Consider the following 54079-nt stretch of genomic DNA (forward strand, 5'->3'; position numbering starts at 1 on the left):
GTGTGTGTTCCTGAACAGCTCCACACCTCACTCGGAGGTCTTCCTCATGTCACGCCGACTCGCCCATCCCGTACCTAACGTCCCGGGTCAGTACAGCTAGTCACTCAACCCTACGACCTAGGCGTCAAGGGGATAGTGGATGATATCGCCCAAGGCAACATCGCCCTCGATATCCAGTATCAACGAAAGTACGTCTGGGATCGGTCAAAGGCTAGCCGACTCATCGAGTCGCTCCTCTTGAATATACCTATCCCCGTCTGCTACTTCGCCGAGGACGAGAACGGGGTGTACGAGGTCATCGATGGCCTACAACGCCTTACGACCATTCGCGACTTCCTTCTCGATGACTTTGCGCTGTCGGGACTTCCTGTATTGAGTGAGCTCGAGGGAAAGAAGTTTTCTGAACTCGCACCCCGCGATCGCCGCCGCCTCGAGAATCGAACGATTCGCTGCATCGTGATTACCGAGGACAGCCACCCTGACATCAAGTTCGACGTTTTTGAAAGACTTAACACCGGTGCCGCTACACTGACCGCGCAAGAGCTGCGAAACTCGGTTTACCGAGGACCTTTTAACGACTCGCTACGCGAGCTTGCCCAAGCGGAGTACTTCACCGACTTGGTCGGGACTGCCAACAAGAGGATGGATCTCGAGGAGGTTGTCCTTCGGTTCCTGGCGCTAGTGAGCGATCTCGACGAATACAAACCACCACTTCGACAGTTCTTAAACGAGTATATGAGGGGCCATCGTCAGGAGCCCATCAACCAAGAAGATGCTCAGCGGTTTGCTGACTGCTGCGTCGTTGCGGGAAAGATCTTGGGCGATTCTCCGTTTCGCGTACCAGGATCAAAGAATCTGTTAAACAAGGCGCTCTTTGATGCCGTCATGGTCCCCATCGCCCATTCCGACCATGGCGCCTTAGAGGCCGCCGGAGCCTCAGCCGTCCGCGCCGTTCTCGAGGCACTCCTGCAAGACGAACAGTTTCAAACGGCGATCGGACGAGCCACCGCTGACCGTCAACGGATGATCTACCGCGTAGGCGCTTTCGCACATGGACTTAGGAGGCTCGACGTTCACGTCGATCTCCCTGATGCCTTTGATGACCCATCCGATGACTTTGACTTCAGCTAGCTGATGTCACTATCTGCAGACTTCAGCGGCGCCACAGAAGAAGTCGTGGTTCTGTTGGACCTGATCGACGAGTCGTCAGTCAGCACACTCCGACAGAATGCCATTTGTCGCAGTGCCACAGTGCTCTTGGTCAGCCACTTTGAAAGCTTCGTAAAGTCGCTCGCGGAGCAGTTCATCGACGATATATCCACAGGTGAGATTCCCGCCAAAGCGATCCCTGTTGGAATTCGCGAGCTCCATTCAAGGCCGCGGATGGAAGAAATCGTCAGCAACCCAGCTCAAAAGCAGCGGGAGGCGTTGTTCCGAAAGTACGTGGCATACAACTGCCTTTGGGTCGACGACGCCAAGCCACCACAGGGCCTTCTAGAGCCACACAAGCTGCGCCGCACTGTGACGAGCGCGAAAAGCGACGTGATTGACGCCCTGTTCGAACTCATGGGCGCGAAGTCACCTGTTTGCGATGGTGACATTGACATCGCCTATGGAAATGAGGACGACCCAGAGCCTGTCAGCATCCGCCTCATGCTGCGAGATGTGACGAAGTGCCGAGACGATATCGCGCACGGGAACGACGGACGAATCCCGACGCCGCAGGATGTAAAGAGATACCGATCGCAACTGCTAGCTCTGGCTGGTCGCTTAGAAGCGAAGAGCGCCCAACTGACGAAGGCAATAACTTCGGCGTAGAGCCTCAAGAGGGTAGGTCGACTCACTGCAAGCTGCGGTTGAGCTACGACCCGACGAAGGGAGCTGACACCCCCTTCGCCGCAGCTCAGGGTGGCCGCATGACCCGACACACCCAGCGCCCCGACCACGCCGCCGAGCTGACCAAGCTGCGCGCCCGTCTCTACGCACCGGAGCTCAGCCCGCTCGAAGCGAGCGCCATGCTCGCCGCGACCGAGTTGCTGCGTCTGCACGAGGCCGGGGACTTCGAGATCTGCATGAGGCCGCACAGCGCCGCGATGGTCCGACTGTGCCTCGGGACTCCCTTCGAGCTGGTGCATCTCGAGGACCACGAGTGCTGCGACTGCTGCGGGTGCTCGTGAGGACCGCGGAAGGTGAGGAGGGTCGGCGCGGCGTCAAGCCGACGTCCAGAACGACAACGTGACCATGCGACGCCGACCCTTCGAGACGGCCGCGGTCGGCCTCCTCAGGCACCGGGCGAGGCAGCGCGCCGGCCCTCTCACCGGGAGCGGTCTCGAGGTAGGTCACCGGGTCTCGAGGCTCGTCGCAGAGCTCCTCACACCTCGACCAACGAGGTGGGAGCGGTCTCGAGGCTCGTCGCAGAGCTCCTCACACCTCGACCAACGAGGTGGGCGCGGTCTCGAGGCTCGTCGCAGAGCTCCTCACACCTCGACCAACGTTGGGATCAGATGACGCCCTGGGCCACCATCGCGTCGGCGACCTTGATGTAGCCGGCGAGGTTGGCGCCGGCGACATAGTCACCCGGGACGTCGAACTCCTCGGCGGTCTCGAGGCAGTTGGCGTGGATGTCGCGCATGATCTCCTCGAGGCGCAGCTCGGTCTCCTCGAAGCCCCACGAGTCGCGGCTGGCGTTCTGCTGCATCTCGAGCGCGGAGGTGGCGACGCCACCGGCGTTGGAGGCCTTGCCGGGCGCGTAGAGGGTGCCGGCCTCGCGGAAGACCTCGATCGCCTCCGGCACGCACGGCATGTTGGCGCCCTCGGCGACGAGCCGGACACCGTTCTTCACGAGGGTGCGGGCGTGCTCCTCGGAGAGCTCGTTCTGCGTCGCGCACGGCAGGGCGACGTCGCACGGCACGTCCCAGATGGATCCGTCGGCGACGTGGCGGGCGGACCCTCCCTTCGCCTCGGCGTAGTCGGTCAGGCGCCCGCGCTGGACCTCCTTGACCTCCTGCAGCAGGGCCAGGTCGATGCCGGACTCGTCGACGACGTAGCCGCCGGAGTCCGAGACGGCGACGACGGTGCCGCCGAGCTGGTGGACCTTTTCGACGGCGTAGATCGCGACATTGCCGGAGCCGGAGACGACGACCCGCTTGCCGTCGAAGGACTCGTCCCGGGCCTTGAGCATCTCCTGGACGAAGTAGACCGTGCCGTAGCCGGTCGCCTCGGTGCGCACCTGCGAGCCGCCCCACGACAGGCCCTTGCCGGTGAGGACGCCGGCCTCCCAGCTGTTGGTGATCCGCTTGTACTGGCCGAAGAGGTAGCCCAGCTCGCGGCCGCCGACGCCGATGTCACCGGCCGGGACGTCGGTGTACTCGCCGATGTGCCGGTAGAGCTCGGTCATGAAGGACTGGCAGAAGCGCATGATCTCGGCGTCCGACCGACCCTTGGGGTCGAAGTCGGAGCCACCCTTGCCGCCACCGATCGGCATGCCGGTCAGCGAGTTCTTGAAGACCTGCTCGAAGCCGAGGAACTTGATGATCGACAGGTTGACGCTCGGGTGGAAGCGCAGGCCGCCCTTGTAGGGGCCGAGCGCGGAGTTGAACTCCACGCGGAAGCCGCGGTTGATCTGGACGTCCCCGGAGTCCGTGGTCCACGGCACGCGGAAGATGATCTGCCGCTCCGGCTCGCACATCCGCTTGAGGATCGACCACTGCGCGTACTCGTCGACGCGGCCGGCGATCGGCGACAACGACTGCATGACCTCGTAGACGGCCTGGTGGAACTCGCGCTCCCCGGGGTTGCGCGCGATCACCTCGTCGAAGTGCCCTTGGAAGTTGGGGTGCAGGGCCTGGGTGGTCACAGCCGATCTCCTTCGAAGGTGGTGGGTCGCCTCACGCTAACCGGCGGGGCCGGGTGCAGGCGAGCTGTCTCAGCGTTGTCCCCGTCCCGTGCGACGCTGGTGTCATGAGCGCTTCCGTGAGCAGAGAGACCGGACCCGACCGATTCGAGGTGAGTGCCGACGGCGTCGTCGCCGGCTTCGCCCAGTTCGTCGACCACGACGGCCGCCGGGTTTTCTTCCACACCGAGGTCGGCGAGGAGTTCAGCGGGCACGGCCTGGCCGGCATCGTCGTCGAGGAGGCCGTGCGGGCCACCCGCGAGGAGGGCCTGACCGTCGTGCCGGTCTGCCCCTACGTCGCGAAGTGGCTGACCAAGCACACCGACCACGGCGCCACCGTCGCGCAGCCGACCCCCGACGACCTGGCCGCGATCCCGCAGTGACCCTGCGCGTCGCCACCTTCAACATCAACGGTATCCGGGCGGCGCAGCGGCGGGGCTTCGAGGCCTGGCTCGCGGAGCGCGAGCCCGATGTCGTCGCGCTCCAGGAGGTCCGCTGCCCGCCCGCGCAGCTGCCCTCCGGCGTCTTCGGTGACCACCACCTGACCTACGAGCCGGGCCAGATCGCCGGCCGCAACGGCGTCGCCGTGCTCACCCGCACCCGCCCCGCAGCGGTGCGGACCTGGGACGGCGAGGTCCTCATGCGGGCACCCGGCGAGGAGCATCTGCACACCGAGCCGTCGCCGCCGGGCACGATGGCGCGCGGGTTGTCCCCCTTCGCCTCCGAGGGGAGATACGTCGAGGTGGACCTCTCCGACCAGCCGCTCACCGTGGCCTCGTTGTACCTGCCGAAGGGAGGGCTGCCGGCCCACCTGCAGAAGCCCGGCGGGCGCGAGGCGCCCGACGGTGGGGCGAAGTACGAGCGCAAGATGGGCTTCCTCGCCTCCTTCGCCCGCCAGCTCGACCGCTCCCGCAAGTCGGCACGGGCGGCGGGGCGCGAGTTCCTCCTGCTCGGCGACCTCAACGTCGCGCACACGCAGCTCGACGTCACCAACTGGCGCGCCAACCAGAAGTCCGAGGGCTTCCTGCCCGAGGAGCGCGAGTGGTTCGACTCGATCGTCTCGCCGCGCACCCTCGTCGACGTCGTGCGGCGCATGCACCCCGACACGACCGGCCCGATGTCCTGGTGGTCGTGGATGGGCGGCGCCTTCGACCGCGACACCGGCTGGCGGATCGACTACCACCTCGCCACCCCCGGCCTGGCGAAGCGCGCGATCACCGCCGGCACCGACCGTCCGGCCAGCGGTCCGGAGCGGGTGAGCGACCACGCGGCCGTGGTGGTGGACTATGCCGACTGACCGTCCGGCGCGAGGGTCTACCACCGGCGCCTACCCGCCGGTAACCTCCGCGCATGGACCAATCGCCGGCCCTGACCATCGGGCTCCCCATCGCCATCGGCATCGTCATGCTCGGACTCGGCCTGTCGCTCACCAGGGCCGACTTCACCCGGGTGCGCGAGGCCCCGCGCGCGGTGATCGTCGCCCTGGGGCTGCAGATGCTCTTCCTGCCGCTGCTCGCCTACGGGCTGATCCGGCTCTTCGACCTCGCGCCGCTCCTCGCGGTCGGCGTCATGCTCCTCGCCGCCTCGCCCGGTGGGACGACGGCGGGGATGTTCAGCTACCTCTTCCGCGGTGACGTCGCGCTCAACGTCACGCTCACGGCGGTCAACTCGGTGCTGACGATCGTCACCCTGCCCCTCATCACCGGCTGGGCGGTGAGCCACTTCAACGCGGAGAGCGAGGGGGTCGGCGTCCAGCTCGGCAAGTTCGGCGGGGTCGTCGTGCTCGTGCTGCTGCCCGTCGCCATCGGCATGTGGCTGCGCTCGGTCCGCCCGCAGATCGCCGAGCGCGCGGAGCGTCCGATCAAGGCCTTCGCCATCGTCTTCCTCGTCGTCGTCGCCATCGGGGCGATCGTCGCCGAGCGGGACAACATCGTCGAGTACACCCGCTCGGCCGGACTGCTCGTCACCATCCTGTGCGCGCTGGCCCTGAGCGTCGGCTACGCCGTCGCCCGCGGTCTGCGCCTCGACCGCGCCCAGGGCGTGGCGGCCGCCTACGAGGTGGGCATCCAGAACACGACCCTGGCCATGACCCTCGCGCTCAGCGTCATGGGCAGCACCGAGATCGCCATCCCGGCGGCCGTGTACTCGATCGTCATGAACATCTTCGGCTTCGCCTTCGGCGTCGCGCTGGGCCGGATGCCCGAGCGGGCCGTGGCCCCGGCCGTCTAGGTTGACCCCATGAGCGATGTCACCGTGCTGCACAACCCGAAGTGCTCGACCTCCCGCGCCGCCGTCGAGACGATCGAGGGCGCCGGGGTCGCGGCCGAGGTGCACCAGTACCTCAAGCAGCCCCTCGACGAGGCGGCGCTGCGCGAGCTCATCGGCAAGCTCGAGGACGAGCCGACCGACCTCGTGCGCCGCGACTCCTTCTTCAAGGACCAGGGCCTGACCGACGCCGACGTCGCGACGGTCGACCAGGTCGTCGCCGTCCTCGTCGAGCACCCGCGCCTCATGCAGCGCCCGGTGGTCGTCAAGGGCGACCGGGCGATCATCGGCCGGCCCAAGGACCGGGTCGCTCCCTTCGTCCGGGGCTGACGCGTCCGAGGACTAGAGTGGAGTCATGATCCTCATCGTCGTGAAGTTCCGCACCAAGCCCGAGTACACCGAGCGGTGGCCGGAGATCGTGGACGAGTTCACCCGGGCCACGCGCGCCGAGCCGGGCAACATCTTCTTCGAGTGGTCGAGGAGCCTGGAGACCAAGGACGAGTGGGTGCTCGTCGAGGCCTTCCAGGACGACGCCGCCGAGGCCCACGTCGGCAGCGACCACTTCGCGGCGGCCATGGAGTCGATGCGCCCGGCGATCACCGAGACCCCGCGCGTCATCAGCCGCACCGTCGAGGGCAGCGGCTGGGACGAGATGGGCGAGCTGAAGGTCGACTGACCACTCAGCAGGACCTTCCCCGGCCTCGCAGGAGCTTCATCCTCGCGCGGGGCCGGGGATTTTCTTTGCGTGACCCGCACGTCACGGGGCGGGTGAGGCGACCCGCCGCAGGGCCCCGTGGTCGATCAGGTCGGCGACCGCCGCGCCCACGATCCGGTCTGCCTCGGGGTGCTCCCCGAGTTCCGCGACGACGGTCGTGGTGAGGTCGGCAACGGTGACCGGTTCGCGCGCAGCCCGCCAGGCCACGGCCCCCGGACCGGCCAGGCGAAGGGGGCGCGGCCCGGCGAGCACCAAGACCTCGCCGTCGCAGGCGATCGCGTCCGACCACGACGCCCGGACCACCCGGGGCGGGGCCTGATCCGTGCGCATTCCCCCGGGGCAATGCGGAGTCCGGGGGGTGGGCTCGGGTGCGGAGCCCTCGTCGTCGCGGGGCAGGCGCTCGTGCGCGGCCGGGGGCAGGTGCTCCCAGGTGGGTGCGGCGGGCGCGGCCTGCGCCAGGTGCTCCGCGACGAGCTCGTGGCAGGTGGCGACCTCGGCGTAGACGAGGCGGGCGGGGACGCCGCCGGCCGTCACGGCGCGGGCGAGCCGGTCGAGGCCGTCGTCGAGCCACCACGTCGACGAGGTCTCCGGGAGCACGGCGAGCAGCTGGTCGAGCAGGCCGACCGGCTCGATCCGCGGGTGCGCCTCGTCGGGGTCTCGGGCGAGGGTGAGCAGGGCGGCGATGCGCGGGGCGGCGGGCGTCGGCCCCAGCCCCACCTCGTCGGGCGCCGGCTCCGCCTTGTGCCACCGGTCGGCCGGGTCGATGACGAGCGAAGGGGGCTTGGGGTGCGGCGCGATCCGCCCGTCGGCGAGCAGCACGACCGACTCGTCGGTGACATAGCCCAGCCGTTCCCCGAGGACCCGCGTGGCCGTCGACTTGCCCCCTCCGGAGGGGGCGACGAGGACGACCGCACGCCCGTCGGCGTCGGTGAGCGCCGCGGCGTGCAGCAGGCTCGCGCGACCGCGCAGCCGGGTCAGGCCGAGCCGGGTGATCTCACGGGAGAGGACATAGGGCAGGCGCTCCGGGTCGCTCGCGGTGACGACCGACCCCACGACGCCCGACCCGGCCGCCTCGGTCGCGGGCAGGTCGCCGAGACCGACGCGCAGGGTCGTCGGCTCCTCGTCGAGGCGGATCGTGCCGGGGTCGATCGCGAGGTCGACGCACCGCGCCCACCGGTCACGGGTCTCGTCGGCGCGGCGGGCGTCGAGCGCGGTGAGGTCGAGGGTCCAGGCGCAGCCCATCGTCACGAGGTCGACCACCCCACCGCCAGCCACCTCGTCAACCACCGCGTGCGCTCCCTTCGCCGGGCGCCACTCTGCCAGAGGAGGGCCCGGTGGGGCACCGCACGCCCGCGACCGCGGACTAGGCTCGTCCCATGCCGAGACCGCACGCCGCCGCGATCTTCGAGGACGCCTGGAACCGTCAGGTGGCCGGCGCCATGCGCCGCCGGGGCTGGGGCACCCGCGTGCTCGCCCACACCGGCTACGGCAGCGCCGACCGCGTCCGCGTCCTCGGCCGGGTCCTGATGACCAGGCGCCCCTACGCCCCGGCCGCCGCCGATGCCCGCGCCACCTGGCTGGAGCTGCGCACCGCCGACAGCGAGCGAAGGGGGTGGCGCGTCTTCTTCACCACCCCGGCAGCGGGTGAGCCGGTGACGGTGACGATCGGCGAGCGCGAGTTCCGCACCCGCGTGGACCGCTCCGGTCTGCTCGACCTGACGATCACCGATCACGGGCTCGAGCCGGGCTGGCACGACCTGCAGATCTCCTCGCCACGCGCTGCCGACACGACCGCCGCGGTCTTCATCGTCGCGCCGGACCAGACCTTCGGCATCGTCTCCGACATCGACGACACGATCATCACGACGACGATGCCGCGGCCGATGATCGCCGCGTGGAACACCTTCTTCCGCCACGAGGGCACCCGCCGCGCCGTGCCCGGCATGGCGACGATGTACCGCGAACTGCTCGCCGAGCACCCGGGCGCGCCGATCATCTACGTCTCGACCGGCGCGTGGAACCTCGTGCCCGCCCTCACCCGCTTCCTGCGCCGCGCCGGCTACCCGCTCGGGCCGATGCTCATGACCGACTGGGGGCCGACCAACACCGGGTGGTTTCGCTCGGGGCAGGACCACAAGCGGGCCGCGCTGCACCGGCTGGCGCGCGAGCTGCCCGACGTGCGCTGGGTGCTCATCGGCGACGACGGGCAGCACGACCCGAGCCTCTACGGCGAGTTCGCCGAGCAGCTGCCCGAGCGGGTGCGCGCCATCGGGATCCGCGTGCTGTCGACGACGGAGCAGCTGCTCAGCCACTTCACCCCGATCTCGACCGACGACTTCGAGCAGCACGTCGGCGTCGAGCTGCCGATCTGCCGGGCCAACGACGGCTGGACGATGCTCGAGCAGATGCGCGAGGCACTCGGGACGGACCGGGCCCGTGCCTGAGCTGCCCGAGGTCCAGGGACTCGTCGACTTCCTCGGCGAGCGGATGGCCGGGCTGGCGGTCGAGTCGCTGGAGCTCGCGTCCTTCTCCGTGCTCAAGACCTTCGACCCGCCACCGCAGGCCCTCGCCGGCGCGCCCGTCGACGGGGTGACCCGCCACGGCAAGTGGATCGACATCGACTGCGACGGCATCCACCTCGTGCTGCACCTCGCCCGCGCCGGCTGGGTCCGCTGGTCCGAGGAGCTGCCGCGCACCGTGCTGCGGCCCGGCAAGTCACCCATCGCGCTCCGGGTGCGGCTCGTCGACGGCTCCGGCTTCGACGTCACCGAGGCCGGCACGAAGAAGAGCCTCGCCGCCTACCTCGTGCGCGACGTGCAGGCCGTGCCGGGCATCGCGAGCTTGGGACCCGACCCGCTCGCCGACGACTTCACCCGCGAGGCCTTCGGCGAGCTGCTCGCCGGCCGCTCCGCCCAGATCAAGGGCGTGCTGCGCGACCAGTCGGTCATCGCGGGGGTGGGCAATGCCTACTCCGACGAGGTCCTGCACGTGGCCAAGCTGTCTCCCTTCGCCAAGGCGTCGACCCTGACCGACGAGCAGGTGGACACGCTCTACCAGGCCCTGCGCTCGACCCTGACCGACGCCGTCGCGGCTGCCTCGGGCAAGCCGGCGAAGGAGCTCAAGGACGCCAAGCGGGCCGGGATGCGGGTCCACGGACGCACTGGCGAGGCCTGCCCCGTGTGCGGTGACGTCGTGCGCGAGGTGAGCTTCGCCGACCGGTCGCTGCAGTACTGCGCCACCTGCCAGACCGGCGGCAAGCCGCTCGCCGACCGGCGGACGAGCAAGTTCCTCAAGTAGCCGTCAGTCGGTGGTGATCAGCCGCCATGCCGAGCGGATGTGCTCCTCCGTGGCCGCCGCCGCGAGATCACCGTCGCCGGCCGCGATCGCCGCGTGGATCCGCCGGTGGTCCGCCCGCAGCTTGTCGGCGACCTCGCCCCAGGCGCCGACGGTGCGGAAGGCGTCGAGGATCGGCAGCCGCATCGACTCACGGATGGCTGCAGTGACGTCGCGGGCCAGCTGGTTGCCCGCGGCCTCGGCGAGCGCGACGTGGAAGGCGGTGTCGTGGTCGTTGAACCGCTCCCGGTCGATCCCCGGGGTCTCCATGAGGTCGAGCAGCCGGGTCATCTCGGACAGCTGCTCCGGTGTCGCGTGCGCCGCGGCGAGGCGCACGCTCACCGTCTCGAGAGCCACCCGCACCTCGAGCACGTCGGGCAGCGGGAAGTTGGCGAGCGCCACGTGCAGGCGCAGCAGACGGGCGAGGGCGCCGCTGGGCACCGCGGTGATCATCGTCCCGCCGGCGCCACCGGCCCCGACCGACGAACGCACGACCCCCTGGGCCTCGAGCGTGCGCACCGCCTCGCGCACCGCAGCACGACCCACCTCGAGCATCCGGGCCAGCTCGCGCTCCGCCGGCAGGGTGTCGCCGACCCGCAGCCGACCGTCGAGGATGCGCTCGTCGACCCAGGCGAGCACGACCTCGTAGGCCTTGAGGCCCGCGCCGGGCCTCGCGGGGCTGGGATCTTCGCTCACGAGCACAGGATGGCACGGCCTCGCGGCGGCCGGGAGAAGTGGTCGGACCATTGCCGGTTCTTTTGGTCCGACCATTGACGGGAGGGCCTCACCGGGTCTACCGTTGTCCTCGACGCAATGGTCGGACCATTACGTCGATCCTCCCGCCCGACGACGTGCACCCGGAGCCCCGATGACCCCCACCGCCGTACCGATGGACTTCACACCGGAGATCGCTCCGGTGCTCGACAGCCTCACCGTCTCAGCCCTCGTGGCCCTCGTGCCGCTGGTGACGATCTTCGTCACCCTCGGTCTGCTGAAGTGGAAGGCGCACTGGGCCGGCCTGACCGCCGTGGCGGTCGCGATCCTCGTGGCGGTCGTCTTCTTCGGGATGCCAGCCCACCTCGCCGCGCTCGCGGCGACCGAGGGCGCCGTCTTCGGCCTCTTCCCCATCATGTGGATCGTCTTCACCGCGATCGTCCTCTACGAGGTCACGGTGCGCTCGGGTCACTTCGAGGACCTGCGCGCGACCTTCCGGCTCATCTCCGACGACCCGCGGATCCAGGCGATCATCATCGCCTTCTGCTTCGGCGCGCTCCTCGAGGCCCTCGCCGGCTTCGGCGCCCCCGTGGCCATCACCGGCGTCATGCTCATGGCGGTGGGCTTCGCCCCCCTTCGCGCCGCCACGGTCGTGCTGCTGGCCAACACCGCCCCCGTCGCCTTCGGGGCCATCGCCATCCCGATCCTCACCGCCGGCAACCTCACCGGCATCCCCTACGAGGAGATCGGTGCCTACGTCGGCCACCAGGCACCGATCATCGCCATCTTCGTCCCGCTGCTCCTCGTCTTCATGGTCGACGGGCGAAGGGGGGTCCGCCAGACCTGGCCGGCCGCCGTCGTCATCGGCCTCGCCTTCGCCATCACCCAGTGGGTCTCGGCGACGTGGATCTCGGTCGAGATGACCGACATCATCGCCTCCCTCGTCTCGCTCGCCGTCGCCGTCGCCTTCCTGCGGACCTGGCAGCCGACCGGCGGTGACGAGGCCACCGAGTCGCTCCAGGTCGAGCGGGAGCAGCAGTTCGCCCTCGCCGGGGCCGACGGCCCTACGACCGGCGGCGGGTCGGCCGACGCCTACCAGATCACGCCCGAGGAGCTCGACTCCCAGGCCCGCGCCCTCACGCCGCGCCGCATCGCCTGGGCGATGTTCCCCTACGTCCTCGTCGTCGCCGTCTTCTCGATCGCCAAGCTCGTGCCGGCCGTCGACACCTGGCTCACGGGGACCAACGTCAAGATCCCCTGGCCCGGTCTGGCCGGTGAGGTGCTCACCCACGACGGCAGCGTCAACGCCTCGGCGACCTACTCCTTCTCCTGGCTCTCCTCCCCCGGCACCATGCTCCTCGCCTGCGCCGTCGTCGTGGCCCTGGCCTACGGGATCGGCTTCTCCGGCCTGGCCGCCGAGATGAAGGAGACCGCGGTGAAGATGCGCTGGGCCTTCGTCACCGTCGCCTCGGTCCTCGCCCTCGCCTACGTCATGAACCTCTCCGGGCAGACGATCACCATCGGTGCCTGGATCGCCGGGACCGGAACCGCCTTCGCCTTCCTCAGCCCCTTGCTCGGGTGGCTCGGCACGGCGGTCACCGGCTCGGACACGAGCGCCAACGCGCTCTTCGCCACCCTGCAGCAGAGCGCCGCCGAGCGGGCGGGGATCGACCCGACCCTGCTCGTCGCGGCCAACACCTCCGGAGGAGTCGTCGGCAAGATGATCAGCCCGCAGAACCTCACGATCGCGGCCACGGCCGTCGGTCTCGTCGGCCAGGAGTCCGCCATCCTGCGCAAGGTGCTCCCCTGGAGCATCGGACTCATCGTCGTCATGTGCCTCATCGTCGGCCTGCAGTCGACAGTCCTGTCGTGGATGCTCCCGTGACCGCGCCGGCCCGCACCGACCTCAAGGTCGCCCTCTTCGCCACGTGCTTCAACGACACGATGTGGCCGGAGACACTCAAGGCGACCGTGCGGCTGCTCGACCGGCTCGGCTGCCGCGTCGACTTCCCGATGCAGCAGGCGTGCTGCGGCCAGGCCCTCACCAACACCGGCTACGGGCGCGACGCCGTCCCGATGGTGCGCCGCTTCGTCGACGTCTTCGAGGGATACGACGCCGTCGTCGCCCCCTCGGGGTCGTGCGTCGGTTCGGTCCGCGAGCAGCACGCGACGATCGCCCGGCAGGCCGGTGAGGACCGGCTCCTCGGCCAGGTCCAGCAGGTGGCGCCCCGGGTCCACGAGCTGTCGGAGTTCCTCGTCGACGTGCTCGGCGTGACCGACGTCGGCGCCTGGTTCCCGCACCGCGTCACCTACCACCCGACCTGCCACTCCCTGCGCATGCTGCGTGTCGGCGACAAGCCGCTGCAGCTGCTGCGTGCGGTGCGGGGGATCGAGCTCGTCGACCTGCCGGGGGCGACGGAGTGCTGCGGCTTCGGCGGCACCTTCGCGATGAAGAACTCCGACGTGTCCGTCGCCATGGGGGCCGACAAGTGCCGCAGCGTGCGAGCCACCGAGGCGGAGGTGCTCGTCGCGAGCGACAACTCCTGCCTGGCCCACATCGGCGGGATGCTCGGGCGGCAGCGCTCCGGGGTGCGCCAGATGCACCTCGCCGAGATCCTGGCGTCGACCGAGGAGGACCCGTCATGAGCACACGCACCCCCGGTGGCCCCGTGCAGGCGACCTCGCCGACCTTCGTCGGCATGCCCGCCTTCCCGGAGGCCGCACGCGGCGCGCTCGCCAACACCCAGCAGCGCAAGAACCTGCGCCACGCGACGCACACGATCCGCGACAAGCGCGCCGCAGCCGTCGCCGAGGTCCCGCAGTGGGAGGCCCTGCGGGTGGCCGGCGCCGAGGCCAAGGACGAGGCCCTCACCCACCTCGGCGACTACCTCGAGCAGCTCGAGGCATCGCTGACGGCCCGGGGCGCGACCGTCCACTGGGCCCGTGACGCCGCCGAGGCCAACCGGATCGCCCTCGAGGTGGTGCGGGCCAAGGAGGCCGACGAGGTCGTCAAGGTCAAGTCCATGGCGACCCAGGAGATCGAGCTCAATGAAGCACTCGAGGAGGCCGGGGTCCACGCGTGGGAGACCGACCTCGCCGAGCTCATCGTCCAGCTCGGCCACGATCGCCCCAGTCACATCCTCGTCCCGGCGATCCACCGCAACCGCAGCGAGATCCGTGAGATCTTCCTCCGCGAGATGGCTGCGGTCGGCCGCCCCGCGCCGGAGGAGCTCACCGACGACCCGGCGGCTCTCGCCGAGGCCGCCCGGCTGCACCTGCGCGAGAAGTTCCTGCGCGCCCGCGTGGGGATCTCGGGGGCGAACTTCGCCATCGCCGACACGGGCACCCTCGTCGTCGTCGAGTCCGAGGGCAACGGCCGCATGTGCCTGACCCTCCCCGAGACGCTCATCACCGTCGTCGGGATCGAAAAGGTGCTGCCCACCTGGGACGACCTCGGCCCGATGATGCAGCTGCTGCCCCGCTCGAGCACCGCCGAGCGGATGAACCCCTACACGACGATGTGGACCGGAGCCCACGAGGACGACGGCCCCCAGGACGTGCACGTCATCCTGCTCGACAACGGACGCAGCCACGTGCTCGCGGACACCGTCGGCCGAGAGGCGCTGCGCTGCATCCGCTGCTCGGCCTGCCTCAACGTCTGCCCGGTCTACGAACGCACCGGTGGCCATGCCTACGGCTCGGTCTACCCCGGCCCCATCGGCGCGGTGCTCAACCCACAGCTGCGCGGCACGACCAGCGAGGTCGACCAGTCGCTGCCCTACGCCTCGAGCCTGTGCGGTGCGTGCTTCGACGCCTGCCCGGTGCGGATCAACATCCCGGAGTTGCTCGTGGAGCTGCGGGGCCGGGTGACCGAGCAGGAGGGACACGCCGCCGAGTCCGCCGCCATGCGCGCCGCCGCGTGGGTGCTGTCCGACCCGCGCCGCCTCGCCGGGGCGCAGCGAGCCGCCGGGCTCGCCGGTCGTCTCATCGGCGACCGCACGGTCCGATCGGTCCCGGGGCTCGGCGCGTGGACCGACGCCCGCGACCTGCCGACACCGCCCACCGAGTCCTTCCGGCACTGGTGGGCCCGCGAGAGGAAGGACGAGCGATGAGCGCACGCGAGGAGATCCTCGCCCGCGTCCGCGGGGCCACCGCCGACGTCACGACTGCGGCGGGATTCACGCCCCGCGAGCCGATGCGCGACCGGGGGCCCGTCGACGCCCACGGCCTGACGCAGTTCGCCGAGACGGTCGCCGACTACCGCGCCGAGGTCGTGCACGCGACCCCGGCGGGCGCGGCCGAGGCGATCACGACGGCCCTGACCCGGCACGGCTGCAGCAGCGTCGTCGTCCCGACCGGCCTCGAGGCCGAGTGGGTCGACGCGATCGCCACGGTGGCGCAGGTGCACCGGGAGGCCGAGACCCCGACCCATGCCTCCCTCGACGCGATCGACGGCGTCGTCACGGGCGCCGCGCTCGGGATCGCCGAGACGGGGACCATCGTGCTCGACCACGGGCCGGCCCAGGGCCGGCGCGCGATCACCCTGGTGCCCGACACCCACGTGTGCGTCGTGCGGGCCGACCAGGTCGTCGCCGACGTGCCCGATGCCGTCGCACGTTTGCGCCCCGGCGCCGAAGGCGCCCGACCGCTCACGTGGATCAGTGGCCCGAGCGCCACGAGCGACATCGAGCTGCAACGGGTCGAGGGTGTGCACGGCCCCCGCACGCTCGTCATGGTCCTCGTCGCCGACGCGCCAGACTGAGCGGGGCCGGGGCGCCACACCCGCGTGGCGCCCCGGCCCCGCCGTGCTCGGGCAGACCCGCTCAGCTCGGGTCGACGCGCACCGCGCCGACCCCGGACTCGAGGATGATCCGGCGGTTCGCGCTCGGGTCGCTGCCGAGGGAGTTGGCCACCTCGGCGGCGCCGTTGCCGGTGTCGACCCGGTAGCGCACCGTGTCGGGCACCCGCACCACGAGCTCACCGACCCCGACCCGGGCCTCGACGACCCGCGGCGGCTCGACGGCCTCGTACTCGAGTGCGCCGACCCCGACCTCGGCCTCGAAGCGCTCCCCCGTGGCCTCGGAGACGGTCACGTCACCGACGCCGACCTGCACGTCGAGGTCACCCGAGGTGCCCTCGACGGTGACCTGCCCGACGCCGTGCTCGATGTCGAGCTCGGTGTCGGCGGGCACGACGATGAGCCAGTCGACCTCGCACACCGTCCCGAGACCGGGGCTGGGGCAGTGCGACGTCACCCGGGTCGCGCCGCTGGAGGTGCGCACGGAGTTGCGCGGTTCGCGCAGCCCCCAGGTGCTCGTGGCGACGGCCCGGGGCGACTCACCCGGCTCGGCGGCCCGCACCCGCACGTCACCGACGGCTCCCTCGAAGTCGAGCTCGCCTGCCGCAGAGAGCTGGTAGTCGGTCGTCTCCGACTGCTTGAGCATCGGGCCGAGCAGGCTCAGCCCGGCCCCGGCGACGAGGACGGTGGTGACGAGGAGGGCGATGACCCGGATCGCACCGACGGGCGTATGCGAGGGCGCCGGCTCCGCCGCGAGCCGGACGGACTCGACGCGGCGCTCCTCGCGCTCGCGGGCGGCATCGGTCAGGTAGCGATCGCGCAGCTCGGGGTCGGTCGGCTCGCCCGGACGGGGCGGTAGCGGCGTGGTGGTCATGGTCAGTCCTCCTGGTCGAGCCAGCGGAGGACGGCGAGCACCCGACGGTGGTCGCCCTCGGCCGGCGGCAGGTCGAGCTTGGTGAAGATCGACGTGACGTGCTTCTCGACCGCCCCGTCGGAGACGTAGAGCTGCTTGCCGATCGCGGAGTTGGTCCGCCCCTGGGCCATGAGGTCGAGCACGTCGCGCTCCCGCGGCGTGAGCGCGGCGAGCGGGTCGGCGTGCCGGGCGCGGGTGAGCAGCTGGGTGACGACCTCCGGGTCGAGGACGGTGCCGCCGCCGGCGACGTCGCGCAGGGCGGCGATGAAGTCGCTCGTGTCGGCGACGCGGTCCTTGAGGAGGTACCCGACCCCCTTCGACCTCGCCGCGACGAGCTCGGTGGCGTACTGCTCCTCGACGTACTGCGACAGGACCATGACAGCCGTCTCGGGGTGCTTGTCGCGCACCGCGAGCGCCGCGACGATCCCCTCGGAGGTGAAGGTCGGGGGCATCCGCACGTCGACGACGACGAGGTCGGGCCGGTGCTCGTCGACGGCTTCGATGAAGCTGTCGGCGTCGGGGCAGGCGGCCGCGACGTCGAAGCCGGCGGACGTCAGCAGGCGCACGATCCCGTCGCGCAGCAGGACCGAGTCCTCGGCGAGCACGACCCTGGTCGCGGGCTGGGTGGTCTCGAGCTGGACCGTCTCGTCGGTCATGACAGGCTCCGTCCGGTGCGAAGGGGGAGGGTCGCGGTGAGCGTCGTCGGCCCGCCGCTCGGGGAGGTCACCTCGAGGGTGCCGTCGACGGCGGTCACCCGCTGGCGCAGCCCGGTCAGCCCGGTGCCGCGGGTCGGGTCGGCGCCGCCGCGGCCGTCGTCGGTGACGGTGGCCGTGAGGCGCTCGTCGTCGGTGGCCACGACGACCTGGGCGTGCTCGGCACCGGAGTGCTTGGCGACATTGGTCAGGGCCTCGCTGACGACGAAGTAGGCGATCGCCTCGGTCGTCGGGTCGAGGCGGCCGACGTCGTGGACCTCGACCGAGACGGGCACGGCCGAGCGGGCGGCCAGGGCCGGCAGCGCCGCCTCGAGGCCGCGGTCGGCGAGGATCGGCGGGACGATGCCGCGGGCGACGTGGCGCATCTCGACGATGGCCTCCTTCGCCGAGCGGTGGGCCTCGTCGACGAGGACGGCGGCGCCCTGCGGGTCACGGTGGATCGCCTCCTTGGCCATGCCGAGGGTCATCGCGATCGAGACCATCCGCTGCTGCGGCCCGTCGTGCAGGTCGCGCTCGATGCGGCGCCGCTCGGCCTCGACGGAGTCGACGGCCTCCCGGCGCGACTCGCTGAGCGTGTCGACACGGGCGGTGAGGTGCTCGACGACCTTGCGCTCGTCACGGCCGAGGAGCCAGCGGGCGAGCATGACGTCGACCGAGGTCAGGCCGTGGGCGACCAGGGGCATGAGCAGGAGGGTGACGAGCGAGATGGTCCACGCGGTCGCCATCGCGATGACTCCGTCGACGGGGATCCATCCGAAGAGCGAGATCCCGCTGTCGGGCAGGCGGTTGCCGAGCAGCGGCACGAGGAGCATGAGCAGCGCCTGGGCGAGGACGAGCAGCGTCAGCCACCCCATGAAGGTGCCCTACAGGCCGTGCAGCGCGAGGTAGGCGGTGCTGCGCCAGGAGTGGACGTCGAGGAAGAGCCGGCGCCACCACGGCTGCACCCGCCGCGCCGGCGGCTCGACGCGGCGCCCGGTCAGCGCGACGATCCGGTGCCGCTCGACGTGACCGAAGACCCCGCACAGCCACACGAGCGGCACGAGCAGGACGAGGCCGATGCCGCCCGCCGTCACCAGGACGAGGGCGGTCAGGACGAGGCTGACGAGGACGATGGCGCCGATCGAGGTCAGCGTGCTCGTCACGAGGAGCAGCACGCTGCCCCAGCCGGCGAGCCACCGCCGCGGGAGGCTGATCCGCTCGAGGGGCGGGGAGATGGTCTGCGTGGTCACCTGACCAACCTAGGGATCCGCGGCGTCGCGGTCTGCCCAGTCCTCCCCCGAGACGAAGGGGGGACATCCCCCCTTCGCCCGTGGATCAGGCGTAGGAGCGGGCGATCTCGACGCTCTGGCTCACGTAGCCGCCGCCGAAGACGATCGCGTGGACCATGACGGGGAAGAGCTGGTGCAGGCCGACGCGCTCCTGCCAGCCGTCGGCGAGCGGCGCGGCCTCGTCGTAGGCGGCGATGATCCGGGCGATGTGCGGCGCCGTGAAGAGCAGCAGCATCGCCAGGTCGGTCTCGGCGTGGCCGCCGTGCGCGGCCGGGTCGATGAGGACGGGGCCCTCGCGGGTCCAGATGATGTTGCCCGCCCAGAGATCACCGTGGAGACGGGCCGGCGGCCGACCGTCGTCGAACTCACCGGCCACGAGACGGTCCGCAACCCGCTCGAAGAGGGCGCCGTCGTCCTCCCACAGGCCCTTGGAGCGCCCGAGCTGCAGCAGGTGTCGGATGCGCTGCTCGCCGAAGAACTCACCCCAGCGCTCGGTCGGCTCCAGCGGCATCGGCAGCGGGGAGTCGGCCGGGCCGATGAACCCGTGGCTCGTCCACCGCGCCGGCGGCGCGCCGAAGGCCGGTGCCCCCGCCGCGTGCGTCGCCGCGAGCGCCACCCCGAGCCCGTCGGCGTGGAAGTTCGTCGACGGCCCCGCGTCGTACTGCAGCAGGTCGATGTGGTCGAGGTCGACGTCCTGCAGCTGCGCGATGCGGGCGCCGCCCTGCTCCTGCGCCTCGGCGAGCCAGAGCAGCCCGGCCGCCTCCCACGAGGAGTAGCCGCGTGGGGCTGCCGAGGTGTCCTTGCGATAGGTGCGGGGAGGTTTCACGGGTCAAGGGTGCCACCTCGCCCCCCGGCTCAGGACTCCGCTCAGCGCAGGCGCGGCAGGGCCCCGGTCTCGTCGACGGGTGCGGCCGTCGAGCGGGAGCCGACCTTGATCGGGCCGGTGGCACCGGCGGAGGTCTTGCCCTCGCCGGCGATGGCGACGGCCACGGCGTCGGCGACATCGGGGTGGAAGACGCTCGGGATGATGTAGGAGGGGTTGATCTCCTCGTCCTTGACCACCGCGGCGATCGCGTCGGCGGCGCGGATGAGCATCTCGATCGTCACGTCCTCGGCGTGGGCGTCGAGCAGCCCGCGGAAGACGCCGGGGAAGGCGAGGACGTTGTTGATCTGGTTGGGGTAGTCACTGCGACCGGAGGCGACGACCTTGGCGAACTGCGCCGCCTCGGCCGGGTCGATCTCGGGGTCGGGGTTGGCCAGCGCGAAGACGATCGGGTCCTCCGCCATGTTGTCGCGGATCCACTCGGCCTTGAGCAGGTTGGGCGCCGAGACGCCGATGAAGACGTCGGCACCCTGCAGGCCGTCGGCGAGGTCGCCGCGGACCTGGCGCGGGTTGGTCCGCTCGGCGAGCTCGCGCTTGGCGCCGGTCAGGGACTCGTCGTCGGACGACAGCAGGCCCTCGCGGTCGTAGACGACGACGTCCTTGGCCCCGGCGGCGAGCAGCAGCGTGACGATCGCCGAGCCGGCGGCGCCACCGCCGGAGACGACGATGCGCACCTGCTCGAGCCACTTGTCGACGACGCGCAGCGCATTGCGCAGGGCGGCGAGCACGACGATCGCCGTGCCGTGCTGGTCGTCGTGGAAGACCGGGATGTCGAGGCTCTCGCGCAGCCGGCGCTCGATCTCGAAGCACCGCGGGGCCGCGATGTCCTCGAGGTTGATGCCACCGAAGCCGGGCGCGATCATCTCGACCGCGCGGATGATCTCCTCGGTGTCCTGCGAGGCCAGGCAGATCGGCCAAGCGTCGATGTCGGCGAACTGCTTGAACAGCGCCGCCTTGCCCTCCATGACCGGCATCGCGGCCTCGGGCCCGATGTTGCCCAGGCCGAGGACCGCCGAGCCGTCGGTGACGACGGCGACGCTGTTGCCCTTGACCGTCAGGCGGCGGGCGTCCTCGGGGTGCTTGGCGATCGCCGACGAGACCCGGCCGACGCCGGGGGTGTAGGCCATCGACAGGTCGTCACGGGTCTTGAGCGCGACCTTGGAGCTGACGGCGATCTTGCCGCCGAGGTGGAGCAGGAAGGTGCGGTCGGAGACCTTGTGCACCTTGACCCCGTCGATCGCCTCGACGGCCTCGACGAGGTCGTCGGTGTGGTTGACGTCGAAGCCGGAGCAGGTCGCGTCGATGACGAGCCGGTCGTGTCGCGAGTCGGCGATGTCGACGGCGGTGACGATGCCGCCCTGCTCGGCGATCGCGGTGGCGATGCGGCCGACGACGGCATAGTCGGGCGAGGTGTGCAGGCGGATGGTGATGGAGTACGACGAAGGGGTTGCTGCGGGCATGTGAGCAGTGTCTCACCGCTCCCCGCTCCTTCATCGCTCGGCCTCAGGTCAACGGGTGGGCGCCCCTGCGGAACCCGCGCGCGTACGCGTCGAGCAGCTCACCCGACGACAGGTGCGACATCTGGGTCCCGAGCCTGGCGAACACGACGGGGTCGTCGAGCACGCCGGCCACCGCCCGCGCACGAGCCGCGGTGAAGGCCCGGCGTGACAGTGCACCCAGGCGATAGGCGCCGGCCAGGTCGAGCACGTAGTCACAAGCCTCCAGCGCCGCCAGGTCGCCCCACGCCTCCTCCTCGTAAGGGCCACGAGACCCCGCGGCCAGGATCTCGTGGAGGTCCACGGCGTCCTTCGCGTTCTGGACGTGCCGATCGCGCCACGCGAGGACCTTGAGCGCTGCCTGCATCTCGATGCTGGCGACCTTCACCGTCACCCCCTCAGCCAGAGCGACCACGTCCGGCCCCCGCATCGCCTCCGCGAGACCGACGACGTCCAGCACGCTGCCGTCCCCGAAGGCCACCCGACCGTCCCGTTCCACGCCCCCGAAGGGGACGACGTCGACCTCGACGCCGTGGATGACCACGGTGTGCACGCGCCGCGCCCTCTCGAAGACCGACAGGAACTCCGCGAGCGCCTCTCCCCGCGGCACGGCCACCGCGATGTCGACGTCGTGCGTGGCCCGGGGTGGACGCTCGCCCAGCGGTGCATGGACGCACAGATCTCTCGCGGCGGCGCCGATGAGGACCATGGGCAGCGAGAGCTCCCGCGCCCTGTTGTCGAGGACCTGCACGACGTCCACGGGGACGTCGTGCTGATCACGTCCGAGGCTGAAGACGCGTGCCATGCGACCGCCACTCCTCGGCGAGGTGCTCGCCCCTCGGGTCCTGCAGCGCGAGCAGGTCCGCGTAGACCACCGGGCCGGGCGCCAGCCGGTGCGTCGGTCCGCCCCTCCCGAGCTCACGCTCGGAGCCGGGAGTCCAGACCGGGCGCCGCACCGTCACCGTCCCGTCCGGGTCAGGGCGGAGCCTTCCGGCCGTCACAGCGGGACCCACCGAGTCACGGACGTAGAGGTCGAGCGTCACCGGGGCGATGTCGTACCCGGCCGCTCGCGCGGCGCTCTCGCCCGACAGGGTCACGTCGCCGTCGGCGAGCGCACGCACGACGTCGTCCGGGCGCAGGCGCGTCGAGTACCGCCCGACGAGCGCGTCGTCCCGGGGCCCGGCCAGGTAGGCAGCCACCCAGCCGTCGTACAGCCGGCGCCACCGGCCTTCGTCCGGGGTGTCACTCGCCCGGTAGCCCTGCTCACGCAGGTGGGCCATGACCTTCTGGACGCTGCCCAAGGACACCGTCGTGCGGGCTTGCACCTCGCGGAGGGGCGCCTCGATCAGCCGGGGCTCCTCGAGGACGGCGAGGACGACGGGCAGGCCCGCTCTGGTGAAGAGCGGCGACGCCTTGCGGACCGATCGCGCCACACCCTCGCGAGCACGTCGACCTCGGACGTCGACGAGGACACCCGCCCCCCTCAGATGGGCATTTCCCGCGCTGTCGACGTATTGGACACCGCGCGCTCGCAGGAGATCCCCGACGGCTGGAGAGATGTGGTCGCTGATGAGGAGGCCCTCACCCACCTGTGCCGCCAGGAGCGCGGCCGTGGAGGGCCGCAGCCCACGCTTGACCTCTACCGGGTACCTGACCTCACGGCCATCGAGCCGCACCACGGCATACCCATCCGGCCGGAGGTCGCCACGCTGCTCCCCCGCCGACGGGGGCTCGACCTCCAGAGCGACGCCGAGCTCGCGCAGCGCGACCACCGTCGCGTCGACGACCTCACGCTCCCAGTGCCCGGCGTTCAGAATTTTCATGTGTTCACGCTACGCGAAACCCTCCTCAATGTGAACATTATGGCGGGGCGACGCGCCGATCGCCGAATCTGGCGAGATATCCCCCTTCGCCTAGACAGCCGGATACGGTCGCATCGTGGACCCGATCACCAACCCCTACGCCCCCGGCGCCGGCCAGCGCCCGCCCGAGCTCGCCGGCCGCGACGAGCAACTGACGCGCTTCGACGTCGTGCTCAAGCGGATCGTCGCCGGCAAGCCGGAGCGCTCGCTCGTGCTCACCGGCCTGCGCGGGGTCGGCAAGACCGTGCTGCTCAACCAGCTGCGTTCCGCCGCCGTCCGTGCGAAGTGGGGCACCGGCAAGCTCGAGGCACGGCCCGACCAGGGGCTGCGCCGCCCGCTCGCCAGCGCGCTGCACCAGGCGGTCCGCGAGCTCGGCCACACCCAGGCAGAGGAGGTCGAGCACGTCCTGGGCGTCATCAAGTCCTTCGCCCAGCGCGACGCCAAGCCGGGCACCAAGCTGCGCGAGGTGTGGAACCCCGGCATCGACGCCCCGGCGATCAAGGGACGCGCCGACTCGGGCGACATCGAGATCGACCTCGTCGAGCTCTTCACCGACGTCGGCGGGCTGGCAGCGGACCTGGGGCGCGGCGTCGCGGTCTTCATCGACGAGATGCAGGACCTCGGCCCCGAGGACATCTCGGCGATCTGCGCGGCCTGCCACGAGATGAGCCAGACGGGTCTGCCGCTCATCGTCGTCGGCGCCGGCCTGCCGCACCTGCCGTCGGTGCTGTCGGCGAGCAAGTCCTACAGCGAGCGGCTCTTCCGCTACCAGCGCATCGATCGGCTCGCCCGCGAGGAGGCCGACCGGGCGCTCACCGCGCCGGCCGCCGACGAGCTCGCGGAGTACGAGCAGGCCGCGCTCGACGCGCTCTACTACGCGACCGGCGGTTACCCCTACTTCATCCAGGCCTACGGCAAGGCGGTGTGGGACCAGGCACCGCAGTCGCCGATCCGCGCCGAGGACGTGCGCGTCGCCTCCCCCGAGGCCGAGTCCGAGCTGGCCGTCGGCTTCTTCGGCTCGCGCTACGAGCGCGCCACGCCCGGTGAGCGCGAGTACCTCAAGGCGATGGCCGATGTCGCGGCCGAGATCGCGGCGAAGGGGGAGGAGAGCCTCGACGACATCGAGTCCGTCCTCACCTCGGCCGTGGCCACCTCGCTCGGCAAGAAGCCGCAGTCCCTCTCCCCCGCCCGCGACGCGCTGCTGAAGAAGGGGCTGATCTACTCGGCCGAGCGCGGCCGGATCGCCTTCACCGTCCCGCACTTCGGGCGCTACCTGCGGGATCAGACGTGACCGAGCGTGGGCGCGGCACCGAGCCGGAGACCGTCTTCGAGGCACACCCGGGGCTGCGGGACTTCGCTCGTCTCGGAGGGTGCGTCACCCGACCAATCGGGTTCATCGTCGGGGCTTTCTTCATCGTCCTCGGGCTGACGGGCGTCATCCCCTACGACCCCCTGCGCGACTGGTGGTGGACCCTCCTCATCCTGGCGGGCGCGGTGGTGATGGCGACCGTCATCCCGAGGTCCTTCATGCAGACGGCGGAGCTCAAGCTGCGCCAGCCCTTCGTCGAGATCCACCCGGACGCGATCTCCTACGTCGGCAGCCGGATCCCGGACTTCGCCATCCGCGCCGTGCTGCGGGCGGACCTGAACGAGTACCTGGGCGATCACTCGCGCTGGCAGCGGGGCGACACCTTCTACGTGCTCGTCCGTCGCGAGCAGCTGGGGTTCACCCGCGACGACGGCATCATGCGAACCAAGAGGGGCCAGATCGACATCGCCATCGACGAGGCGCTCGACCCGGTCCGCATGTCCCGGGCGGTCATCGCCCACCTCGAGGCGACGGGCACCCCCTTCGTCGACTGCGGCACCGACCTCGGCCAGCTCGTGGACGCAGCCAAGCGCTACGACCGGTCCTGACCCACCGCCGACGAAGGGATCGCCGTGCCCAACATGCCTGCCGCCGAGCGCCGGGTGAAGCTGCTCGAGGCCGCCTACCGCGTGATGTCCGAGGGCGGGGTGGCCGCGGGGACGACGCGGGCCATCGTGCAGGAGGCGGAGATGTCGCTGGCGGCCTTCCACTACTGCTTCGACAGCCGCGAGGAGATGCTGCGCGCGCTCATCGTCGACCTGTCCGAGCGTGAGCGCGGCTCGGCCCGGCTGGCCCTGGCGGCTGCCGAGGCAGGCACCGTCACCGACCTCGCCGGCACGGTGCGGATGGCGCTGCTCGGCTACCTCGACCACCTCGAGCAGCGCTCCGGCGAGGAGCTGCTCCTGCTCGAGCTCAACCACCACGCGCTGCGCACGCCGGCCCTGCGGGAGCTCGCGACGGAGCAGTACCGCGGCTACTACGACGGGATCCAGCAGCTGCTCGTCGGCATGGCCGAGCAGACCGGCGTCCGGTGGCGGGTGGGCCCCGAGCAGGTGGCCCGCCTGGCCGTCACCCTCACCGACGGCCTGACGACGACCTGGCTGGCCGACCGCGACTCCGCGGCCGCGCGGCAGACCACCGAGACGATCGCCGAGATGGTCGCGGGGCTGGCGGCACCGGCCTGACACGATGGCGCTGTGCGCGCCGTGGTCATCGAAGACGTCCGAGCCCAGCCCGAGGTCAGGGAGGTGTCGGCCCCCTTCGCCCCTCACGGTGGGGTGGTCGTCGACGTGCGGGCGACCGGCCTGTGCCGCAGCGACTGGCACGCCTGGGCCGGCCACGACGACGCAATCACCTGGCCGCACGTGCCGGGCCACGAGCTCGCCGGCGTCGTGAGCGCGGTGGGTGCCGGTGTGCAGCGGTGGCGGGTCGGCGACCGGGTGACCGTGCCCTTCGTCTGCGGCTGCGGACGGTGCTCGTGGTGCGCCGACGGCGACGCGCAGGTCTGCCCCGACCAGGAGCAGCCCGGATTCACCCACTGGGGGTCCTTCGCCGAGCAGGTCGCGCTGCACGCGGCCGACACCAACCTCGTCGCGCTGCCGGAAGGGGTGGACTTCGCGACCGCGGCGAGCCTCGGCTGCCGCTTCGCCACCGCCTACCGGGCCCTCGTCGCCCGCGCGCGCCTGACGAAGGGGGAATGGGTCACCGTCGTCGGGGCCGGCGGCGTCGGTCTGAGTGCGGTGATGATCGCCCGGGCGCTCGGTGCGCGGGTCGTCGCGGTCGACCGCAACCCGGCGGCGCTGGCCGTGGCGGCCGAGCTCGGGGCGGAGCACACCGTGGTCGCCGGCGGTGACGTCGTCGGGGCCGGGGTCCGGGGCGGTGACGCGCGTGAGGCCGGCGCAGACGGCACGGACGTCGCGTCCACGGTCATGGAGCTGACCGGCGGCGGGGCACACGTCGCCGTCGACGCCGTCGGCAGCGAGCAGACCTGTGCCACAGCGCTGCTCAGCCTGCGGCGGCGCGGTCGGCACGTCCAGGTCGGGCTGCTGCCGCCGGTCGACGGTCACCCGCGGGTGCCGATGGCGCGGGTCATCGGGTGGGAGATCGACGTGCTCGGCAGCCACGGCATGGCTGCCGTCGACTACCCCGGGATGCTCGCGCTCATCGAGTCGGGCGCCCTGGCGCCGCAGCGCCTCGTCGAACGGGTCGTCGGGCTCGAGGAAGCTGCGGCGCTGCTGCCCGGCTTCGACACCGCGAGCGTCGCGGGGATGACGATCATCGACCCGTCACGCTGAGGCGCGGACAAAATTCGCTGCGACACGGCCCCCTTCGGCCCGTAGCGTGCGCCCAACGGAAGGGGCACCATGCGCACACTCACCTACTACGTCGCGTCGACGCTCGACGGCTTCATCGCGGGACCGGACGGCGGTGACCCGAGCACCGAGGACTTCATGGCGGTGACGCCGGACCTCGTCGAGTTCATCGCGACCCACTACCCGGAGACGCTGCCGGGGCCGGCCCGCGACGCGATGGGCCTGACCGAGCCCGGCCGGGTCTTCGACACCGTGGTCGAGGGGCGACGCTCCTACGAGATCGGGCTCGCCGCCGGCATCGACGACGCCTACCCCCACCTGCGGCACCTCGTCGTGTCGACGACGCTCGGTGAGGCGCCCGCGGCGGCGGTCGAGGTCGTCGCCGGTGACCCGCTCGCCCGGGTGCGCGAGCTCAAGGCCGAAGACGGTCTGGGCATCTGGCTCGTCGGTGGCGGCCGTCTCGCGCACACTCTCCTGCCGGAGATCGACCGACTCGTCATCAAGCTCAACCCCTCGGTGGTCGGCTCGGGGGTCCCGCTCTTCGACGGGGGCTTCACGCCCACGCTCTTCGAGACGGTCGACGTCACCTCGCTACCCGGTGGGGTGCAGGTGATCACCTGCGAACGCCGGGGCTAGCCCACCCCGCAACCTGCATTGCCCTACGGCAATGCAGGAGCCCGGGCCCCAAAGCTGCATTGCCGTAGGGCAATGCGACATCACCGGCCCCCACCTCAGGGCCGCAGGGGGCATGCCGCGGCGCCCGACCCGGACGAGGGTCGGGCGCGGGGCGCGACCGCTACAGGTGCCAGGTCACCCCGTCGTCGCGGACCGTGCACGACAGCTCCTGCGCGTGCACCCGCGTGTGGTGCCGCTCGCACAACAACGCCGCATTACCGATGTCGGTGCGGCCACCCAACGACCAGTACTCCACGTGATGGGCATCGGTCCAGTGCGCGGGCATCGTGCACCCCGGGAAGGTGCAGCCCCCGTCACGCAGCCACAGCAACCGCTTCTGCCCCGGGGTGAAGAAGCGCGTGGCGCGGCCGAGCTCCAGCGGCTCACCATCGCTGCCGAGCATCACGGGGATCACCCCCGCCTCACAGGCCAGCCTCCGCACGCTCGCCGGCGAGAGCACCGCCCCCGAGGCCGTGACCCCACCGGCGTGACCGCCACCGGCCACGCCACCAGCACCCAGACCCACCGCGGCCGGGCCACCCGCACCGTCACGGTCGGGAGCGGGGTCCGTCGAGCGGTACCCGAAGGGATGCGCGTCGCTGAGGGGCACGCCCGTCGGCCCGAACGCACCGCCCGGGCGTCGTGAGCCGCACACGCCACACGTGCCATCGGTGGCGGTCAGCAGCGAGGACATCGAGATGGTCACCATCACCTGCGCCTTGTCACTCGTGCCCACCTCGCCCGGGCTGGACACCCCACGACCCACGATCGACACCAGGGCATCGGCACGGCGCCGCGCCGGCGGCCTCGGGTCACGCTCGCCGTCAGGACCCTTGACCGGCTTCGACAACCCCGCCACCGCCGCATCGACGATCGCCGCGCCCTCCGCATCGAGCACCAGCTTGTAGCGCGTCAACCCACTCGCATCGGTGTGACTCGTCAACGACCGCGCCGACCGCGCCCGCTCGTCATCCGCCGCCAGATCCTTGGCCGGACGCAACATCCGCGTCGTCTGCGTGATCGCCGTCGCCAGCTTGCGCTCGTCGAGCCCCGGGACCCGGCTCGAGATCCGCCCACCCGGCCCGGTGCGCACGACCTCGTCACGGGCCGCACCGAGCAGGACCCCCAGGTCCGCCTCCAAGAGCTCGGGGTCAGCGACCCGGCACACGCCCTCGTGGAAGCGCACCAACTGATCAGCCTTGCCCACCGACAGTTGGCCGCCCTCGACGCAGGCGAGCACCCCGGCGAGGCCGACCGGCTGCGGCCGCTCACCCCACTCCCCCGCGGCTGGCTGCGTCTCCCCGGCCACCTGCTCAGGCGCGTCCGGACGAAGGGGGGCGCCGCCCCCTTCGTCATCGTGCGTGGTGTCGACGAGCGCGGACCCGGCCCGCAGACCCGCCCTGGCCACCCGCACCACCGCAGCGACGTCCCGCACCGCCGGCCGCGGAGCGGTCCGCCCCTCGCTCACCCCGACCCAATCGGCCTCCGACCACGACTCCTGCCCCGGCACACCCCGCGAGATGCCCTCACGCACCAACGCCACCTCGGCCGCCTCGAGCACCGCCCGGGCCCGACCGATCGCCGCCAACCCCTCCGCCAGCTCCTCGTCCGGCGCCTGCCACAGCCGCGGCGCCTCCAGCGAGGCCATCGTCATCGCGCGCACCGAGTCCCGCAGGCCCGACACGAGCCCCAGACCCTCCCACTGCGTCGCCACTGACATGCTTCGATCATACGTTCGAAAGACCCGACTCGGGAACCCCCTGAGCCCTGTGAATTCAAGGAACTTCGCCGCTGGTCTGGGGAGAAGTCGGCCACCGGTCGGGCGGTCGAGAACGGCCTCACCCGAGCAAGGGTGCGCAGCGGCGCACCGGTGTCGACGTGGACCCGACCACCCATCCCGTCACGCTGTCACGCCGGCGCCGCCCGGGTCGTCAGATGGGTGACAGCATCGACAGCAGAGGTGAGGGACATGGACCCAGCACAGCAGGCAGAGGACTTCGAGGCGGAGCGCCCACGGCTCGTCGGCCTGGCCACGCGCATCCTCGGCGACCACGCCGAGGCCGAGGACGTCGTTCAGCAGGCCTGGCTGCGGCTCCACGGCACGGACACCGACATCAAGTCCCTCCCGGCATGGCTCACGACGGTGACGACCCGCCTGTGCCTCGACCGGCTCAAGTCACGAGCTCCGGTGCAGCACAGCGACATCGAGCCGGGTCAGGTCACGCCGGACATCGCTGACGACGTCGTCCTCGCGGACACCGTCGGCGTGGCGCTGCAGGCCGTGATCGACCGCCTGACCCCCGGCGAGCGGGTCGCCTTCGTGCTGCACGACAGCTTCGGCTTCGACTTCGCGACGATCGCCGCGATCCTCGACACGACGCCGGCCGCGGCACGCAAGCTCGCCTCGCGGGCCCGGGGCAAGGTGCGGGGCCAGGGGGCTGAGAGGGCAGACTGGGCGGTCGTCGACGCCTTCATGGCGGCCGCGCGCGAGGGCGACTTCGACTCCCTGCTGCGGCTGCTCGCACCAGACGCCACGATCACCGCCGACGCCGCCGCCGTCGCGAGCGGCACGCCCGAGCGGGTCGACGGGCAGCGGGAGATCGCCGAGTTCTTCAACGGCAGCGCCCACGCGGCCCTCGCCGTGCTCGTCGACGAGCGGCCCGGCGCCGCGTGGTTCCACCGCGGCGAGGCCAGGGTGCTCTTCGACTTCGACGTCGTGGACGGCGTCGTGCAGGGCATCACCTTCCGCGCCGAGCCCGAGGTGCTCGAGCGGGTGCACCGCCGCGAAGACACCCGGCGCTCGTCCTGAGGTGCGAGGCCCCTTGTCACATCCGCACTCCCCCGATCGTCAACCCCACGAGACCCACACACGAGAGGATCACCCCATGAAGACCATGACCTGCCAGCAGCTCGGCGGCCCCTGCGACCTCGCCCACCGCGGCGAGACGCACGACGACGTCATCAACGCCCAGGACCAGCACCTCAAGGCGATGGAGAAGGCTGGCGACGCCGCGCACCAGCCCGCCCGCGACGAGATGAAGAAGCGCTGGCGCCGCCCCCGCAAGGCGCTCGGTTGGTACAACGAGATGAAGCAGACCTTCGCTGCCCTGCCGGAGGACTGAGCCGGCCCGGCCCGGCCTCCCTCAGGGGCGCGAGCGCCCCACCAGCACCATCGCCCCGGCGCCTCCCAGTGCGCCCACCGCGTACCAGAGGAGGTCGACCGGGGCGAAGGTCGTCCCGAGCACCCAGCGCAGCTGCGGCACCCGCGCCGGCAGACCGGTCAGCTGGGCCAGCTCGACGACCACGCACAGCGCCAGGGCCACCCCGGCCACGACGAGCGGGCGCGGCGTCTCACGACTCGGCCACAGCACGCGAAGGGAGAAGACCGCCGCCATCGCGTAGAGGACGCTGCCGGCTGCGTCGGTCCACGCCAGGTCACGAAACCCTTGCAGGGCGAGCCCACTCGCCACGACGACGGCCAGCAGGACGAGGGTGGGGAGGCGTCGCACGGGGTCACCTCAGCACGCCGTGCTGGCACCCCGCTGTGGGGCCTCCCGCTGCACGATCCGATACCCGCGAGTAGGTTCGCGCCATCGGAACACCAATGGCGGTGCGCCCCGGGGGGTGGCACTCCGTCGAGGAGGAGCCCCATGTCCGCACAGTCCACCCGCCGCGCCGTGATCGCCGGGGCAGGAGCCGCCAGCGCACTCACCGCGCTGCCGACCGCGACCGCCGACGCCAAGCACCGGCTGGCCGTACCCGAGATCTTCCGCGCCCCGAAGAAGGTCGCCTCGCACATCGACGTCATCGTCATCGGGACCGGCTTCGGAGGCAGCGTCGCCGCCCTTCGGCTCGGCCGTGCCGGCGCCACCGTCGCAATGCTCGAGCGGGGCTCCCGCTGGCCCCGTGACCCGTGGCGGCGCATCCACCCCGGCGACATGGTGCTCGACGGCCGCGGCATCTGGCACAAGCGCTCCTTCACCAACCTCGTCGGGATCCCGCAGCCTGTCGACCGCTTCGGCGGCGTGCTCGACGACACCACCTACGAGCACCTGCGGGTGTGGCGGGGCGCGGCCGTCGGCGGCGGCTCGATCGTCTTCACCGGCGTGCTCCTCGAGCCGCCCAAGGAGTACTTCGAGCACCTCTTCGGGGACACGGTGAGCCAGAACGAGATGCACCGCACCTGGTACCCGAGGGCTCGCAGGATGCTCCGGGCCTCGCCGATGCCACGTGACATCTACGGCAGCGCGCCCTTCGGCCACTCCCGGCGCTGGGACGCGAATGTCCGCGCGGCCGGCTACACCCCCGAGCCGCTCGACGGCATCTGGGACTGGGACGTCGTGCGGGCCGAGCTGCAGGGCCGCTCGCGGCGCTCGGCCACCATCGGCGAGAGCAACTACGGCAATGCCAACGGCGCGAAGTGGGATCTCACGCTCAACTCCCTGCCGCAGGCCGAGGCCACCGGCAGGGTGACCGTGCACCACTGGCACGTCGTCGACCCGCATCGGCCAGGACGCCCGAGGCCGCTACTCCGTCGACCTGCGCGTCGTCGACCCCACGGGCGAGGTCCTCGAGACCCGGACGGTCACCTGCGACCGCCAGGTCCTCGGCGCCGGCAGCATCGGCACCTCCGAGCTGCTCGTCCGTGCCCGGGCCGAGGGCACCCTCAAACACCTGGACGACTCCGTCGGTGAGGGCTTCGGCACGAATGGTGATGCCGCGATGGTGCAGTTCATCTCGCTGTCCAAGGGGCTGTCGCAGGGATCACCCTCGGCGTCGACCACCCTCGACGCGAGCCTCGACATGCCCGCGCGGATGGAGAACTGGTACGCCCTCGGCGTCCAGGTCAACGCCGGCATCATCGGGTCGCTCGGCATGGTCATGGACCCGCAGCGCGCGAGGTTCGTCCACAGCGCCGCCAAGGACGACGTCATCGTCGACTGTCCCGAGGACGGCAACAAGGCGTCCGAGGAGGCGCTGCGCGAGATGCAGAACAAGGTCGCCAAGGCCGCGGGAGTCGGAGTGGGCGCGCCCGTCCTCGGCGTGCCGGACGTCGGGACGAGCTTCACCGCGCACCCCCTGGGCGGCGCCGTCATCGGCAGGAGCACCGACGCCTACGGCCGGGTCAAGGGCCACCCCGGTCTCTACGTCATGGACGGCGCCGGCATCCCCGGCAGCACCGGCACGGCCAACCCCTCGCTGACCATCACCGCGCTCGCCGAGCGCAACATCGCCAAGATCATCGCCGACGGGCGGTGACCGCCTCCCGGGTCGGTCACGCTTCGCGGGTCGGTCACCCCGAGAGCACGGCGACGCCCGGGCCGTCGAGGTCGGCCCTCGCCACGTCACGCCCCGAGATCGCGAGCAGCAGCGCGAGGGCCGGCCCGGCGACCTCCGGTCCGTCGCCGAGGGTGAGGTCGAGGTCGGTGGCTCGCAGCGTCACCCGCTCGGCGGTCTCGCGCGAGCCGCCGACCGAGGCCGGGGTCCGCGCCTGGTAGCGCAGCGCGCCCTCGATCGCCTCGGCGGAGTAGTCGTGCCAGATGCCGAGCGGGCGCCGGATGTCCTCGCCGTGGACGACCTCCTCGACGAGCCGGCTGTCGACGTGAGCCAGCCGGGTGGGCGGCCCGGTGCGGCGCGCAGCGACCTCACGCAGGCTGCTCAAGGTCTCGCGCGGCGTCGCCCCGCGGTGCCGGTCGACGCCCTGCTGGGTCATCCGCTCGAAGTCACCCCGGGCCCGCACCATCCCCCGCACGAGGCCGAAGGGCGTGGCCAGCGCGTTGGCGACGAGGTGCGCCGCGACGTCGTGGACGCTCCACCCCTCGCACAGCGACGCCGTGCGCCACTGCTCGTCGTCGAGCCGCTCGAGATCGGCGGCGAGCGCCGCGCGCTCCCCGTGGACGAGGTCCCACACATCGGTCATGGCCTCACCCTGACACGGCGGTCCGACACCCCGCACGACGAAGGGAGGTGCCCCGGCCGTGTCGCCGGGGCACCTCCCTTCGGGGAGCGATGGATGGGTCAGTGGACGACAGGTCGTCCCTGGAGCACCCGCCACGTGTAGGCCGTGCTGATCGCGAAGAGCGGGGTCGTCAGGATCCCGCCGATCCCGCAGGTGAAGCACGTGATCACGAAGATCACGACGATGGCGATGAGCGCGTAGAGGAAGGTGTCGGCGAAGTTTTCCTTGACGAAGGTGAAGCTCGCCGAGACCGCCTCGGTCGCACTCTTGCCGTCGAGGACAGCGGCGTTGGTGTAGTACAGGAAGAAGAGCACGACGATCAGGCCGATGCAGAACACCAGAAGGCCGAGCAGGGAAGCGAGGAAGACGAGGATCGCGGCGAGCAGCGCCTGGCCCCACGGAACCCGGGAGAACATCGCCCCGAACTCGACGCGGCCGGTGTCGACGACGTCGAGGGCGCCGCGCAGGAGGGCGATGCCGAGGATCCACTGGATGGCGCCGCCGATCAGCTGGCCGCTCAGCTGGAGCAGGGAGGAGCCGAGCTGGCCCGCATCGCTCACCCCGTCAGGGTCCATCGGGTCGGGGTTGAAGACCTCCACCCCTCCGCTTGCCATGCCGAAGATGAAGGGGATCCCGACCGAGAGCACGGTGATGATCGCCCCCATGCCGAGGAAGGGGCCGATGTTGGCGGTGAACTTCCCCCAGGCGTACTCGATGGCGGCCATGGGGCTGTAGGGCCCCATGGCCGGCGCCGGTCCGCCACCTCCCGGCGGCACGGGCGGCATCCCGCCACCCGCGTACCCGCCGCCGTAGGGCGGCTGACCACCGGCACCCGGGGGGGGCGGTGGAGCGCCGTAGGGCTGGTTGCCACCGGGCTGGGCACCGCCGTAAGGCTGGGCGCCGCCGTAGGGCTGCCCGCCTCCCGTCGAGTCACCGGACCCGGGAGGCGGCGGCTGCTGTGGCGGGTAGGGAGGTTGGCTCATGCCCATACCCCATCGCAGATCCCCCGCCACGGCAAGCGTTTCGGAGGAACTGGCTCGGCGTGGCTCGGGCGGGGCCCACGAGTGCCGGGGGGCCGGATCACCCCTCGACGAGCAGCTCCCGGGTGACGTCGGCGATCGTCGCCGCGCCCACCAGACCCATCGTCAGATCGAGCTCGGCGAGCACGTTGTCGATCACCGCGCTGACCCCGGCCGCACCGTCGAGCGCGAGCCCGTAGACGTGCGGCCGACCGAGCAGGCAGGCGTCGGCACCGAGGGCGAGCGCGACGAAGAGGTCCGCCCCCGAGCGCACCCCGCTGTCCATGAGCACGGTCGGCTCGGGCCCGACCGCCTCGCGCACTCGAACCAGCGCGTCGAGCGCCGCGATCGACCGGTCCACCTGTCGCCCACCGTGGTTGGAGACGACGACGGCGTCGACACCGGCGTCGAAGGCCCGCCGCGCATCGTCCTCGTGGAGGATCCCCTTGAGCACCACGGGCAGCCTGGTGCGCTCGCGCAGGGTCGCGATGTGCTCCCACGACAGCGCCGGTTGGAGTAGATGTCGAGGAAGGTCTCGACCGCCGCCCGCGGCTCCGGCGAGCGCAGGTTGTCGCGGACCCCGCCGGGGTGCTCGCGGCTCATCGAGAGCAGGGTGCCGACTCCCCCCTTCGCCGCACGGGCCGCCTGCAGGGGCTTGCGCGGGTCGATCCCGAGGGACTGCGCGGCGCGCGCCCCGGCCGAGAGCCGCTCGCGGACCAGCTCCATGAAGCGGGGGTCGGACGTGTACTGGGCGATGCCCTGGCCACGGGCGAAGGGGAGCGACCCCAGGTCGAGGTCCTGCGTACGCCACCCGAGCATCGTCGTGTCGAGGGTGACGACGAGCGCCTGCCCTGTCCGGCTCGCTCGCCGCCTACGCCGTCTCGACGATCGTCTGCGCCGTCATGTCGGTGGCCTCCCGCGAGGAGCCCTTCGACTTCGCCCTCATCTCCCGGCGGACCGGTGACTTCACCGACGACGAGGCGGCCGACGCCCAACCCGCCGGCGACGACGACCCCGACCTCGAGCCCGCTCGCGCCTGACCCGGAAGGATCCACATGTCGATCTCTGCACTGACCCTCTACATCCTCATCTGGCCCGCGATCGTCGCCCTGGTCCTCGCCGTCATCTGCATGGCCTTCTACAAGGAGTGGCGCGCCGCCAAGGACGAGGGGCGCCGGATCATCTGACCGGTGAGGTCCTCGACGCGCCACACTGGTGGCATGGCAGCGACGACGCGCCCCGCCGGACCGGCCGACGCCCACCTCGTCGGGTGGCTGCTCCACGACTTCAACGTCGAGTTCGACGAGGAGACGACACCGAGCGCCGCAGACTTCGCCGGGCGCTTCGAGCACCTGCTGACCCGCGACGACGTGCTCGTGCTGCTGGCCGAGGAGGGCGCTGCGACAACGGGCTTCGCGTACCTCACGCTGCGCCCGACGCCCTACTACGACGGGCTGCTCGGCCAGCTCGAGGAGCTCTACGTCGTGCCGGAGCTGCGCGACCAGGGCATCGGCACGGTCCTGCTCACCACCGCGGTCGAGCGCATCGTGGCGAAGGGAGCCGCGGAGCTGCACATCAACGTCGACGAGGTCGACGTGGACACGCGCCGCTTCTACGAGCGCCACGGCTTCGTCAACGTCCACCCGGGCGCCGACTACCGCATGCTGTGCTACCTGCGCGAGCTGTGACCCCCGTGCGCTCGTCGGTCGTAGGGCTCGTCGCGACGATCGCGCTGACCCTGACCGCGTGCACCAACCCCGCGCCGGAGGCCGACCGGTGGCAGCCGGTCGACCTCCCCGGGGCTGGGCGGGTGGTCACCCTGACCGGGGCGGATGACGGGCTGCTCGTCGGCCGCTACGACGACAGCGCGCAAGAGCGGGCGTCGCTCACGGTCGTCGGGCCGGACGGCAGCAGCCGCCCGGTCGCGATGGAGACCCGCTGGGAGTGGGCCGGGCGGGAGGCGGAGCTGCTGTCCGTCAGCGAGCGCGAAGGGGAGGTCGTCGCCGTCGGCGGTCACCGCGCCGGCGCGCACGGCAACGTGCGCTGGACCGTGTGGAGCGGCGACCTCGACGAGGTCGTCGAGCAGCCGCAGCGGTTCGAGGTCTTCGGCGGCTGGGACGCTGGCGGGCTCACGGGCACGGCTCTCTCGCAAGCCGGTCCGGTGATCCTCGGCAGCTGGGCGGCGCGGAGCCGGCAGGGCCTCGACGTGGCCGTCTGGACCCGCGACGGCGACCGGTGGGCCCGACCGACGCGTCCGGGGACTCCTCTGGCGGCGACCGCCACCCGCCAGCCCTCCCCCGGTGCGGTCACCGACCTACCCGGAGGCGGCCTGCTGGCCGTGGGCTGGGTGACGGTGCTCGGCGACCGCATCCGTGACGAGGCGGTCCTGTGGACCGCCGCCGAGCCGGCCGGACCCTGGCGTGAGGTCTCGCTCCCTTCGACCGGGGCTGGGACCCAACGACCGATGGCGGTGGACTGCGCCGCCGACCACTGCGTCGTCGCCGGCAGCAGCGACGAGGACGTCGTCCTGTGGCGGGTCGCCCTCATCGACGACGGGCTGGCCCCGGCGCGGCCGCGGACGGTCCTGCCCGATGCCGTGCACTCGCCGGCGCCGACGATCCGGACGGCGGCCGGTGCGGTCGACACGGTCGCGCACAGCGAACCGGCGCGAGGCGAGCAACCCCGGACCACGCGGGTCGTGCGGGTGGAGGCAGGCGCCGAGGAGCTGCCGGCCACGGAGCTCCCGGGCCGGCTGGCCGCGATCGCCACGGAGCCACGCGGCGCCGTGGTCGTCGCGACGACGACCGCCGACCGCACCCGCACCTGGCGCCGCGCCCCCTGACCTGTGCATTGCCCTACGGCAATGCGGCCTGAGGGGTCGGGAGGCTGCATTGCCGTAGGGCAATGCAGAGTTGGGGCGGCCGGTCAGGCGGTGACGCCGTGGCGGCGCTGGTGACGCACGCCGAGGGCGGTGCCGAGCAGGACGAGCACGATGGACGCGACGAGCACGCCCTCGTAGCCGATCCACGCGGCGGCGGTGAGCGCGATGGCGGCCGCGACGAAGGAGATCGCGAGCGCGAAGGAGGTCAGGGTCGTGAAGTCGGTGCCCGCCGAGTCGGGCCGGGCGAAGTCCATGTTGATCGTGTAGACGACGACATTGGCCACGGCGTAGGCCGCCATGAAGGCGCACAGCGCGACGGTCGTCCACACGGTCGAGGTCTCGCCGAGGGCCAGCGGGAGCAGGCCGAGGGTCGCGACCGCGAGCAGCGCACCCCCGAGGACGAGCACCCGACGACGACCCCAGCGGGTGATGAGCGCACCGGCACCGAGGGCGGCGAGCACCGCCGGGGCCGAGGCGATCGCGCCGGAGACGATGCCGATCTTGGTCAGGGACCAGCCGGCGTCGACGAGCGCGGGCGAGACGATCGCGTAGCCCACGGCGGCGCCGATGTAGTACAGCGGCACGACGACGAGCACCCAGCTGCGGCAACCGGGCTGGCCGAAGACCGTGAGCAGCTCGCGCAGCCCGGCGCGACGCACGAGCACCTCGCGCTCCGGCTCGCGGAAGGCGATGACGACCCCGAGCGCGGTCGCCGTGAGCAGGGCGAGCAGCAGGATCGCCGGGACCCAGCCCCACTGGTCGTAGACGACGACGGCCAGACCGCCCCCGACGACGCTGCCGAGGTAGTTGCCGCCGACCTGGATGCCGTTGCCCAGCCCCCGGTCGCCTTCGCCGAGCAGGCGCACGGTGAGCGCGTCGGCGGCGATGTCCTGGGTGGCGGAGAAGAGGACGAAGAGGGAGCAGATCGCGATGACCGGCCCGAGGTGGTCGGCCGGCGTGACGAAGGGGGTGAGCGCCAGGAGCGTGATGACCAGCCCCAGCTGGAGCGGGACGAGCCACGAGCGGTAGTGACCGAAGCGGCGGCTGCCGAAGCGGTCGACGAGCGGGGCCCAGAGGAACTTCAGCGGCCAGATGAGCCCGATCGTCTGGATCAGGCCGAGCGTGGCGAGCGAGGTGCCGCCGTCGCGGAGGATCGCGACGAGCCCGATCGTGAGGAAGCCCACACCGAGGTACTGGGTGAAGTAGAGCGCGGTGATGAGCCGAAACCGCTCTGCGCCAAGGGATTCGGCGCCTCGGGTGACGGTCGGGGCAGTGGTGGTCACGGCGATCTTCCTCGCGCTCGTGGGCAGGCGCCCGGGTAGGGGTCATCGCGCATCGGCAGTGATGCGCAGCGCCGCGGAACTCGACGAGCGAGGGCGACGCACGGCAGTTATGTTAGGCCAGCACAACCTAAGTTAGGTATCCCTTACTTCTAGGAGCATGCTCGGTGAACCCCCACCTCCTGACGCACGAGACCGCCGACGACTACGTCCGCGGCATGGCGCGCGTGACGCAGCTCGTCGCCCAGCACCTCGCCGCGGACAGCCCTTCGACCGGGGCGACCGTCGCCGACCTCACCCCCGCCGTGGAGGGTGTCGACCTCGACCGGCCCGCCGCCGACCTCGACGCGGCGCTGGCCGAGGTGACCGACATCTACCTGCGCGACGCGATCTGGTTCCACCACCCCTCCTACGTCGCCCACCTCAACTGTCCCGTCGCCCTCCCCGCGGTGCTCGCCGAGGGCATCATCGCGGCGGTCAACACCTCGGTCGACACCTGGGACCAGAGCGCCGGCGGCACGCTCGTCGAGCAGCGCCTCATCCGCTGGACCGCTGGGCGTATCGGCTTCGACGAGGGCGCGGACGGCGTCTTCACGAGCGGCGGCACGCAGTCCAACCTCCAGGGCCTGCTCCTCGCGCGCGGCGAGGCGGTCCGTCGGGCCGGGAGCGAGGCCACCCTGCGGGTGCTCGCGACCGAGCACAGCCACTTCAGCGTCATCAAGGCCGCCCGGATCATGGGCCTGCACCCGAGCGCCGTCATCGCCGTGCCGACGGCCGAGACCGGCGGCATGAGCACGGCCGCCCTCGCTGCCGAGCTCGACGGCATCCGGGAGCGGGGCGAGACGGCGATGGCCGTCGTCGCCACCGCCGGGACGACCGACCTCGGGGTCATCGACCCGGTCTCGGTGATCGCCGACCTGGCCACCGCGCACGGCACCTGGCTGCACGTCGACGCTGCCTACGGCGGGGGGCTGCTGACCTCCCTTCGTCGTCGTCACCTGCTCGACGGCATCGAGCGCGCCGACTCGGTGACCGTCGACTTCCACAAGACCTTCTTCCAGCCGGTGAGCTCGAGCGCGATCGTCGTGCGCGACGGCGCCACGCTCGGCCACGTCACCCACCACGCCGACTACCTCAACCCGCGGACCGCGGTGACGCCCAACCAGGTCGACAAGTCGCTCCAGACCACGCGGCGCTTCGACGCGCTCAAGCTGTGGCTGACGCTGCGGGTCACCGGTGCCGATGCCGTCGGCGAGATGTTCGACGAGGTCATCGACCGCGCCCACCGGGTGTGGGAGGTGCTGCGCGACGACGAGCGCTTCGAGGTCGCCGTCGAGCCCGTGCTCAGCACCGTGCTCCTGCGCTACCGGCCGAAGGGAGTCGGCGTCACCGAGGCCGACTCGCTCAACCCCCGCATCCGGCACGCCCTCCTCGACGACGGCTCGGTCATGGTCGCCGGCACGACGATCGACGGTCGGGCCTGGCTGAAGTTCACCCTGCTCAACCCGCAGACCTCGCTGGCGCACCTGCGCGGGATCATCGAGACGATCGCCACCACGGGTGAGGCGCTGCGCGCTGAGGACGAACTCGACGAGCTGCGCGTCACCGCGGGGTCTCGAGGCTCGGGCGCGGACGCCCTCGCACCTCGACCCACGATGGCGGGGGTGACGCGATGAGCGAGCACACCTACGACTTCGTCGGCATCGGCCTGGGGCCCTTCAACCTCGGGCTCGCCGCGCTGACCCACGACCTGCCCGACCTCGACGGGGTCTTCCTCGAGGCGCGCGACGAGTTCTCGTGGCACCCCGGGATGATGCTCGAGGGTGCGACGATCCAGGTGCCCTTCATGGCCGACCTGGTGACCATGGCCGACCCGACGAGCCGCTTCGGCTTCCTCAACCACCTCAAGCAGATCGGGCGGCTCTACCCCTTCTACATCCGGGAGAGCTTCTACCCCCTGCGCGCGGAGTACGACCAGTACTGCCGGTGGGTCGCCGACCAGCTCGACACGATCCGGTGGGGCCACGAGGTGACCGCCGTCGAGCGCGAGGCCGACGGCACCTACCTCGTCACGGCCCGCCTCGGCGACGAGACGGTGACCTCCCTTCGCGCTCGTCATGTCGTGCTCGGCATCGGGACCGAGCCGACCGTGCCGCCGGTCGCGGAGGGACTCGCGGGGCCGGTGACCCACTCCGGCCACTACCTCGAGCACCGGGCGGCCTTGCAGGACAAGGAGTCCGTGACGGTCATCGGCAGCGGGCAGTCCGCCGCCGAGATCTACCTCGACCTGCTCGAGGGGCTCCCCGAGCACGGCTACCACCTGACGTGGATCACCCGCTCGCCGCGGTTCTTCCCGATGGAGTACACCAAGCTCACGCTCGAGATGACCTCGCCCGAGTACGCCCGCTACTTCCGCGAGCTGCCGATGGAGCGGCGCGACGTGCTGCTGCGCGAGCAGCGCAACCTCTACAAGGGGATCAGCGGCGACCTCGTCGACCAGATCTACGACACGCTCTACCGGATCCGGGTCGAGACCGGTGCACCCGTGCCCACCACCCTGCTGACGAACAGCGAAGTGCGAGAGGCGAGCTGGGACGCAACCACGGGTCGCTACCTCCTCGGCGTGCACCACGAGGAGCAGGACGCCGCCGTCGAGGTGAGCAGCGAGGGCCTCGTCCTCGCCACCGGCTACCGTCCGCGCACCCCACACTTCCTCGCGCCCGTCGCTGACCGGATCCGGCGCGACGCCCGCGACCGCTACGACACCGGGGCCGACTACAGCGTCGACCTCGACGGAAGGATCTTCGTGCAGAACGCCGAGGAGCACACCCACTCCGTCCTCGCCCCCGACCTGGGCATGGGCGCCTACCGCAACTCCGTGATCATCAACGCGATCACGGGCCGTGAGGTCTACCCGGTGGAGGAGCGCATCGCCTTCCAGCACTTCGGTGTCGGGGAGATCGAGTCGCCGGTGGTGCGTGGCTTCGCGGCTTCCTTCGAGGCTCCTTCGTCGCACCTCAGGACACCGCCTTCGTCGCACCTCAGCCAGCGGGCGGCCTCCCCACTCGACGACCGGGGGACGGCGGAGGTGATGGCCCGATGAGCGACTTCGCGATGATCACGCCCGTCGGGCGGGTGACGATCGAGCCGGTCGTCCCCGCCGAGCACATCGAGCTGCTGCACGCGTGGGTGACGCACCCGAGGTCGGCCTTCTGGGGGATGCAGGGCTTCACCCTCGAGCAGTCGCGCGCGGCCTTCGACGAGATCGACGCCGACCCGCACCACGCGGCGTGGCTCGGCCGGGTCGACGGCGTCCCGACCTTCCTCACCGAGACCTACGACCCCGTCCACTCGGTCCTTGCCACCCACTACCGCGTCGAGCCCGGGCAGCTCGGCATGCACGTGCTCGTCGCGCCGACGGACGCCCCGGTGCACGGGATGACCTCGCAGGTCTTCCGCGCGGTGATGCACTTCTGCTTCCGCGACCCCTCGGTCACCGAGGTGGTCGTCGAGCCGGACGTGCGCAACCAGGCGATCCACGCCAAGAACGCCCCCGCCGGCTTCGTCGTCGATCGCCGAATCACCTTGTCGGACAAGGAGGCCCTGCTGAGCTTCTGCACGCTCGAGGCCTTCGCCGGCAGCGAGCTCGAGCGCGGGGGTGAGCGCCTCCCTTCGCCCGACGTCGCCCACCTCGAGCCCGAGGTCATGGCCCGCGCTCACCGACACGTCGCGGCCAAGGCGCTCGGCGAGCTGACCCACGAACGGGTGCTCGCGCCCGAGCCGACCGCGGACGGTCGGTGGACGATCTCGGCCGGGGCGGCCACGTACACCTTCGCCGCGACCCGGCACGCCCTCGAGCACTGGCGGGTCGACCCGGCGAGCATCGAGCGCACCGTCGGTGGGCAGGTCACCGAGGTCGACGCCCTCGGCGTCGTCTCCGACCTGCACGAGGTGCTCGGCATCCCCGACCACCTGCGCTCGACCTATCTCGAGGAGCTGAGCGGCACGTTGGCGAGCCTGGCGCACAAGTGGCACCACGCGCGGCACACGAGCCGCGACCTCGTCGACGCCGACTTCCAGACGATCGAGTCCGCGATGACCGAGGGCCACCCCGCCTTCATCGCCAACAACGGCCGGATCGGCTTCTCCGCCACCGACCACGTGGCCTACTCCCCCGAGGCCGGCGCCAACGTGCGACTGGAGTGGATCGCGCTGCGGCGCAACGTCGCTCACCTCTCCTTGGCCGAGGGAACGACGGAGGAGGGCCTCTACGCGGGCGAGCTCGACCCTGCGGACCGGGAGCGGTTCTCCCTTCGCCTGGAGATGCTGGGGCTCGACCCCGCGGACTACCTGCTCATGCCGGTCCACCCGTGGCAGTGGGACCACAAGCTCGCGGTGACCTTCGCCGCGGACATTGCCCGGCGCGATGTCGTGCACCTCGGCCCGACGGGCGACCGCTACCGCGCGCAGCAGTCGATCCGGACCTTCTTCAACACCGACCGTCCCGAGCGGCACTACGTCAAGACGGCGCTGGCGATCCAGAACATGGGCTTCCTGCGCGGGCTCTCGCCGAAGTACATGGAGGCGACGCCGGCGATCAACGACTGGGTGGCCGACGTCGTCGCCGGCGACCGGGAGCTCGCCGACTGCGGCTTCCGCGTGCTGCGCGAGGTCGCGGCGATCGGCTACACCGGCGATGCCTACCACCGCCTCGGGGTGCCCAACCCGCACACCAAGATGGTGGCCGCACTCTGGCGCGAATCGCCCGTGCCGAAGCTCGCTGCGGGACAACGGCTCCAGTCCCTCACCGGGCTGCTGCATCGCGACGCCGAGGGCGCCGCGCTCATCACCGAGCTCATCGCGGCGAGCCCCATCGGCGCGCGCGAGTGGGTGCGGCGGATGCTGCGCGCCTACCTGCGGCCCGTCGTCCACTGCCTCGGCGTGCACGACCTGGCCTTCATGCCCCACGGCGAAAACCTCATCCTCGTGCTCGAGGACCACGTGCCCACCGGCGTCTTCATGAAGGACATCGGCGAAGAGGTCGTCGTCATGTCCGACCGGGAGCTGCCGCCCGAGGTCGAGCGCATCCGGCACGTCCTCGACCCGCAGGTGCAGTCGTTGTCGGTGCTCACCGACGTGATCGACGGGGTGCTGCGCTTCGTCGCCGAGATCCTCGCCGACGACGAGGTGCTCACCGGTGAGGACTTCTGGGCGCTCGTCGCCGAGTGCATCGCCGCGCACGCGGCCGACCACCCGCGGGCCGCGCGGCTGGACCTGCTGCGGGAGAGCTTCGAGCACTCCTGCCTCAACCGGTTGCAGCTGCGCAACACCCTGCAGATGGTCGACCTCACCGACCCCGAGGGCTCGCTCATCCGGGTCGGCGACCTCGCCAACCCACTCCACGCGCATTGCCCTACGGCAATGCACAGTCTTGACGTCGAAGGACTGCATTGCCGTAGGGCAATGCAGAGTTCTGGGGCCGGCGAAGGGGGCGTGGCCGGGTGAGCCGACGCTGGCGGGTGGAGCGGGATGCCCTCGGCATCCCGCTCTGCTGGGGGGAGACGCTCAACGACCTCGCCTACGCGCAGGGGCGCTCGGCGGCGATCGACCGGGCCTGGCAGATCGAGGTCGAGCGGCGGCGGTCCGAGGCGACCTCGGCGACGCTGCTCGGACCGTCCGACTGGGACGACTTCGCCGAGCGGGCCGACCTGGCCGGCATCGCGCGGGCCGCGGTCGCGGGTCTCGACGACGAGACGCTTGCCTGGGTGGACGCCTACGTCTCCGGGGTCAACGACGGTCTGGACGAAGGGGGTTCCCGCGCACCGGAGTTCGCCGCCACCGGCACGGAGCCGGAGCGGTGGGAGCGCTGGTCGCCGGCCGGGGTCTTCCTCGTCCAGCACGTGCTCATGGGCAACTTCGGGCACCTGCTGTGGCGCCGCCACGTCCGCGCGCAGCTCGGCGAGGTCGCGCTCGACCTGCTGAGCCACGAGGGCGTGCCGCTCGGAGGCAGCAATGCCTGGGCGCTCACCGGGTCGCGCACTGCCACGGGCGCGCCGATGATCGCCGCCGATCCGCACCGCGTGCTCGAGGCCCCCGGGATCTACCAGCAGGTGCGTCTGGCCACGCCCGACATCGACGTGTCCGGGCTCGCCTTCGCGGGTGTGCCGGGGGTGCCGCACTTCGGTCACGCCGGCTCGGTCGCGTGGGCGGTGACCCATGCGATGGCGGACTACCAGCAGATCGCCCCTGACGCGGACCCTGTTGTCCCCCACCCGATCTCGCCCGCGGGCGTCGACGGCGACATCGGGCTGGCCACGATGCGCCGACTGCTCCTGGCGCGGACGGTCGACGACGTCGACATGGCCCTCGACGGCTGGGTCGAGCCGGTCAACGCCGTGGTCATCGCCGGCGCCGACGGTCGGGTCCGCGAGCGCGTCGCCGGCCGCCTCGTCACCATCGAGAGTTCGCATTCCCCCGGGGGAATGCAGATTCAGGTGGGGACGCCGAGTTCGCATTCCCCCGGGGGAATGCAGATTCAGGTGGGGACGGTGGCGGCGCCGGCGGCCCGTCGGGACCTGGCGGACGGCGAGGTCGTCGTGCACGCCAACGACCGGCGCGCCTCGGTCGCAATGCTCGGCGAGGAGTTCGCCGCGCCGCACCGAGCGCACCGGATCACCGAGCTCCTCGGCGGGCGCCCGACCTGGGACGTCGCCGGCCTCGCGGAGATCCAGACCGACACCCGGCTCGGCTCCTGGCCGACCTTCCAGACTCTCCTCGGCGGGGTCGCGGCCACCGGCCCCGCCGAGGAGCTGCGCCTGTGCCTGCTCGCCTGGGACGGGCACATGGACGCCGGCAGCCACGCCGCGGCCCTCTTCGCGGCCTGGCGCACCGAGCTCGTCCTCGCCGTCGCGGCCCACCCCCTGCTGGCCCCGATCCACGAACCCCGCGGTCTCGCAGCGCTATTCGCGCCCTGGGTCGACCCCGTCGCCCGGGTCGGCGCCGGCATCGAGCGGATCGTGCACGTCGGGCCCGACTGGGGGCTGCCGCTCGACGAGCTCGCCGTACAGGCCCTCGTGCGCGTCGCGCAGGCCCCTGCCGACGACCGGACGTGGGGGGAGCGGCATGTCGCCCCCTTCGTCCGGGCGGCGCACACCGGCACGCCACCCAGCGGGCCGCTCGGCGGCGACGGCGACTGCGTGCTGGCCACGGCCGCCGCGCCCGGCCTGAGCGACCTGTGCTGGCGCGGGCCGGCCGCCCGACTCGTGTGGTCGCTCGACGGACCGAGCTCGTGGGTCGTGCCGCTCGGCGCCGACGGGCCAGCCGACTCACCGCACGCCCACGACCAGCACGACACCTGGTGCGCGGGCGACCTGCACACCCTGACCGACAAGGAGACGACATGACTGACCTGACCTTCCGCCCCCTTCGCCCGGAGGAGGACGCGCCCCTGGTCCACGCGTGGGTGACGCAGCCACGGGGACGCTTCTGGGGCATGGGCGACAAGAGCGTCGAGGAGGTGCGCGACATCTACGCCTTCGTCGACTCCCTCGAGGCGCACTGGGCGTGGATCGGCGAGAGCGAAGGGCGGCCGGTGGCGCTGGTGCAGACCTACGAGCCCGAGCACGACCCGGTCGCCGAGGCCTACGACGTGCAGCCGGGGGACGTGGGTGCGCACGTCTTCGTCGCGCCGGGCGAGGACGCGGCCGCGGTGGGGGTGGGCATCTACGAGTGGATCTTCAGCGACCCCGCGGTGCGCCGTCTCGTCGGTGAGCCGGACGCCTCCAACCGCGCGGTCCTCCTCCGCGCGCAGCAGATCGGCTTCGAGCTCGGCGAGCGGGTGCGCGTCGGCGACAAGGACGCTCGCATGGTCTACCTGACCCGTGAGCGCTTCGAGTCGCACGTAGGGGTCTGATCCGACCTTCCGGTCATGGACAGCGCCCCCGGCCCCCGGCAGACTCGCCGCATGGGTACACGCACACCCGCGATCATCGCGGTCATCATCACCATGGCCTTCGGCCTCGGCTTCGCCTTCTTCGACGAGGTGCCGCGCTGGTACCCGGTCGGCGGCGGCGTGCTCGTCGCGGCCGCTTGGGTAGCCGTGGGCATGATCAACAACCGCAGCCCGAGGAGGGACCCATGAGCCAGCCGAGCTACTTCGCCCCGCCGCACACCGACGTCACCTATCTGTCGAGCCCGCGTGTGCCGACCGTCGTGCGTCTGGCCAAGGACGTCGCCCCCGACGGGATGCCGGCGATCTTCGACGAGACCTTCACCGCCCTCGTGCCGGCCCTCGCCGAGCGCGGCATCGAGATCGCCGGCCCGGCCTTCTCGCTGCACCACCGCATGCCGGGGGCGACGATGACCTTCGAGGTCGGCATGCCCGTGGCCGCGCCGCTCGACGGGGAGCTCGAGGCGGGCGGCATCACCTTCGTCCCGTCACAGCTGCCGGCGGCCGAGGTCGCGACGATCTCGCACCTCGGCGGCTACGACGGGCTCGGCGGGGCATGGGGTGACCTCATGCAGCGAGTCGCCTCCGACGGGCGTCAGCCGGGGCTGCCCTTCTGGGAGGTCTACGTCACCGAGCCCTCGCCCGACATGGACCCGAGCACGCTGCGCACCGACTTGGTGGTTCCCTACGGCGCCTGAGCCTGGGCTGCGAGGCTTCGAGGCTCCTGCGTCGCACCTCAGCCAGCGGGGAGGCCGTCGCACCTCAGCCAGCGGGGAGGCCGTCGCACCTCAGCCAGCGGGGGCGAGCACCTCGCGCAGCGGCGTCGCCGGGTGCCCCGTGAGCGCCTCGACGTCGCCGGTGACCGCGGCGTGCTCGCCGGCGGCGACCGCCGTGTAGGTCGAGATCCAGCCGGCGACCTCCCAGTCGGGTGCGCCGTAGCCGGCACGTGAGGCCCGAGCCTCATCGAGCGTCTCGTCGACATAGCGCACGTCGCGCCCGCTCGACTCGCCGACGATCGCCGCGATCTCGTTGAAGGACAAGGCTGCCGGTCCGGTCAGCGTGTAGGTGCGCCCTGCATGTGCTGCCGGGTCGAGGAGCACTGCGGCAGCCGCATCGGCGATGTCGTCCTGGGCGACGACGGCCACCCGGCCGTCCCCTCCCGGGCCGCGGATCACCCCGTCGTCACCGACGAGCCCCGGCATGAAGTCGGCGTAGAAGCTGTCCCGCAGGAAGGTCCACGCCATCCCCGACGCCCGGATCGCCTCCTCGGTGACCGCGTGGTCGCGGGCGAAGGTGAAGGTCGACTCCCGGCTCGCCCTCTGGAAGGACAGGTAGACCAGGTGCCGCACCCCGGCGGCCGCGGCCGCCTCGACGAAGGTCACGTGCTGCTGGGCCCGGTCGGCCGCCTCCGAGGCCGAGACCATGAAGGCCGTCTCGACACCCGCGAGGGCCGCGCGGACCGCATCACCATCGGCGAAGGGGGCCACGACCGACGTCGCCCCAGGCAGGTCCGGTGCCCGGTCGGGGTCGCGGACGAGGAGGCGAAGGGGGACCCCCTTCGTCGCGAGGCGTGCGGCCACGCGGCCGCCGATACGGCCGGTGGCGCCCGTGAGGGCGGTTTCGAGGCTCCTTCGTCGCACCTCAACCCCCGGCTAGCGGCGGTCGGACAGGGCGTAGGACGCGGCGGCCGAGGCGGCAGCGACGCCGAGGACGGCCGGCCAGGCACCGACCTTCTTGGCCAGCGGGTGGGAGGCGCCGAAACCGCCGAGGTAGATCGCCGAGAGAGCGGCGGTCGTCGCCGGGTCGGTCTTCGCCAGCCAGCTGCGGCCGGCGAAGAGGCCCGCGGCGCCGATGACGACCCCGCCGAGCGGCCGGATGCCGCTCTCGCGGGCGGTGAGGTAGCCGCCGATCAGCCCGAGGGCGGCGACAGGGGCGGTCTGGACGCTCTCTGCGCTACGAAGTGCCATGCGGACAGGCTACGACCGCCCTTCGAGACGGTCGCGGGGCGACCGCCCACGCGGAACGTGGGACCCACTCATGGACTACGAGGAGGTGGTGGGATGCTGACCCCCGAACGCACCCACCGACCACGGAGCAGCTGATGAGCACCGAGAAGATCGTCGTCGTTGACGGCGCCCGTACCCCGACCGGAAGCTTCGGCGGGATGTTCAAGGACACCCCGGGCTTCGAGCTCGGCGCCGAGGCCAGCCGGGTGGCGCTGCAGCGTGCCGGCGTCGCCGGTGAGGACATCTCCGAGGTCGTCATGGGCTGCATCGGCCAGGTCGGCCCCGACGCCTACAACGCGCGTCGCGTCGCCGTGACCGCCGGCCTGCCGACCAATGTCCCGGCCTACACGGTCAACCGCCTGTGCGGCTCGGGCCTGCAGGCGATCTGGTCCGCCGCGATGGAGATGCGGTGGAACGACCTCGACTTCACCCTCGCCGGCGGCGACGAGTCGATGACCCGGATGCCCTTCTACGACTTCGGTGCCCGCAGCGGCTACAAGCTCGGCAACCGCCAGCTGCAGGACGGCACCGTCCTCATGCTCACCGACCCCTTCCACGACATCCACATGGGCGTCACGGCGGAGAACGTCGCGAAGAAGTACGGCGTCTCCCGCGAGGAGCAGGACGCGTTCGCCCTCGAGTCGCAGCGCCGCGCCGCCACCCCCGAGGCGCAGGCGGCCTTCGCCGAGGAGATCACCCCCTTCGAGGTCGGTGGCCGCAAGCCCTTCACCGCCGACAAGGACGAGCACCCCAAGCCCGACACCACGCTCGAGACCCTGGCCAAGCTGCGCCCGGCCTTCGCCAAGGACGGCACGGTCACCGCCGGCAACGCCTCCGGCATCAACGACGGCGCCGCCTCGGTCGTCCTCGGCCGCGAGTCCGCCGTCGCCGAGCGCGGCCTCACCGGTCTCGTCAGCCTCGAGGCCGTCGCCACCGCCGCGATGGAGCCGGAGCTCATGGGTTATGCGCCGACGCACGCGCTGCGCGCCCTCTTCGACAAGACCGGCACGACGCCCTCCGACATCGGGTCGATCGAGCTCAACGAGGCCTTCGCCTCGCAGGCCGTGGCGGTCATCCGCGACACCGAGCTCGACCCCGCTCGGGTCAACCCCTATGGCGGCGCGATCGCCCTGGGTCACCCGGTCGGTGCGACCGGCGCGATCCTCACCCTGCGCCTGGCCAAGGACATGGTCCGCCGCGACCTCGAGCTCGGCATCGTGACGATGTGCATCGGTGGCGGTCAGGCCCTCGCCGCGATGTTCCGGCGGATCTGATGGCGGCCGTCGAGTACACCGTCGGCGACGGGGTCGCCCACATCGAGCTCAACCGACCGGAGTCGGCCAATGCCCTCGACCTGGCGCTCGGCGTCGGCCTGCGCGAGGCCGCCGAGCGGGCTGCCGAGGACGAAGGGGTGCGCGCCGTCGTCCTCAGCGGTGCCGGCAAGCGCTTCTGCGGGGGCGGCGACATCGCCTCCTTCGCCGACTCGCAGGACACCGCCGCGGACCTCTACGAGCTCGCCGTCGCCGGGGACGCGGCCGTGGCCGCGCTCGAGGCGCTCGCCAAGCCGGTGGCCGTCGCCGTCCACGGAGCCGTCGCCGGCGCCGGGCTGGGCATCATGCTCGCCGGAGACGTCGTCATCGCGGACGAGGGCACGAAGTTCGTCGTCGCCTACCCGAAGATCGGGCTCAACCCCGACTGCGGCACCTCGACCTTGCTGCCGCTGGCGATGGGTCGCCAGCGGGCGCTCGCCTTCGCGCTGCGTGACCAGCCGCTGTCGGCCGACGAGGCCCGTGAGCAGGGCCTGGTCTCCGAGATCGCGGCCGACCCGCTCGCCCGGGCCCACGAGCTCGCGGCCGTCTGGGCCGCCGGACCGGCCGGTGCCTACGGCCAGACCCGACGACTTCTGCGGGCCGGTTCCCTTCGCCCTCGTGAGGACAGCGGTCGGGACGAGGCGGAGACGATCCGCGCGCGAGCCTCGCTGCCCGAGACGCAGGCGCTCTTCGACGCCTTCCTCGGTCGCTGAGGGCCGAAGGGGGCATCACGCCCCTGAGTCGAAGAAGAAGCGCCCGGATCTCCGGGCGCTTCTTCTTCGAATGGGGGGCGGCGACTCAGGCCGTCGTCACCGGCTCCTCGACAGCCGGGCGGCGACGGGTGATGTCGGCGCAGGCCTCGCAGGTGTCCTCGGAGATGACGCCCAGGCGCATGAGGTGACCGAAGGCCCAGCAGCCGGCGCAGATGCCGAGCGCCGCCTCGAGGGTCGCGAAGACGACGAGCACGCCGAGCAGGATCCCCGCGGCGGTGTGCAGGCCGAGGCCGAGGGCGAGGACCGCTGCGGTCGTCGAGAAGGCCAGGCCGATGCCCTGGGCGAAGCGCTTGGGCGGGCCCGGGGTGAGCACCGGCTCGCCGAGGCGAGGCGCCACGACCCGCATCGCCAGCCAGCCGAGCGGGCTGAGCCGGGGTCCGGCGAGGACCCGACCGAGGAACCCCAGGGCGAGCGGCACGAGCAGCCACCACCAGCCGGTCACGAGCGTCAGCACGCTGATCGCGACGACACCGGTGGCGACCGTGCGCGCCGCCTTGTCGTTGACCGGGTTGGGGAAGGTGAAGAAGGCCATGCGTCCAATCATAAGCCTGCGTTTGGGTATTCATAACGTCATGTGATGTGTGCGTGCTGGCAGGATGAACCGTCATGGACTCCGTGACTCGCTTGCTGACCGTCGTCGACCTCGACGGTGGCACCAACGGCCCCCGGTCGATGTCCGTGTCCGCGCTCCACCTGGCCGTCCTCGACGACGGCACCCGGCGGGTCCTGCTCACCGACCGTGGCTGGACCACCCAGGGCCCCGACGACCTCTGGCAGCACACGACCGTCGAGGAGATCGCCGAGACGGCTGTGACCGTGGTCGGCCCGGACGAGCCCGACGAAGACCTCACGGCTGACGACATGGCACAGGCCCACTGGGAGTCCCTGGCGGAGCACCTGCGGACGCAGGGAGTGGCTGCTCGCGCCACCGAGCTCAGCCGGCTCCAGCACGACGTCGAGCTGAGCCAGCGCCTGAGAGCGCGACTCGGGCGGCCGTAGGCTGCTGACCATGGACGGTGGCACCCGAGCGGCACAGGCCCTGGTCGACAGCGGCATCGAGCACACGATCACCCGGCACGGCAGGGTCCGCTCCCTCGAGGAGGCGGCCGCGGCCCGCGGGGTCGAGCCGCGCGACATCATCAAGACCCTCGTCGTGCGAAGGGGGGAGGGCGACCACCTCTTCGTCCTCGTCCCGGGCGACCGGCAGATCTCCTGGCCCAAGCTGCGGGCGCTGCTGTCGGTCAACCGAATCTCCTTGCCGGACAAGGAGATCGCCCGCGAGGTGACCGGCTACGAGCGGGGGACGATCACCCCCTTCGGCTCGCTGCGGGCCCTGCCCGTCGTCGCCGACGAGACCGTCGCCGGCCGCACCGTCTCGATCGGCGCCGGCGCCCACAGCGTCGCCGCCACCCTCGACGCCGACGCCATGCTCGCCCACCTCGACGCCACCGTCGCCGACGTCACCGACCCCGCCTGACGCGCGCCCCCCTCGCAGTGAAATACACAGCGCGTGAGCGATCACGCGCCGTGTATTTCACTGAGGACCGGCCTGACGTGACGGCCTCGCGGAGCGGACGCAAGCGAGGAGTCGCTGCCGAGGGGGACCGACACTCAGCGAGGAGCCATGCGCAGCGAGCCGTCCATGCGGATGACCTCGCCGTTGAGGTAGTCGTGGTCGATGATCGACAGCGCGAGCTGGGCGTACTCCTCGGGGCGGGCGAGGCGCTGCGGGAAGGGAACTCCCTTGGCCAGGCCCTCGCGGAACTCCTCGGAGACGGTCGCGAGCATCGGGGTCTCGACGATGCCGGGGGCGATGGTCATGACGCGGATGCCGTGCTGGGCGAGGTCGCGGGCGGCGGGCAGGGTGAGGCCGACGATGCCGCCCTTGCTCGAGGAGTAGGCGGCCTGGCCGACCTGGCCGTCGTAGGCGGCGATCGAGGCGGTGTTGATGATGACGCCGCGGGCGCCGTGCTCGAGGGCCTCGGTCTGGGAGATCTTCTCGGCGGCGAGGGTCAGCACGTTGAAGGAGCCGATGAGGTTGACCTGGATGATCTTGGCGTAGAGGCCGAGGTCGTGCGGACCCTTCTTGCCGAGGATGCGCATCGACGGGCCGATGCCGGCGCAGTTGACGACCGTGCGCAGCGGGACGCCGGCACCGGCGGCGGTGTCGACCGCGGCCTGGACCTGCTCGGGGTCGGTGACATCGACGGCGACGTACTCGATGCCGTCGACCTGCGGGGCGCCCTCGATGGCGGCCGGCAGGTCGAAGGCGAAGACCCGCGCGCCGCCCGCGGCGAGCGCTGCGGCGGTCGCGGCGCCGAGGCCCGAGGCTCCTCCGGTGACGATGGCGGCGGTGTCGGTGATCTGCACGGTGCTCTCCTCGAAGGGGGACGGTGTCCGGGTGTCGGGCCGAGCCTAGCCAGTGGCCGATCGCCGGTTACGGTGCCCGCATGAGCGAGCTCCCTCCGGAGGAATCCAAGGCCCCTTCCCCCGGCGACTTCCCCGCCGCGGTGCGCAACCCGCGCGAGGTCCTGCTCTTCGGCATCACCCCACCCCGCGCCGAGACCGCGCCCGATCGGATCAGCGAGATCGCCGCGCGGACCCTCGCCCGCGTCGAGGCCCTGCCGGTCGACGCCCTCGTCCTCTACGACATCACCGACGAGGCCGACCGCAACGCCGCCCCCCGCCCCTTCCCCTTCGCCTCGATGCTCGACCCGGGCGACTACCTCGGCGAGCAGCTCGCCGGCTGGGACCGGCCGGCGATCGTCTACCGGGCCGTCGGCAAGTACCGCGAGGACGAGCTCACGGAGTGGCTCGCCGCCGCACCCGACAACGTCCTCACCGTCTTCGTCGGCAGCTCGAGCAGCGATGCCGAGGTGAGCACGACGCTGCCGCGCGCGCTGGAGCTGCACCGCGAGGTGCGGCCGAGCCTGCCCCTGGGTGGCGTGACGATCCCCGAGCGCCACTCGAGTCGCGGCGACGAGCACGAGCGCCTCCTGCGCAAGCAGCACGGGGGCGCCGGCTTCTTCATCAGCCAGATCGTCTACGACATCGGCGCGGCCAAGAACCTCGCCTCCGACTACCGCTATGCCGTCGTCGAGGACGAGCTCGACCCGGCGCCGCTGATCTTCACGCTGTCGCTGTGCGGATCGGACAAGACGCTGAGCTTCCTCGAGTGGCTCGGCGTGCGCGTGCCCAGCTGGGTGCGCAACGAGATCGTCCACGCCGACGACCCGCTGAAGTGGTCCCGCCAGCACGCGCTCAACGCGGCCCGCGAGCTCACCGACTTCTGCCGCTACCTCGGCATCCCCTTCGGCTTCAACATCGAGTCCGTCTCCAGCCGACGGGTCGAGATCGAGGCCGCCGAGGAGCTGACCCACGAGGTCGCGGCCCTGCTCGAACGGGACTGACCGAGGGCCCGGACGGCAACTGAGCAAGAGAAACTGCCCCTTCGCAAGGGTTTCAAACCCTTGCGAAGGGGCAGTTTCTCGGGTCACCCGAGAATCTCGGGGCCTACGGGAATGCATCGTCACCCCCTGCCGCTAGACTAGTTGAGGATTCAACAAACTGGAGGCGGCAATGCAGTTCGGACTCTTCTCCGTCGGCGACGTGACGATGGACCCCACGACCGGCCGCACGCCGAGCGAGGGCGAGCGGATCAACGCGATGACCCAGATCGCGCTCAAGGCCGAGGA

General features: G+C 71.6%; 61 protein-coding genes (1 of these 61 cut by a window edge). 40 read left to right on the plus strand and 21 right to left on the minus strand.

Features of this window, described 5'->3' with window-relative positions:
• Positions 1-135: 135 nt before the first annotated feature.
• The 3 genes from B9B60_RS08010 to B9B60_RS08015 all read left to right on the plus strand — a co-directional run bounded on the left by B9B60_RS08010 (position 136) and on the right by B9B60_RS08015 (position 2177).
• Positions 136-1131, plus strand: coding sequence for a DUF262 domain-containing protein (locus B9B60_RS08010; protein WP_143445500.1), 996 nt, complete (start codon positions 136-138; stop codon positions 1129-1131).
• 3 nt (positions 1132-1134) lie between these two features.
• On the plus strand, positions 1135-1818 hold the full coding sequence (locus tag B9B60_RS16870; RefSeq protein ID WP_125932753.1) for an MAE_28990/MAE_18760 family HEPN-like nuclease: 684 nt from the start codon (positions 1135-1137) through the stop codon (positions 1816-1818).
• 98 nt (positions 1819-1916) lie between these two features.
• Positions 1917-2177, plus strand: a complete 261-nt coding sequence (locus tag B9B60_RS08015; protein WP_072623430.1) for a hypothetical protein — start codon at positions 1917-1919, stop codon at positions 2175-2177.
• Positions 2178-2500: 323 nt separating this feature from the next.
• Here B9B60_RS08015 and gdhA read toward each other — a convergent pair whose 3' ends face one another.
• A complete protein-coding gene (gene gdhA, locus B9B60_RS08020) occupies positions 2501-3856 on the minus strand; it encodes an NADP-specific glutamate dehydrogenase (RefSeq protein ID WP_200811188.1) in 1356 nt (451 codons plus the stop codon).
• Between the two features lie 104 nt (positions 3857-3960).
• Between gdhA and B9B60_RS08025 the strand changes: the two genes are divergently transcribed.
• From B9B60_RS08025 to B9B60_RS08045, 5 genes are read left to right on the plus strand one after another with little or no spacing between them, the layout of a single operon-like run.
• Positions 3961-4275: a GNAT family N-acetyltransferase gene (locus B9B60_RS08025; protein ID WP_234993796.1), complete on the plus strand. Its 315-nt coding sequence runs from the start codon at positions 3961-3963 to the stop codon at positions 4273-4275.
• 2 nt (positions 4276-4277) lie between these two features.
• A complete protein-coding gene (locus B9B60_RS08030; RefSeq protein ID WP_084451139.1) occupies positions 4278-5189 on the plus strand; it encodes an exodeoxyribonuclease III in 912 nt (303 codons plus the stop codon).
• 53 nt (positions 5190-5242) lie between these two features.
• Entirely contained in the window at positions 5243-6121 is an 879-nt protein-coding gene (locus B9B60_RS08035) for a bile acid:sodium symporter family protein (RefSeq protein WP_084450771.1), read from the plus strand.
• Between the two features lie 9 nt (positions 6122-6130).
• Positions 6131-6487, plus strand: a complete 357-nt coding sequence (locus B9B60_RS08040; protein ID WP_072623427.1) for an ArsC/Spx/MgsR family protein — start codon at positions 6131-6133, stop codon at positions 6485-6487.
• A gap of 25 nt (positions 6488-6512) precedes the next feature.
• On the plus strand, positions 6513-6833 hold the full coding sequence (locus B9B60_RS08045) for a putative quinol monooxygenase (protein WP_035903762.1): 321 nt from the start codon (positions 6513-6515) through the stop codon (positions 6831-6833).
• 81 nt (positions 6834-6914) lie between these two features.
• Here B9B60_RS08045 and B9B60_RS08050 read toward each other — a convergent pair whose 3' ends face one another.
• The gene (locus tag B9B60_RS08050; RefSeq protein WP_143445502.1) at positions 6915-8159 is read right to left on the minus strand and encodes a hypothetical protein; all 1245 of its coding nucleotides are present in this window, start codon (positions 8157-8159) and stop codon (positions 6915-6917) included.
• A gap of 89 nt (positions 8160-8248) precedes the next feature.
• On the opposite strand from B9B60_RS08050, the gene B9B60_RS08055 reads away from it, so the two are divergent.
• Together B9B60_RS08055 and B9B60_RS08060 are read left to right on the plus strand one after the other, a co-directional pair.
• Positions 8249-9316, plus strand: a complete 1068-nt coding sequence (locus B9B60_RS08055) for an App1 family protein (protein ID WP_084450775.1) — start codon at positions 8249-8251, stop codon at positions 9314-9316.
• The gene (locus tag B9B60_RS08060; protein ID WP_084450777.1) at positions 9309-10169 is read left to right on the plus strand and encodes an Fpg/Nei family DNA glycosylase; all 861 of its coding nucleotides are present in this window, start codon (positions 9309-9311) and stop codon (positions 10167-10169) included. The genes B9B60_RS08055 and B9B60_RS08060 overlap by 8 nt, the downstream gene beginning before the upstream one ends.
• Before the next feature lie 3 nt (positions 10170-10172).
• Here B9B60_RS08060 and B9B60_RS08065 read toward each other — a convergent pair whose 3' ends face one another.
• A complete protein-coding gene (locus B9B60_RS08065; protein ID WP_234993797.1) occupies positions 10173-10901 on the minus strand; it encodes a FadR/GntR family transcriptional regulator in 729 nt (242 codons plus the stop codon).
• Between the two features lie 172 nt (positions 10902-11073).
• On the opposite strand from B9B60_RS08065, the gene B9B60_RS08070 reads away from it, so the two are divergent.
• Genes B9B60_RS08070 through B9B60_RS08085 form a run of 4 tightly spaced genes read left to right on the plus strand, consistent with a single transcriptional unit; the run spans position 11074 to position 15681 of the window.
• Complete coding sequence (locus tag B9B60_RS08070) at positions 11074-12804, plus strand: L-lactate permease (RefSeq protein WP_083545914.1); 1731 nt, start codon at positions 11074-11076, stop codon at positions 12802-12804.
• A complete protein-coding gene (locus tag B9B60_RS08075) occupies positions 12789-13565 on the plus strand; it encodes a (Fe-S)-binding protein (protein ID WP_407656465.1) in 777 nt (258 codons plus the stop codon). Before B9B60_RS08070 ends, B9B60_RS08075 begins: the two co-directional genes overlap by 16 nt.
• Positions 13562-15031: a LutB/LldF family L-lactate oxidation iron-sulfur protein gene (locus B9B60_RS08080; RefSeq protein WP_084450783.1), complete on the plus strand. Its 1470-nt coding sequence runs from the start codon at positions 13562-13564 to the stop codon at positions 15029-15031. The genes B9B60_RS08075 and B9B60_RS08080 overlap by 4 nt, the downstream gene beginning before the upstream one ends.
• Positions 15028-15681: a LutC/YkgG family protein gene (locus tag B9B60_RS08085; RefSeq protein WP_084450784.1), complete on the plus strand. Its 654-nt coding sequence runs from the start codon at positions 15028-15030 to the stop codon at positions 15679-15681. Before B9B60_RS08080 ends, B9B60_RS08085 begins: the two co-directional genes overlap by 4 nt.
• Positions 15682-15742: 61 nt before the next feature.
• Here the strand turns inward: B9B60_RS08085 and B9B60_RS08090 are convergent, their stop codons facing one another.
• From B9B60_RS08090 to B9B60_RS08125, 8 genes are all read right to left on the minus strand, one after another.
• On the minus strand, positions 15743-16591 hold the full coding sequence (locus B9B60_RS08090) for a DUF4097 family beta strand repeat-containing protein (RefSeq protein ID WP_084450786.1): 849 nt from the start codon (positions 16589-16591) through the stop codon (positions 15743-15745).
• 2 nt (positions 16592-16593) lie between these two features.
• Positions 16594-17286 carry a response regulator gene (locus tag B9B60_RS08095; protein WP_084450788.1) on the minus strand — a complete coding sequence of 231 codons (693 nt, stop codon included), beginning with the start codon at positions 17284-17286 and terminating at the stop codon, positions 16594-16596.
• On the minus strand, positions 17283-18197 hold the full coding sequence (locus tag B9B60_RS08100; protein ID WP_084450790.1) for a sensor histidine kinase: 915 nt from the start codon (positions 18195-18197) through the stop codon (positions 17283-17285). The genes B9B60_RS08095 and B9B60_RS08100 overlap by 4 nt, the downstream gene beginning before the upstream one ends.
• A 9-nt stretch (positions 18198-18206) precedes the next feature.
• Entirely contained in the window at positions 18207-18572 is a 366-nt protein-coding gene (locus B9B60_RS08105; protein WP_084450791.1) for a sensor domain-containing protein, read from the minus strand.
• Between the two features lie 85 nt (positions 18573-18657).
• Positions 18658-19437 (minus strand): fructosamine kinase family protein, encoded by a 780-nt coding sequence (locus B9B60_RS08110; protein ID WP_200811189.1) that lies wholly within the window; start codon positions 19435-19437, stop codon positions 18658-18660.
• A 41-nt stretch (positions 19438-19478) separates the two neighbouring features.
• Positions 19479-20954 (minus strand): NAD-dependent malic enzyme, encoded by a 1476-nt coding sequence (locus tag B9B60_RS08115; protein WP_084450793.1) that lies wholly within the window; start codon positions 20952-20954, stop codon positions 19479-19481.
• Positions 20955-20997: 43 nt separating this feature from the next.
• Positions 20998-21795 carry a nucleotidyl transferase AbiEii/AbiGii toxin family protein gene (locus B9B60_RS08120; protein ID WP_084450795.1) on the minus strand — a complete coding sequence of 266 codons (798 nt, stop codon included), beginning with the start codon at positions 21793-21795 and terminating at the stop codon, positions 20998-21000.
• Positions 21767-22813 (minus strand): type IV toxin-antitoxin system AbiEi family antitoxin, encoded by a 1047-nt coding sequence (locus tag B9B60_RS08125; RefSeq protein ID WP_084450797.1) that lies wholly within the window; start codon positions 22811-22813, stop codon positions 21767-21769. Before B9B60_RS08125 ends, B9B60_RS08120 begins: the two co-directional genes overlap by 29 nt.
• Positions 22814-22928: 115 nt before the next feature.
• Between B9B60_RS08125 and B9B60_RS08130 the strand changes: the two genes are divergently transcribed.
• The 5 genes from B9B60_RS08130 to B9B60_RS08150 all read left to right on the plus strand — a co-directional run bounded on the left by B9B60_RS08130 (position 22929) and on the right by B9B60_RS08150 (position 27169).
• Positions 22929-24143, plus strand: a complete 1215-nt coding sequence (locus B9B60_RS08130; protein WP_084450799.1) for an ATP-binding protein — start codon at positions 22929-22931, stop codon at positions 24141-24143.
• Entirely contained in the window at positions 24140-24769 is a 630-nt protein-coding gene (locus B9B60_RS08135; RefSeq protein ID WP_084450801.1) for a hypothetical protein, read from the plus strand. The genes B9B60_RS08130 and B9B60_RS08135 overlap by 4 nt, the downstream gene beginning before the upstream one ends.
• A 33-nt stretch (positions 24770-24802) precedes the next feature.
• Positions 24803-25405 (plus strand): TetR/AcrR family transcriptional regulator, encoded by a 603-nt coding sequence (locus tag B9B60_RS08140; RefSeq protein ID WP_234993819.1) that lies wholly within the window; start codon positions 24803-24805, stop codon positions 25403-25405.
• 12 nt (positions 25406-25417) lie between these two features.
• A complete protein-coding gene (locus B9B60_RS08145) occupies positions 25418-26515 on the plus strand; it encodes an alcohol dehydrogenase catalytic domain-containing protein (RefSeq protein ID WP_084450805.1) in 1098 nt (365 codons plus the stop codon).
• Positions 26516-26584: 69 nt separating this feature from the next.
• Complete coding sequence (locus B9B60_RS08150; RefSeq protein ID WP_084450806.1) at positions 26585-27169, plus strand: dihydrofolate reductase family protein; 585 nt, start codon at positions 26585-26587, stop codon at positions 27167-27169.
• Between the two features lie 160 nt (positions 27170-27329).
• Here B9B60_RS08150 and B9B60_RS17500 read toward each other — a convergent pair whose 3' ends face one another.
• On the minus strand, positions 27330-28928 hold the full coding sequence (locus B9B60_RS17500) for an HNH endonuclease signature motif containing protein (RefSeq protein ID WP_234993798.1): 1599 nt from the start codon (positions 28926-28928) through the stop codon (positions 27330-27332).
• A gap of 249 nt (positions 28929-29177) precedes the next feature.
• On the opposite strand from B9B60_RS17500, the gene B9B60_RS08160 reads away from it, so the two are divergent.
• Together B9B60_RS08160 and B9B60_RS08165 are read left to right on the plus strand one after the other, a co-directional pair.
• The gene (locus B9B60_RS08160; RefSeq protein WP_084450807.1) at positions 29178-30017 is read left to right on the plus strand and encodes a sigma-70 family RNA polymerase sigma factor; all 840 of its coding nucleotides are present in this window, start codon (positions 29178-29180) and stop codon (positions 30015-30017) included.
• A gap of 76 nt (positions 30018-30093) precedes the next feature.
• Positions 30094-30330, plus strand: a complete 237-nt coding sequence (locus B9B60_RS08165; protein ID WP_084450809.1) for a hypothetical protein — start codon at positions 30094-30096, stop codon at positions 30328-30330.
• Positions 30331-30351: 21 nt separating this feature from the next.
• Here B9B60_RS08165 and B9B60_RS08170 read toward each other — a convergent pair whose 3' ends face one another.
• Positions 30352-30717, minus strand: coding sequence for a ribosomal maturation YjgA family protein (locus tag B9B60_RS08170; protein WP_200811190.1), 366 nt, complete (start codon positions 30715-30717; stop codon positions 30352-30354).
• A gap of 141 nt (positions 30718-30858) precedes the next feature.
• Between B9B60_RS08170 and B9B60_RS17305 the strand changes: the two genes are divergently transcribed.
• Positions 30859-31902, plus strand: a complete 1044-nt coding sequence (locus B9B60_RS17305) for an FAD-binding protein (protein ID WP_200811191.1) — start codon at positions 30859-30861, stop codon at positions 31900-31902.
• A 28-nt stretch (positions 31903-31930) separates the two neighbouring features.
• Positions 31931-32467: a GMC oxidoreductase gene (locus B9B60_RS17775; protein WP_200811192.1), complete on the plus strand. Its 537-nt coding sequence runs from the start codon at positions 31931-31933 to the stop codon at positions 32465-32467.
• Between the two features lie 34 nt (positions 32468-32501).
• Here the strand turns inward: B9B60_RS17775 and B9B60_RS08180 are convergent, their stop codons facing one another.
• The 3 genes from B9B60_RS08180 to B9B60_RS08190 form a co-directional block, all read right to left on the minus strand.
• Positions 32502-33128, minus strand: a complete 627-nt coding sequence (locus B9B60_RS08180) for a maleylpyruvate isomerase family mycothiol-dependent enzyme (protein WP_084450810.1) — start codon at positions 33126-33128, stop codon at positions 32502-32504.
• Between the two features lie 98 nt (positions 33129-33226).
• A complete protein-coding gene (locus tag B9B60_RS08185) occupies positions 33227-34150 on the minus strand; it encodes a DUF7847 domain-containing protein (protein WP_143445503.1) in 924 nt (307 codons plus the stop codon).
• 97 nt (positions 34151-34247) lie between these two features.
• Positions 34248-34997 (minus strand): alpha-hydroxy-acid oxidizing protein, encoded by a 750-nt coding sequence (locus B9B60_RS08190; RefSeq protein ID WP_234993799.1) that lies wholly within the window; start codon positions 34995-34997, stop codon positions 34248-34250.
• Positions 34998-35088: 91 nt separating this feature from the next.
• Between B9B60_RS08190 and B9B60_RS08195 the strand changes: the two genes are divergently transcribed.
• From B9B60_RS08195 to B9B60_RS08205, 4 genes are read left to right on the plus strand one after another with little or no spacing between them, the layout of a single operon-like run.
• Positions 35089-35226 carry a hypothetical protein gene (locus B9B60_RS08195; RefSeq protein ID WP_200811193.1) on the plus strand — a complete coding sequence of 46 codons (138 nt, stop codon included), beginning with the start codon at positions 35089-35091 and terminating at the stop codon, positions 35224-35226.
• A 15-nt stretch (positions 35227-35241) separates the two neighbouring features.
• The gene (locus tag B9B60_RS17510) at positions 35242-35373 is read left to right on the plus strand and encodes a putative transporter small subunit (protein WP_234993800.1); all 132 of its coding nucleotides are present in this window, start codon (positions 35242-35244) and stop codon (positions 35371-35373) included.
• A gap of 33 nt (positions 35374-35406) precedes the next feature.
• Complete coding sequence (locus B9B60_RS08200) at positions 35407-35874, plus strand: GNAT family N-acetyltransferase (protein ID WP_084450814.1); 468 nt, start codon at positions 35407-35409, stop codon at positions 35872-35874.
• 5 nt (positions 35875-35879) lie between these two features.
• Positions 35880-37028: a hypothetical protein gene (locus tag B9B60_RS08205; RefSeq protein WP_143445504.1), complete on the plus strand. Its 1149-nt coding sequence runs from the start codon at positions 35880-35882 to the stop codon at positions 37026-37028.
• A gap of 83 nt (positions 37029-37111) precedes the next feature.
• On the opposite strand, the gene B9B60_RS08210 is transcribed toward B9B60_RS08205, so the two are convergent.
• Positions 37112-38350, minus strand: a complete 1239-nt coding sequence (locus B9B60_RS08210) for an MFS transporter (RefSeq protein ID WP_084450818.1) — start codon at positions 38348-38350, stop codon at positions 37112-37114.
• Positions 38351-38514: 164 nt separating this feature from the next.
• Here B9B60_RS08210 and B9B60_RS08215 point away from each other — a divergent pair, with 164 nt between their 5' ends.
• Genes B9B60_RS08215 through B9B60_RS08240 form a run of 7 tightly spaced genes read left to right on the plus strand, consistent with a single transcriptional unit; the run spans position 38515 to position 46993 of the window.
• A complete protein-coding gene (locus tag B9B60_RS08215; RefSeq protein ID WP_234993801.1) occupies positions 38515-40023 on the plus strand; it encodes a pyridoxal phosphate-dependent decarboxylase family protein in 1509 nt (502 codons plus the stop codon).
• Positions 40020-41450, plus strand: a complete 1431-nt coding sequence (locus tag B9B60_RS08220) for a lysine N(6)-hydroxylase/L-ornithine N(5)-oxygenase family protein (protein WP_084450819.1) — start codon at positions 40020-40022, stop codon at positions 41448-41450. Before B9B60_RS08215 ends, B9B60_RS08220 begins: the two co-directional genes overlap by 4 nt.
• A complete protein-coding gene (locus B9B60_RS08225) occupies positions 41447-43852 on the plus strand; it encodes a GNAT family N-acetyltransferase (RefSeq protein WP_084450821.1) in 2406 nt (801 codons plus the stop codon). The genes B9B60_RS08220 and B9B60_RS08225 overlap by 4 nt, the downstream gene beginning before the upstream one ends.
• Positions 43849-45750 carry a penicillin acylase family protein gene (locus B9B60_RS08230; RefSeq protein ID WP_084450823.1) on the plus strand — a complete coding sequence of 634 codons (1902 nt, stop codon included), beginning with the start codon at positions 43849-43851 and terminating at the stop codon, positions 45748-45750. The genes B9B60_RS08225 and B9B60_RS08230 overlap by 4 nt, the downstream gene beginning before the upstream one ends.
• Positions 45747-46259 (plus strand): GNAT family N-acetyltransferase, encoded by a 513-nt coding sequence (locus tag B9B60_RS08235; RefSeq protein WP_084450825.1) that lies wholly within the window; start codon positions 45747-45749, stop codon positions 46257-46259. The genes B9B60_RS08230 and B9B60_RS08235 overlap by 4 nt, the downstream gene beginning before the upstream one ends.
• Before the next feature lie 51 nt (positions 46260-46310).
• Positions 46311-46487, plus strand: a complete 177-nt coding sequence (locus tag B9B60_RS17315) for a hypothetical protein (RefSeq protein WP_200811194.1) — start codon at positions 46311-46313, stop codon at positions 46485-46487.
• On the plus strand, positions 46484-46993 hold the full coding sequence (locus tag B9B60_RS08240) for a GyrI-like domain-containing protein (RefSeq protein ID WP_084450826.1): 510 nt from the start codon (positions 46484-46486) through the stop codon (positions 46991-46993). Before B9B60_RS17315 ends, B9B60_RS08240 begins: the two co-directional genes overlap by 4 nt.
• Positions 46994-47083: 90 nt before the next feature.
• On the opposite strand, the gene B9B60_RS08245 is transcribed toward B9B60_RS08240, so the two are convergent.
• Both B9B60_RS08245 and B9B60_RS08250 read right to left on the minus strand, forming a co-directional pair.
• On the minus strand, positions 47084-47935 hold the full coding sequence (locus tag B9B60_RS08245; RefSeq protein ID WP_084450828.1) for an SDR family oxidoreductase: 852 nt from the start codon (positions 47933-47935) through the stop codon (positions 47084-47086).
• Positions 47936-47947: 12 nt separating this feature from the next.
• Positions 47948-48262, minus strand: a complete 315-nt coding sequence (locus B9B60_RS08250; RefSeq protein WP_084451146.1) for a hypothetical protein — start codon at positions 48260-48262, stop codon at positions 47948-47950.
• Between the two features lie 134 nt (positions 48263-48396).
• Between B9B60_RS08250 and B9B60_RS08255 the strand changes: the two genes are divergently transcribed.
• Together B9B60_RS08255 and B9B60_RS08260 are read left to right on the plus strand one after the other, a co-directional pair.
• Complete coding sequence (locus B9B60_RS08255; protein ID WP_200811195.1) at positions 48397-49575, plus strand: thiolase family protein; 1179 nt, start codon at positions 48397-48399, stop codon at positions 49573-49575.
• Positions 49575-50324 carry an enoyl-CoA hydratase/isomerase family protein gene (locus B9B60_RS08260; protein WP_084450830.1) on the plus strand — a complete coding sequence of 250 codons (750 nt, stop codon included), beginning with the start codon at positions 49575-49577 and terminating at the stop codon, positions 50322-50324. The genes B9B60_RS08255 and B9B60_RS08260 overlap by 1 nt, the downstream gene beginning before the upstream one ends.
• A gap of 85 nt (positions 50325-50409) precedes the next feature.
• Here B9B60_RS08260 and B9B60_RS08265 read toward each other — a convergent pair whose 3' ends face one another.
• Complete coding sequence (locus tag B9B60_RS08265; RefSeq protein WP_084450832.1) at positions 50410-50916, minus strand: DUF4395 domain-containing protein; 507 nt, start codon at positions 50914-50916, stop codon at positions 50410-50412.
• Between the two features lie 74 nt (positions 50917-50990).
• Here B9B60_RS08265 and B9B60_RS08270 point away from each other — a divergent pair, with 74 nt between their 5' ends.
• A complete protein-coding gene (locus B9B60_RS08270; RefSeq protein ID WP_084450834.1) occupies positions 50991-51383 on the plus strand; it encodes a hypothetical protein in 393 nt (130 codons plus the stop codon).
• Positions 51384-51393: 10 nt separating this feature from the next.
• Positions 51394-51861, plus strand: coding sequence for an aminoacyl-tRNA deacylase (locus B9B60_RS08275; RefSeq protein WP_084450835.1), 468 nt, complete (start codon positions 51394-51396; stop codon positions 51859-51861).
• 134 nt (positions 51862-51995) lie between these two features.
• Here the strand turns inward: B9B60_RS08275 and B9B60_RS08280 are convergent, their stop codons facing one another.
• Positions 51996-52754, minus strand: coding sequence for an SDR family NAD(P)-dependent oxidoreductase (locus tag B9B60_RS08280; protein ID WP_084450837.1), 759 nt, complete (start codon positions 52752-52754; stop codon positions 51996-51998).
• 80 nt (positions 52755-52834) lie between these two features.
• On the opposite strand from B9B60_RS08280, the gene B9B60_RS08285 reads away from it, so the two are divergent.
• Together B9B60_RS08285 and B9B60_RS08290 are read left to right on the plus strand one after the other, a co-directional pair.
• Entirely contained in the window at positions 52835-53794 is a 960-nt protein-coding gene (locus tag B9B60_RS08285) for a 5,10-methylenetetrahydrofolate reductase (RefSeq protein WP_234993803.1), read from the plus strand.
• A gap of 169 nt (positions 53795-53963) precedes the next feature.
• On the plus strand, positions 53964-54079 hold the start of the coding sequence (locus tag B9B60_RS08290; protein WP_084450839.1) for an LLM class flavin-dependent oxidoreductase. It continues 1048 nt past the right edge of the window; only the first 116 of its 1164 coding nucleotides appear in the window; it begins with the start codon at positions 53964-53966; the stop codon falls past the right edge of the window.

The organism is Janibacter indicus, from assembly GCF_900176385.1.
Classification (GTDB): Bacteria; Actinomycetota; Actinomycetes; order Actinomycetales; family Dermatophilaceae; genus Janibacter; species Janibacter indicus.

Bases quoted from the DNA above. Each gene is read 5' to 3' on its own strand.
- B9B60_RS08125 (WP_084450797.1), bottom strand. From the start codon at position 22,813: ATGAAAATTCTGAACGCCGGGCACTGGGAGCGTGAGGTCGTCGACGCG.
- B9B60_RS08115 (WP_084450793.1), bottom strand. From the start codon at position 20,954: ATGCCCGCAGCAACCCCTTCGTCGTACTCCATCACCATCCGCCTGCAC.
- B9B60_RS08285 (WP_234993803.1), top strand. From the start codon at position 52,835: ATGAGCGAGCTCCCTCCGGAGGAATCCAAGGCCCCTTCCCCCGGCGAC.
- B9B60_RS08090 (WP_084450786.1), bottom strand. From the start codon at position 16,591: ATGACCACCACGCCGCTACCGCCCCGTCCGGGCGAGCCGACCGACCCC.
- B9B60_RS08200 (WP_084450814.1), top strand. From the start codon at position 35,407: ATGGCAGCGACGACGCGCCCCGCCGGACCGGCCGACGCCCACCTCGTC.
- B9B60_RS08070 (WP_083545914.1), top strand. From the start codon at position 11,074: ATGACCCCCACCGCCGTACCGATGGACTTCACACCGGAGATCGCTCCG.
- B9B60_RS08160 (WP_084450807.1), top strand. From the start codon at position 29,178: ATGGACCCAGCACAGCAGGCAGAGGACTTCGAGGCGGAGCGCCCACGG.
- B9B60_RS08025 (WP_234993796.1), top strand. From the start codon at position 3,961: ATGAGCGCTTCCGTGAGCAGAGAGACCGGACCCGACCGATTCGAGGTG.
- B9B60_RS08055 (WP_084450775.1), top strand. From the start codon at position 8,249: ATGCCGAGACCGCACGCCGCCGCGATCTTCGAGGACGCCTGGAACCGT.
- B9B60_RS08085 (WP_084450784.1), top strand. From the start codon at position 15,028: ATGAGCGCACGCGAGGAGATCCTCGCCCGCGTCCGCGGGGCCACCGCC.
- B9B60_RS08220 (WP_084450819.1), top strand. From the start codon at position 40,020: ATGAGCGAGCACACCTACGACTTCGTCGGCATCGGCCTGGGGCCCTTC.
- B9B60_RS08150 (WP_084450806.1), top strand. From the start codon at position 26,585: ATGCGCACACTCACCTACTACGTCGCGTCGACGCTCGACGGCTTCATC.
- B9B60_RS08045 (WP_035903762.1), top strand. From the start codon at position 6,513: ATGATCCTCATCGTCGTGAAGTTCCGCACCAAGCCCGAGTACACCGAG.
- B9B60_RS08140 (WP_234993819.1), top strand. From the start codon at position 24,803: ATGCCTGCCGCCGAGCGCCGGGTGAAGCTGCTCGAGGCCGCCTACCGC.
- B9B60_RS08015 (WP_072623430.1), top strand. From the start codon at position 1,917: ATGACCCGACACACCCAGCGCCCCGACCACGCCGCCGAGCTGACCAAG.
- B9B60_RS08240 (WP_084450826.1), top strand. From the start codon at position 46,484: ATGAGCCAGCCGAGCTACTTCGCCCCGCCGCACACCGACGTCACCTAT.
- B9B60_RS08270 (WP_084450834.1), top strand. From the start codon at position 50,991: ATGGACTCCGTGACTCGCTTGCTGACCGTCGTCGACCTCGACGGTGGC.
- B9B60_RS17510 (WP_234993800.1), top strand. From the start codon at position 35,242: ATGTCGATCTCTGCACTGACCCTCTACATCCTCATCTGGCCCGCGATC.
- B9B60_RS08040 (WP_072623427.1), top strand. From the start codon at position 6,131: ATGAGCGATGTCACCGTGCTGCACAACCCGAAGTGCTCGACCTCCCGC.
- B9B60_RS17315 (WP_200811194.1), top strand. From the start codon at position 46,311: ATGGGTACACGCACACCCGCGATCATCGCGGTCATCATCACCATGGCC.
- B9B60_RS08225 (WP_084450821.1), top strand. From the start codon at position 41,447: ATGAGCGACTTCGCGATGATCACGCCCGTCGGGCGGGTGACGATCGAG.
- B9B60_RS08250 (WP_084451146.1), bottom strand. From the start codon at position 48,262: ATGGCACTTCGTAGCGCAGAGAGCGTCCAGACCGCCCCTGTCGCCGCC.
- B9B60_RS08185 (WP_143445503.1), bottom strand. From the start codon at position 34,150: ATGAGCCAACCTCCCTACCCGCCACAGCAGCCGCCGCCTCCCGGGTCC.
- B9B60_RS08275 (WP_084450835.1), top strand. From the start codon at position 51,394: ATGGACGGTGGCACCCGAGCGGCACAGGCCCTGGTCGACAGCGGCATC.
- B9B60_RS08035 (WP_084450771.1), top strand. From the start codon at position 5,243: ATGGACCAATCGCCGGCCCTGACCATCGGGCTCCCCATCGCCATCGGC.
- B9B60_RS17775 (WP_200811192.1), top strand. From the start codon at position 31,931: ATGGTGCAGTTCATCTCGCTGTCCAAGGGGCTGTCGCAGGGATCACCC.
- B9B60_RS08195 (WP_200811193.1), top strand. From the start codon at position 35,089: ATGTCGGTGGCCTCCCGCGAGGAGCCCTTCGACTTCGCCCTCATCTCC.
- B9B60_RS08095 (WP_084450788.1), bottom strand. From the start codon at position 17,286: ATGACCGACGAGACGGTCCAGCTCGAGACCACCCAGCCCGCGACCAGG.
- B9B60_RS08165 (WP_084450809.1), top strand. From the start codon at position 30,094: ATGAAGACCATGACCTGCCAGCAGCTCGGCGGCCCCTGCGACCTCGCC.
- B9B60_RS08255 (WP_200811195.1), top strand. From the start codon at position 48,397: ATGAGCACCGAGAAGATCGTCGTCGTTGACGGCGCCCGTACCCCGACC.
- B9B60_RS08265 (WP_084450832.1), bottom strand. From the start codon at position 50,916: ATGGCCTTCTTCACCTTCCCCAACCCGGTCAACGACAAGGCGGCGCGC.
- B9B60_RS17500 (WP_234993798.1), bottom strand. From the start codon at position 28,928: ATGTCAGTGGCGACGCAGTGGGAGGGTCTGGGGCTCGTGTCGGGCCTG.
- B9B60_RS08235 (WP_084450825.1), top strand. From the start codon at position 45,747: ATGACTGACCTGACCTTCCGCCCCCTTCGCCCGGAGGAGGACGCGCCC.
- B9B60_RS08080 (WP_084450783.1), top strand. From the start codon at position 13,562: ATGAGCACACGCACCCCCGGTGGCCCCGTGCAGGCGACCTCGCCGACC.
- B9B60_RS08180 (WP_084450810.1), bottom strand. From the start codon at position 33,128: ATGACCGATGTGTGGGACCTCGTCCACGGGGAGCGCGCGGCGCTCGCC.
- B9B60_RS08120 (WP_084450795.1), bottom strand. From the start codon at position 21,795: ATGGCACGCGTCTTCAGCCTCGGACGTGATCAGCACGACGTCCCCGTG.
- B9B60_RS17305 (WP_200811191.1), top strand. From the start codon at position 30,859: ATGTCCGCACAGTCCACCCGCCGCGCCGTGATCGCCGGGGCAGGAGCC.
- B9B60_RS16870 (WP_125932753.1), top strand. From the start codon at position 1,135: ATGTCACTATCTGCAGACTTCAGCGGCGCCACAGAAGAAGTCGTGGTT.
- B9B60_RS08260 (WP_084450830.1), top strand. From the start codon at position 49,575: ATGGCGGCCGTCGAGTACACCGTCGGCGACGGGGTCGCCCACATCGAG.
- B9B60_RS08100 (WP_084450790.1), bottom strand. From the start codon at position 18,197: ATGGGGTGGCTGACGCTGCTCGTCCTCGCCCAGGCGCTGCTCATGCTC.